This window comes from Verrucomicrobium sp. BvORR106, from assembly GCF_000739655.1.
Taxonomy (GTDB): Bacteria; Verrucomicrobiota; Verrucomicrobiia; order Verrucomicrobiales; family Verrucomicrobiaceae; genus Verrucomicrobium.
Map to the genome: position 1 here is coordinate 114,672 of NZ_BATR01000096.1, position 43,779 is coordinate 158,450.

Consider the following 43,779-nt stretch of genomic DNA (forward strand, 5'->3'; position numbering starts at 1 on the left):
GGATGACACCATTTAGAACGCAGTGCCAGAGGCCGTGTTGCATGACCGTCTCCATTTTCCAGCCGTGGGTCTCCATGATGCCAAAGAGCCGCCAGTAGTAGCAGTGGAGCATGTCCGCCTGCCAGGCGACCCGGGAGCGGGCCGATGTCAGGCCATAGTCACGGAGGATCTGTTGAATTTCTTCATGCTCGTTGTCCCATCGGCGTGGACCTGGATGATGCGTGTCTGAATTCATGCGACCTCGGGCACCCGGTGAGAAGGAGGCTCACCATCTCCGGTGTCGTCGTCCAGGCAAGTCAAAGCTGGAGTCAGCGTAATATCGTCACGCAGCCCTTGCCAAGGTAGAAGAACCGTCCCGGTTCTTGTTCAGGTCCGCATGGCCTGAAGGTATTTCTGACCAGCGATAAAAACGCCGGGCTTCAGGCGATGCCGCGCAAGGCTGGGGCAGGGGTGGTCACCAGTTGCCATCCTCTGAGTTTGTTCATGGGGAAGCGCACTTGTTCCCCGTTGTCCTGGATAAGAACAAACGCCTCCCGGCCTGTAACATGGCCATGCGCCTGATAGTGCTTCCGTTCTCCGTTGATGAAGATAATGGTGTAGTTCCGCATGCCTGGAAAATAAGCTCTCCAACACGGCGTACAACGGGTTAGTGGCCCGGCACCCAATTGCGGGGGCTGGGCTGAGCAGGGGAAAATGAGAAGGGTTTGAACTAGGATGTATGAAATAACTGTGTGTCGCAGGCGTCCAGTATTTTGGTGGACCTCGCCCACCCTCGCTGGTGCGAACTGGTGGAAGTCCGGGTCTCAAGAACCCTCGTGATTGTTCAAGTGCTTTCGGGAAGACTTGGTGTCGCGGTGTCGCAAACTCGTGGCGATCACGGGCACAAAAAAAGGAGCCCTTTCGGGCTCCTGGCTTTCCGGTTTCACTTACCTGAATCTGGTCGGGCTGGCGAGATTCGAACTCACGACCTCTTGCACCCCATGCAAGCGTTCTACCAGGCTGAACTACAGCCCGCGAGCAGATTCGGTTTGTTTGGCGGGACGGCAGTGTGGCGCGTTGTGAAAAGATTTCAAGTGCCAGATGCAATTTTTCCAAAACATTCTGCCGGAACCTCTTGGAACCGGGTGGGGGAGGGCATCGTCCCTGCTCTCCGATGGGTGCGGCTGGCCTGGCCACAGGCAGTTCTCAGTCTTTCTCAAACACCCCTCCGATCCGCCTCCACCGTATCCCATATCGCGCGTCTGCTTTTTGCCCCGCAATTGCGAGCCAAAAAGCATCCTTCACCCCAGAACCAAGCGCGAAGCACCAAGCACTTGTTAACTACCTTCCCATAATCTCACGAAAAGCATCTTGCACCCCGGACGATGCGAACCATCTTCCGCCCTTCCCCTCATGCCTCATGTCTCAGAAAGTTAAAGTCGCAGTCGTTGGCGCCAGTGGTTATTCCGGCAGGGAGCTGTTGCGCCTTCTCCTCCTGCACCCGCACGCCGAGCTCACTGCGGTGACCTCCCGCGCGCTGGCTGGTAAGCCCCTGACTTCTGAGTTCCCGCGATTCCGAGGGATCGCCCAGGCGGATGCCATTTCATTTATGGCTCCGGATATAGCCGCCATCGCCGCCACTGGGGCGGAGGTGGCATTTCTTGCCCTCCCGCATGGGGTGGCGCATGAGTTTGCCGTCGGCCTGCTTGCCGCTGGCCTGCGCGTCATTGACTTGAGCGCGGACTTCCGGCTGCGCAGTGCCGAGGTGTACGCGGAGCACTATGGCCACGCCCACCCATCGCCCGAGTTGCTGGCGGAGGCCGTGTATGCCCTCCCAGAGCTGCGCGCCGCGGAGATCCGGGATGCCAGGCTCATTGCCTGCCCGGGCTGCTACCCCACCAGCGTGCTGGTTCCGCTGCTGCCCTTGCTGAAAGCGGGCTTGCTCGACGAGTCACCGATCGCCGTCTCCAGCATGAGCGGCGTGAGCGGTGCCGGACGTGAGGCCAAGACCGCCTTCCTCTTCTGTGAGTGCAACGAGAGCGTGCGCAGCTACGGCATCCCGCGCCACCGGCACGTCAGTGAGATCGGCCAGGAGCTGGATCTCGCTGCTAGCCGTGCGGTCAAGTTCACTTTCGTGCCCCACCTCATTCCGGTGAATCAGGGCATCTGCACCACCATCTTCGCCGGATTGCGCGAAGGCGTCACCCTGGAGGAAGTGGAGGCCGCCTACGCCGCCGCTTACTCTGGGCGTCCCTTCGTGCGGCTGCTCGGTCGCAACCAGAGCCCGGACACGAAGAACGTCACCGGTACGAATTTCATCGACGTGGGCTGGGCCTACGACGCTGGCGCGGGGCGTCTCCTGCTCCTGAGCGCGGAGGACAATCTCGTCAAGGGTGCCTCTGGCCAGGCGGTGCAGAATTTCAACCTCGCCTTTGGCTTCGCGGAAAACGCGGGCCTTCAGGTGGTGTGATTTCTGCGCCCGCGCCCGGGAAAGTTTTTCTTCTCTAGTGAAAAAATCAGTTCCATTCTTCGGTTTTCCCTCCTGACCCGTTCCACCATGAATCAGATGCTCCCAGGCAGCCGACTCCCACGACGACAGGGCCATGCCCTGCCCGATGGCTGCCCTGATTCCTCCGCCGTCGGCACCAGCGTTCGTTTCCGCTCTGCGGTGACGCCTCCCGCCCCGGCTTTCGCATCCGCATCGACCCCTTTCACAAATCCCCGCTACTCTCATGACCTCGCCTGACACCGCCAACGACTTCGTCTTCAAGGAAATCCCTGGAGGCGTCACTGCTCCCAAGGGATTCCGTGCCGGGGCCATTTCCTGCGGAATTAAGAATCCGACGGCCACCCGTCTGGATCTGGCGTTGATCGCTTCCGACCTGCCCACGGCCACGGAGGCCTGCTTCACCACGAGCCGGGTGAAGGCCGGTTGCGTGCGTGTGTCCCAGCAGCATGTGAAGGTGGGGGATGTGCGCGCCATCATTGCGAACAGCGGCAATGCCAACGCCTGCACCGGTCCGCAGGGCATCCGCGATGCCAAGGCGATGACCAAGGCCACGGCGGAAAAGCTGGGGGTGAAAATGCGTCAGGTGCTGGTGTGCTCCACCGGCATCATCGGCATGCCCATGCCCATTGAGCGGATCGTGCCCCGGGTGGGGGATCTTGTTGCATCCTTGAACCTTGAAGGTTCTGAGCAGGCCGAACAGGCCATCATGACCAGCGACACCAAGCCCAAGACCGTCGCCATCGAGGTCGAGTGCGAGGGCCAGACCTTCCGCGTGGGCGGCATCGCCAAGGGGGCCGGCATGATCTGCCCGAACATGGCCACCATGCTCGCCTTTATCACTACTGATGCCAAGGTGGAACAGTCCGAGCTCAAGCGCGCCACCCAGGCCGCTGTGGAGCAGACGTTCAACCGTATCACCATCGACGGTGACACCAGCACGAATGACACCGTCATCGTCATGAGCAACGGTGCCAGCGACGTGCCGCTCATCAAGAGCAAGTCCCCGTGCACGGAGATCTTTCGCGCTGCGCTGCGTCACGTGATGATGCAGCTGGCCAAGATGATCGTCAGCGATGGCGAGCGCGTCACGAAGTTCGTGGAAATTCGCGTGCAGGGTGCCCGCACCTATCAGGACGCCAAGGCTGTGGCCGAGACGGTGGCCAAGTCCATGCTGGTGAAATGCTCCTGGCACGGTGGCGACCCCAACTGGGGCCGCGTCATGCATGCCGTGGGTTACGCCAAGGCCCGTATTCGTGAAGAGCTGGTGGACATCTACTTCGGCGGCCTCTGTGCCACCAAGGGCGGTCTGGCCACGAACACCCCGGTCAAGGAACTGGAGAAGGTCACCGCCAAGCCCAAGTTCACGGTCACCATCGACCTGAACCTCGGCGACGCGTCGTACAACGTCTTCACCACCGACCTGAGCGAGGAGTACGTGGACTTCAACTCCAGCGAGTACTCTGCGACCATCCACGCCAAGCGACAGACCGGCCTCGCCTGATCCCTCCTTTTTTAGAGGAGCTCTCAGGACCCGCCAGCCTCTTTGGGTTTCTCCACTGGCTGGCATCTGTATTTCCTTTTCCCTCTTCCCTTACCTCTTTCCCTCTCCCATCCATGAGCCAGTCCGCTGATTCCATCCGCCAGGCCGCCGTGCTGCTGGAGGCCCTGCCTTACATTCAGAACTTCCGCGGCCAGACCTTCCTCATCAAGGTGGGGGGCAGTGCCATGGAGGAGCAGTCCCTGGTGGACAGCCTGTTGCGTGACATCGTTTTCCTGGAGGCCGTGGGCATCAATCCGGTGCTGGTGCACGGTGGAGGCAAGGCCATTAACAAGGCCATGAAGGATGCGGGTCTGGAAGCCCGCTTCGTGGGCGGTCTGCGCGTTACGGACGAGGCGACCATCAGCATCGTGGAGGAGACCTTGGCCCGCATCATCAACCCCGACCTCGTGGAGCGCATCAAGTCCGCCGGTGGCAAGGCCATCGGTCTGGCGGGAACTACCGTCTTTCGTGGCCAGCGCATGAAGGGCACCGATCCCGCCACCGGCGAGGCCGTGGACATTGGCTATGTGGGCGAGGTCGTGGAATGCGACACTTCGATTGTGGATCTCGCCGTTGCCGGTGAGGTCGTCCCCGTTGTCTCTCCAGTGGCCCGCGAGATCGGTTCCCGCGCCACGCTCAATGTGAACGCCGACATCGCTGCCTGCGCTCTGGCCAAGAAACTCAAGGCCACCAAGCTCATCTTTCTGAGCGATGTGCTGGGGGTGATGCGTGATCCCAAGGACAACAGCACCCTCATTCCTTCCTTGAACCCGGCCGCCATCGACCAGCTTAAAAAGGAAGGCATCATCTCCGGCGGCATGATCCCCAAGGTGGACAGCGCCGTGGACTCCCTGCGCGGCGGTGTGGGCAAGGTGCACATGATTGACGGCCGCATCCCGCACTCCGTCATCCTCGAGTGCTTCACCGACACCGGCATCGGCACGGAAATTGTATTGTAAGACTCCAGACCTGATTCAAGCAACAAACGACGAACCTGACGCACCGATGCACTGCATCGCTGCTCCTTGACCCTCAAACCACCCACCCACTCCCAACCACCCCCACACCTCCAAACGAAAATGTCCCAGAACCTGATCGAAAAGTACGTCATGCCCAACTACGGCCGCTACGACTTCTGGCCGGAGCGAGGTCAGGGCACGTACGTTTGGGATCGGGACGGGCGGAAGTATCTGGACTTCGCGGGTGGGGTGGCGGTGTGCCCGGTGGGGCATTGTCACCCTGAGGTGGTGGAGGCCATTCAGACACAGGCCGCCACGCTGATCCATATCTCCAACTGGTACTGCATTCGCCAGCAGGGCGAGCTCGCCGAGTTGCTGGTGGAGAAAGTCATGGGCATTCCCGGGAAGTGCTTCTTTAGCAACAGCGGGGCGGAGGCTAATGAAGGCCTCATCAAGCTGGCCCGCCGCTTCGGCACCACCCGGCCCAAGGCGGATGGCAGCCCGCGGTTCGAGATCATCACCTGCACCGGTAGCTTCCATGGGCGGACGTTTGCCACTATGACGGCCACGGCTCAGGAGAAGATCCATGGTGGCTTCGGTCCACTCTTGCCGGGCTTCAAGTACATCCCGTTCAATGATGTGGAGGCCCTCAAGGCGGCGGTGAATGAGAACACCATCGGCATTTTGTTCGAGCCTGTCCAGGGCGAGAGCGGGGTGAACGTGGCCACGCCGGAATTCCTCCGCGCCGCCGCAGCCCTGCGGGATCAGCACGATCTGCTGCTCCTGTTGGATGAGGTGCAGTGCGGCCTGGGCCGGACCGGGGAACCCGGCGGCTGGCGCAGCATCATTCCGGGAGATGAGATTCTGCCCGACGCCATCAGCTGGGCCAAGTCTATCGGCTCGGGCTATGCCCTCGGTAGCTTCTGGACCCGTGATCGTGCGATCGGACCTGAGCCGGACGCGGTGCGTCTTTGCAATCTGCTCGGTGCCGGCAGTCATGGCACCACCTATGGCGGATCCCCGCTGGCCTGTGCCACGGGCCTGGCCACGCTCAAGGTCATCCTTCGTGACGGCCTCATCGCCCGCTCCAAGGTGATGGGTGAGCGCATCGTGCAGGAGGTGTCCTCATGGAACCTGCCTGCCCTCACCGCCACCCGTGGATTCGGCTTCATGCTCGGGTTCGAGCTGAACACTGACCTCATCGAGGCGCGTGAGGATTTCAAGGCCTCCGGCAAGCTGCCTTCCATCTGGGTGACCAAGCTTCTCATGGATGCTGGCCTGCTGGTCGTGCCCGCTGGACCCAAGGTCATTCGCTGGCTCGCCCCCATGAATACGTCCGACGCCGAGGCGCAGGAGGGCCTCAGCATCATGAAATCCGTCCTCTCCGCTCTCGCCTGATCCCGCTTCGGCGCGAGATGTGCTCGCACTCCCGCCCCGCATTCCTTTCACCCTTTTCAGCCCTCATCGTCCCATGAAGAACCTGTTGTCCATCGAGGCTCTCACTGCCCAGGAGATCACAGCCATCGTCGAGCTCGGTGCCGACCTTCGCAAGAACCGCGCCGCCACCCCTCAGGTGCTGACAGGCCAGACGTGGGCTCTCATTTTCAACAAGTCCTCCACTCGCACCCGCGTCAGTTTTGAGGTCGGTATTCGCGAGCTCGGCGGCAGCGTCATGTTCCTGAGCGGGGCTGACACCCAGCTCGGCCGGGGAGAGCCGGTGAAGGATACGGCTCGTGTCCTGGGGCGCATGGTGCATGGGGCGGTCATCCGCACCTATGCCCAGGCAGATGTGGAGCAGTTCGCGGAATACAGCCACCTGCCTACTATCAACGCCCTCACCGATGAGGAGCACCCGTGCCAGATCCTGGCCGATCTTCAGGTCATGCACGAGCGCCTCGGCGGATGGCAGGGGAAGAAAGTCTGCTTCCTGGGTGACGGCGACTGCAACGTGGCCCGCTCCTGGATGTGGGCCGCAGCCCGGCTCGGCTTTGATCTCGCCATCGGCGCGCCCAAGGCCTTCCAGCCCCCAGCGGAGTTCATGGAAAAACTTGGCACTGACAAGGTCGTGCTGGAGGAAGATCCTGCCAAGGCCGTTGCGGGTGCCGATGTCGTGTACACCGACGTCTGGGTGAGCATGGGCAAGGAAGAGGAAAGCGCCCAACGCATCGAGATCCTCAAGCCCTACCAGATCAATGCCGGCCTCATGCAGCATGCGGCCAAAGATGCCATCGTCATGCACTGCCTGCCTGCTTATCGCGAGAAGGAAATCACCGACGAAGTTCTGGAGCAGCACGCTGATGTGATCTTCCACGAGGCAGAAAACCGACTGCATGTGCAGAAGGCGATCATTTGCTGGATGGCGCGGGGAGAGGGATAAGGGAGAGAGGGAAAAGGGGAAAGGGAAGAGGGATAAGGTGGGAGCTTGGGCCCCATGGGGATCTGCGCGTGCGTCAGTAAAGGGAGCGAGGGACATTCCTGTCCCGGTTCTGGCCAAGCGTCCCATGAGGTTGCTTGGTTAGATGGTCTCCATATGTCCCAGTGCGCTACGTTAGTTATCGCTCGCTGAGGTCACCCGCTGGAACGTCCCACGGGTCCGGGACTGGAAAGTCCCTGCCTCCTTTTGCTGAGCGGCCAAGGTGGGCGATAAGGGGGCGCTGTGATGCTCCGCTGTTCGACCTCTTAGGTTCGAGGTGCTCACAAGATCCGCCAAAGCGGTGTTGAGCCACACGCACTCCAAGACGCTTCGCGTTTTTGAGGGCGAACTCCGAGTCTGGGCCTGTCCCGGTTCGAGGCAGCGTCTTGGAGTGCTGGCGGCTTGACGCCGCTTTCGCCAGCAGGTTCGACCTACAGTAAACTTATGACCCTCAACAGGACTGCAGTCCAAAGTAGTCACAGGCTTCAGCCTGTTCAGGCGCGATAACCACGTCAACGCCGCCAGGCTAAAGCCTAGCACTACCTTCCGCATTCCCTACGCCTTCTCGTAGTCAATCTCCATAAACTCCGCCACCTCCTTCAGCCACCGCTCCTGCACAAACTTCACGTGCTCGGGGTGCTCATTGTATCCTGCGTAGGCCGCGGCATTGGCGAACTCCATGGACAGGCCGAAGGTGTAGGGATTCTTTGGGCTGACTTGACGCAGGGTCTCGAACTTCTCCACGCCGGGGATGGCGGCGAGCTCTCCAGCGGCTTTCAGAAAGTCCTGCTCCTCTGCGGAACCGGTGGCATGCTTCAAACGAAAAACGACGGTGTGACGAATCATAGGGGATTCAGCTTTGCGATGAATGGATGAAATAAACAAGCCAGGCTATGGCTTCTTCGCGCTGTCGGTCTCGGCAGCTCCCACAGGAACTGGTGCTGGCCACATGTCCCGAATGGACTGGACCGTGCGGTCCACCAGGATCTGGCCACCCTCAGGGCCCACTTTGTTCGTGTGGGGAAGACCGCTGTAGCTGCCACCTTCGATCGCCTCGGGCGTGGGCAGATACTGCCCTGAGCCGCAGGCGAGCTGGATCAAGAAGGTCTGCAGCGCCGGGCTGCGGGATTTCATCTGGATGCCATAGTTCAGATACAGTTCGAAGGGATTGGTGGCGATGGCCACATCGCCCAGGCGGAGCGTGTGCAGTTCCATCTCGTAGTTTGGCGCCTTGTCGCCGACCTCGGCCCGTCGCACCACCTCGCGTTCGCGCTCCAGCATGTTCAGCAGGTAGGGGTTCAAGTTCCCCATGTTTTCGTACTGCATGATCTGCATCTGGGCCTGCTCCTTCTCCCGCGGCAGGATGCGCCTCGGGGGCAGGGAGAGGGCTTCCACCTGGTGCTGGAAGGGTGGGGTGGTGGTTATTTCCTTGCGGGCAATCTCCACTGTGTCCATCACGGCGGCCGTCAACCGGCGGGCGATCTCCTCCTTGCTGGTCAGGCCGCGGAGCTTGCGCATGCGTTCCTCAGCCTGCTTGCGGAACATGAGGTGCGGGCTCTGATCTCCCGCGGCGCTGATCCAGCCGAGGATGGTGAGGTTGGGCACCTGCAATTCCTTGCGCAACTGCTCGCGGGCTTCATGCCAGAAGTCGGCATTGATCGCCTTGCGGCTTTCCACCTCCTGCGCAGGGCAGGCCAGGTTCACGGCCAGCGCCTGCAGTTCCTGTTTCGCATTCCAGAAGAAGAGCATCTCCACGCCATGGTCTTCGCCGCCCTCCAGGCCGCGGAAACGGGCGTCATTGGTGTTGCCGTACATTTGGGCGCGTCCGTCGGCGTACACTGCGCGGCGGTTCTGGCCGACGACGGCGTGACCCAGGGTCCAGCTCACGCCACCGGGAGCCCGGTTCTTCCAGGCCTGCTCTGCCGCTGCCACCAGCCGGGTCAGCAGGAATGCGGTGTACTCATCCGGTTGCATCACCCCTTCCTTGGGTATCTCATAGCGATTCGGAGCCTTCTCCAGTTCCAGTGTCACCGGCGCCGTGTGCGTATGGGTGGCATTCAGAAAGAGTTTCTTCAGGTCCAGTCCGGGAAGCTTGCCAGCTAGGTTCATGCGCAGACGGTCCTGGAGGCCGTCCCGAATCGCCACCAGATCACAGGTGATGATCAACGCCTGATCCACCGGCTTGTCGCCTTCCCTGGACTCGATGGCCAGGGCTGCGGCCACGATGGGGGTCTCGGCCTTCTGGGAGATGCGGGTGTTGAACTGTCCCGCCAGCGCCACGGGCCGGTCAGGAGTAATGTCCACCGTGGCATGGCCAATGTGCAGCTCCGCGGCGCGGAGGGTTCCGGTTGCGAACAAGAGGCCGGTCAGCGCCAGAGGCAGGGACGGGCGGCGGAGTACGAGGTTACAGATGGAGTGAAGCATGGCGTGGGGCGTGAGTGAAGGGGGGCGAGGATTCAAGCCGTTACTTGGGCACTTTCAGATAGGCGATGAGGTCGGCGAGAGACTGTGGAGTCAGTAGAGCCTCCAGTCCGTCGGGCATGAGGGAGACATTCGCACTCTGCAGGCGTTTCAGGCCGCTGCGGAGGACGGTGCGGCTGCTCCCATCGGCAAGGCGGAGCGTCAGGCTGTCGCCCGCCTCGGTGGTGATCGCCCCGTAGAGCTGGGTGCCGTCATTGAGTTCACAGAAATAAGCGGTGAATCCGGGCTCGATGTTCGCACTGGGATCCAGGATGGATGCGAAGAGCTTGTCTGCCGGATGTTGCACGACGGTGCGCAAATCAGGGCCCACAGCCAATCCCACGCCGTCCAGTTGATGACAGGCCACGCAGGCTTGGGCGAAAGTCTGACGGCCGCGCGTGGCGTCACCGGGCAGAGTCAACGCGGGGCGGAAGGTGTCCAATACCTTCTGGCGAGAGGAGGGAGCGCCCAACAGGGCGGCTGCCCGCTCGCGTAGCTTCTTGTCCGGATGCTTGAGCAGGCGGGACTGGCGTTGCACATCCAGACCGCCCAAGGCAATGCGCTTGTCCGCCACGGCATCTAGCAGCCGTCCTGTTGACTCGGGACGGTCCAGCAGTAGGTCCACGACGGCCTCACGTTGCGCAGGACTGTAGCGTGTCCATCGCTCAAGCAGTGGCGTGGATGCGGCATTGCCAGCAGCACCCCGCAATGCTGTCGTGGCTGCTTTGAAATTGCCCAGCTCCTGCTCTGGAACGACGACGCTGACAAGCACGCTCGTCGCCCAGGAGGGATCAGCATCGTACGCCATGAGCGCTGTGGCTGCAGACACCCTGATGCTGGCGGGACGGCTGGCGTCCTCCCCCATGGACCGAATCTTCTGCACGGCCTCCTTCTCCTGCGCGAGCAACGTCTGCGCAATTTCGGTTGGGCCACCACTGGCTGCGGCCTTGGCGACATTTCCCAGGACGATGGCCTCCAGTGTGGTGGCCGGTTGTTTCTTCTTCAGGGCTTGCCAGAGCTGGGTTGCTCCCTCGATGCTGCTTGAGGTCAGTTTGGGATCCATGTCCTGCAGCGTGCCTTCGAACAAGGGCTGCGCCAGCAAAGCCAAGGCAGTGCCATCTCCAACACCCACCGCTGTTTGCAGGATGCCAGCCTTCAGCGGAGCGGGTAGACTATGGTCTGTTGAAGCCTGGGCCAAAGTTGCCAGATGGGGCAGAGCGGCACTCAGGATGGCACCCTGGAGCAGCGGATCATTCTGCGAAGCCTTGGCCAGAGTCACCATGGCCTTCGCGCCAGCGGGGGTGGTCCAGCCGTCAAGGGCTGTGGCCAGGTGCAACCGGACTTTTGCATCCTCATCATTGGCGAGGGCGCAAGCCGCAGAGATAACCTCCTGCTCCCGCCTCCCAGCCGCCATCTGTACCGCATTCTCTCTCACTGCGGCTGCGGGGTCCTGGAGAGCTTGCATCAACGACTTGGGTTCCAGTGCCCCTTTTTCATGCAAGATCCAAAGCGCATGCACCCGGGCCCGTGGGGACCGCGATTCACGCGCCAGCTGATTCAGCACGGGCAGTGCAGATTGATCCTGGCTCCAAACCAGCAACATGTGCGCCTTGTCCCGCCGCCAGGCGTTGCTGCTCTCCAGTGCGGTCACCAGGTCCTTGGGCGCTGCCTTCTCCAGTGCCACCTTTTCCGTGGAGGGCGCACGATCCTTTGCAAAGACGCGGTAGATGCGGCCCTTGTCATCCCCTTTGCGGTAGTGGGGCAGGAGCGCGTTCTTTCCTGAATCCGGTAGCCACTGGGGGTGCTCGATCATGTAGCGGTACATGTCCGCCACCCAGAGGGCTCCGTCCGGTCCGGTTCGCACCATCACTGGTCGGCACCAGCGGTCTTCACTGGCAAAGAAGTCGTGCTTGCCTGCCATCATCTGCCGGGCCTTGAAGCTGGAGCCGTCGGAGGTGAGTTCGAGATGCTGCACGAGGTTGTGGAACGGCTCGCACACCATGGCGTGCTCGATGCCGGGGGAGGTGGGGCCCATCAACCGCTCGTCTCCAATAATCATGACTGAGCATGCGGAAGTGAAGCGACCGGCCTGGTCAAAGCTGTGAAAGCGCTGCTCCGGGGAGCTCACGGGGTATACGCGGGCGTTGGGCTCCGTCAGCAGCACCTTGGGGGAAGGTGGCGCCACGTGCGGATTGCGCCGCAAGTGGCGGTCCTCTAGGGCGTAGTGCCAGATGGGATGGCTGTTTTGGACCCCGAACCAGCGGCCCCAATCATCACGATTGCGTCCGAACTGGGCAGGGCCGCTCAAGGGTTCCAGTTCGCCGGTGTCGGGCTTGAACCGGAAGTCACGGCTGCCCAGGGCGACGCGTTTGCCCGTCTTGGAGGAGGTGATCTGCACTTCCTTCCCGTAGGCTGGCGTGTGACCGCCGTTGGCGCAGTAGACCCAGTTGTCCAGACCCCAGCGCAGTCCATTGACGCGCAGTTGCTGGTTGCCCTCCTGAAATCCGGTGAGCAGGACGGTGCGCCCGCCATCGTCCACCTTGCCATCGCCATTCTCATCACGAAGGAACAGCACATCGGGTGCAGCGGTGATGAGGCAGCCATCCCGCCAGGTGAGAATACCGGTGGGGAAGCGCAGGCCGTCTGCAAAGAGCGTGGCCTTGTCATAGCGTGAGTCGCCATCGGTATCTTCCAGGATGCGGACTCTCCCGCCCGGCTGGCCTTTGCCATCAATGCCCAGCGGGTAGTCTGCCATTTCCACCACCCAGAGCCGTCCTCTGGCATCCCAGTCAAAGGCCACCGGGTCCAGCACCTGCGGTTCGGCTGCGGCCAGAGCCACCGTGAAACCTTCTGGCACGTGGATGCGTCTTAGCGATTCTTCAGGGCTCAAGGGGGGCGTGCCTTCGGCGGATGCCGGAGCGGGTGTTGGCGCAGTTTCGTTTGCTGGTGCCGTTGCTGCCGACGGAGGAGTCTGACCAGAGATTTTGTAGCGGCTGGCTATTTCCTCACCCGTGAGTGCTCTCGCGTACGCAGCGGCCTCGTCCACTTTCCCTTCCAGCGTGGCGAAGCGGTCGCAACGGCCTCCCAAGAACAGTTCGCTGGGGCCTTCAGGAAGGGTGGAGGGCAATTCACCCTCGATCTCGGGAACCGGGTTGCCATTCAGATGGACCCGCACGCGATCTCCGTCCCGCACCATGACCACCTGGTGCCAGGCCCGCAGCGCCAGTCGCGTGGAGCCGCGCAGAAGTTGTTTCCTCTGGTTGCCGTTGTAAACAATCAGCCGACCTGCCGAGTCCTTGTCCACGGTGCCGCCGATCCCCACATGATCTCCTGCGCACTGGGCGTCTCCATCCTTCCCGCGGGAGAACAGGTAGCCCGTCACGGGGCGGGCATTATCTGGCAGACCGTTCCAGAACCACATCTCCACTGAGTAGGCCTTTGGCGGGGCAGGCAGCAGCGCCCGCACGCGTCCGCCGGCGAGGTGGATGGACCGGTTGATCTCTCCGCCTGAGAATCCCGCTCCCTCTGGTCCGGGAAGGTAGAGAGCCACGCCGTTCTCCATGGTGGCATCCAGTTCCATCTTGCCTTGCTCCTCCCGGGCATCGGGGAGCTGGGCTTCCTCCATGCGCCAGTAGCCCACCGGTCCGGCTGCCAGCACGGCCTTGGCGTAGGCACCGGCGGGATGTTTCATCGAACGCCTTTTGCTCCCGCCCGCCTCCTCCAGGGCATCCAGCAGGTTCTCCACGATCCGCGGCTCGGCCTGCACCTCCAGCCCTGCGGTGCGGGCGGGCCATGTGGTGTAGCCGCCTAGAAAATGCTGCTCTGGCGGTGGGATGTATCCCTCTGCGCCATTGGCCAGGCTGATGTTGAAGTGAGCCCCCAGTGGTGCTTGTTCCCTCAACTTCAGCCCGGTGAGGGCAAAGACCTCGTTGGGAAGGGCGGCCAGCGTCAGGTCGCCAATCCGCCACGCCTGCAGGATGAGCTCGGTCCTTTGTTTCTCGTGCAGATAGAGCGCCTCCTTCGCATAGATCTCAGGCTTGCTCTGCGGGAGGCGATCGCCCAGGGGTGCCACGATCTGGCGGGCCCAGGCCAGCCGGTCGCCATCCGGCGTGCGGTAATGCAGTGGCAGGCGGGTCTCCACCACCTTGAGCGGGACGTGATCCTGATACTTCACTTTGCTCAGGGCTTCTGCGGCACGCCCTGCGACCTCTTCCGCATATTGGGCCATGCTGACGTTTTTCGCGGGCTTGGCGTAGTCCTTCCACATGAGGTCTCCGCTGGTGCCCTGGGTCATCATGGCGACGAAGGGGCCTTCACCCGACGGCTGGCCCAGGCGTTTCGCCAGCTCGCGGCAGAACAACCCATAGTAGTCGGCAGAGACGGCGGTGGCACCAAAGTAGTGCTGAGAGTAGTTGGCTAGTACCGCGAGCGGTTTGCCACCGGGCGTCTGCACGGACACCACGCTCAACTGGGGATCCACCGGACCGGAGGGGCCCACATGCTGGGGGCTCTCGTGACCGGGGTGCATCATGGCCCGGACTGTGGGCTGGCCAAAGGGATCGGTGGGTACCCGGTCGGGGCGATAGATCCAGCGCCGGTTATGGGTGTGATCCCAATCGTCCACGGAGGACCAGCCGATCCTGGCCGGCTGGAGGGCTTTCACTGCGGCCGTCAGCGCCTCGCTGATTTTTCCTGGCAGCCAGGCCGCGTACTCAGGATCTTCCCGGCTGCCCAGGCAGCCCAGGGCGGAAGGGGCGCTGTGCGTATGCGTGGCGCTCACCAGCATGCGGTGCGTGGGGATGCCCGTCTCCTTGGAGGCTTGTGCTTTCGCCTTGTCGATCAGTTCCCGCGACATCATGCAGGTGTCCACCACGCAGATCACTGCTTGCACGGTGCCGTCATCCAGCGCCAATGCGCGGGCGTGCAGGCGGTCGTTCGCCTGTTGGGCCAGACGCTCTGTGAAGTTCCCGTTCACCCGCACGGGGAACTTCTGCGGTGTGATGTCCACTGCCACGGCTCCGGCACGAAAGGCGGGTGCGGGACTCAGGGGAGCGGCTGCCCGGACGGTGGGGCATGCCAACAGTGCCATCATGGGCAAGGTGAGAGGGGCCAGTTTCATGAGAGAGCGGGGAGGCTGTCTGGTGAGGGAAGTGACTCAGTTGCGGGTGGATCTCTTGCGGGCCACTCGCTTCTTGGGTGGGAGCGCCAGTTCATCCAGGGTGGTGTCCAGGTGTCGACGCATGGCTGTTTCCGCGGCCTCCGCATCACGGGCCAGCACGGCTTGGAGAATGATGCCATGCTCCACGATGGCGGACTCAGTGGTCACCCGGCTGTAGCCGCGGGATAGGCTGGCTTTGAGTAGATCCGTCAAAGACAGGAGCATCATGGCGGAAACTTGATTCCCCGAGGCCGCAGCCAGCGCATGATGAAAGGCCATGTCGGCCTCGATCGCGGCCTTCAAGGTCTCGGCAGTAGCGAGGCGGTCGTACACCTCCTGCAGGTGGGTTCGTTGTTCTGGCGTGGCGTTCAGCGCCGCCAGTCGGGCGTGTTCCGGCTCCAACATCAGGCGCACCTGCACGAGTTGGCGCAGACGCTCCTGGGCATCGGGGACGAGGAGCTCCACCGCCTGGGTCAGGGGCTTGTGCAGATTGTCCGTGGAACGCATCCCCACACCCTGGCGAACCTCCAGCAGGCCCTGCGTCTCCAGGCGCTTCACCGCCTCTCGTACCACACTGCGGCTGACGCCAAGCTGCTCCGAAAGGGCCTGCACCGCGGGCAAGCGACGTCCTCCCTCTGCATCCTCCCCGCGCGTCAGCTCCGCCAGGCGGGTGGCCACTTTCTCCACCAGCGACGGCGACCGGGAAATGGCGGTGATTTTCATGGAAGCGGGGTCGGGGGCAGGTGGGGAATAAGGGTGATCATCTGATGGTCTGACCAGTTGAGGGGGCGGAGGATACGAGGAGGTGGGAGGGAGTCTTTCAGCCTATGGAGGCAGAGACGCCAGACTGCCAGACGCCAGACATCAGACTTGAGCTGACGCCTTAGAGGGCGCGGATGACGCGGCGAATCAGTAAAAGGAGTGAGGGACATTCTTGTCCTGGTTCGGCGCAAGCGTCCGATGATGTGGATTCATCATTCGATGGTCCATGACCAGGCGAAGGCGGCGTCAAGCCGCCGACACTCCAAGACGCTGGCGCGCGGCTGGGAGGGCAATTGTAGAGTGCCCATCAACTGATGGCTGGGTGTTCTCCAGGGTGTCCAGTTGCGCGAAGCGTTTTCGGAGTACGGCGGCTTGACACCGTTTTCGCCTGCGGGTGCGGGTTGCCAATAGCTGAGAGCAGCAACGGACCTTGACCGAACTGTCCAGGCGCCAGCTCAAGTCTGGCGTCTGGTGTCTTCCAGTCTTCTGTCTCCCGCGAAGCGGATCACCAATGCGCGGCGATCTTCTTTTTCAAGAACGCGACACTGCGCTCGAGTTGATCCATCCCTTCGATGCCGTCTTCGATGCTGATCCAGCCATTGAATCCTTTGCTCTTCAGTTCGGTGAAGATCGCGTCGTAGTCGTTCAACCCTTTGCCGATCTCGCCGTGGCGCAGGCGTTTGGCGTAGCCGGCGGAGCCGCCTTCTTCCTTGCGCAGATCTTCAATGGTACCCTCAATCAGGTAGCGATCACTGGCGTGCATGGTCACCACACGGTGGGACACGCGGCGTAGGAGTTCGAGGGGATCTTCTCCGGCGAGGTAGGTGTTGCTGGGATCGTAGTTCACACCAAAGGATGGGTGGTTGATGCGATCCACCAGCTTGCAGAAGACATCCATCTTCTGGGCAAACTCCGGGTAGTCCCAGAAGTCGTCCTTGTAATGATTCTCGATGATCAAGGTGATGCCGCGCTCCTGAGCATAGGGCAGGCAGGCCTCGATGCAGTCGGCGGCCAGGCTGACGCCCTGGTCCATGGTCAATTCCGGGCGACGCTGGCCCGAGAGCACCCGGCAGTATGAGCCGCCCAAGGCGTGAGTCATGTCGATCCAGCCCTTCTGTTTCACAATCTGCGCTTCACGAAAGGCGGCATCAGGGTGGGTGAAGTCCGGTGAGCAACACATCATGGGGATCACTAGGCCGAGGTCCTCCACCTGCTTGCGGAATCCCGCCCAGTTGCGCTCATCCGCCATTTCCAGGAACCCGGCGTACCATTCGAGACCCTGGACGTCCAGTTTGGAGGCGAGGCCAATCCACTCAGACAGTTTCATCGATCCGTCTTTGCAGAGTGCCTGCATGAAGGCCTTGGGGAATGCGGCGAGTTTGGGCATGGGAGGAAAAGGAAAATTAGGAATGATGAATGAGGAAGTCGGAATGGGCTGAAACCACCACTTACCTCTTACTGCTTACCGCTCACCGGGATGGTTGAGGAGTCTTTGGGTGGGTTTCGGCCGATGAAGGGATGTTGCTCCAGGTCCACGACCTGACCGCTGATAGGACCGCTTTCATCGGCCAGCCAGTACACCGCCGCGACGGCGATCTCGTCTGGCCAGAGGATGCGGCCCGCAGGAGCGTAAACACGTGGTACGTGAGTGTACCAGTCCTCTGGCAGGCCGTGTTCCTTCTTGCGCTGGGCCTCGTTTTCGGTGAGCACCCAGCCGGGGTTGATCTGGTTCACGCGCACATGATCTTCGCGCATGAGAGTGTCTCCGAGGTTGCGGGTGAGCGTCATGAGAGCGCCCTTGGAAATGCTGTACGGCAGGAGATTGGGCTCGCCGCTCCAGGCGTTCACGGAGCCGATGTTCAGCACCGCTCCCCGTGTTGCCCGGAGTTGGGAGAGTGCGGCCTTGATCAAAGCAAATGGGGCGACCGTGTTGACCTCCATCATCTTGCGGAAGAAGGCAAGGTCAGTGGTGTGGATGTTGGAGGCCACGACCATCGCGGCGTTGTTCACCACTGCGTCCAGTTTGCCAAAGCTCTTCACTGCCAGTTCCACGAGGCGTTCCGGGGCGCCTTCCGTCGTGAGATCTTCGATGTGCAGCGTGGCATTCTCTGCGCCCAGTTCCTCAATCACCTGTGCGCCCAGATCCGCTTCCAGTCCGTGGATCACCACCTTCGCGCCTTCGGTGACAAACCGCTTGGCCATTGCCTTGCCAATACCGGTGCAACTTCCTGTGACGATGATGACTTTGTCTTTGAGGCGCATGGGTTGAATGCAGTGAAAAGTTTAGAGTAAAAAGTGATAAGTGGGTTCCGAAGCGGAGATCTTACTAGAGTGACGCCCTTAGGCGGAACACTGCAGATGACTACGCCGCATCAGTGAACGGCCCTGCGTTTGCGGTGGCGAGAGTCTCCCGCACTTTCTGGCCATCCAGTTCTGCAACGTTGGTGCTGTTCTTCAAGCTCAGGGCTGCGGCGCAGCCGGCGGCTTCGCCGAGGGCCATGGCAGTGACGGTGACGCGGGTGGAGGCGTGAGCGCCGCGGGTGGCGGAGTGGCAACGGCCAGCCACGAGGAGGTTCTCGATCTTCTGGGGGACTAGAGAACGATAGGGGATGTCGTAGGGGCCGGGCTGAACTTTCTCGGGCTTGAAGTCGTTGGCACTGCCTAAGGTGGTCTTGTTGGGGTGCAGGTCCAGATACCAACAACCGGTGGCGATGGCGTCCGGGAAGCGGCGGCCGCCCATGATCTCCTTTTCATTCAGCACGTGCTGGCCAATGAGCCGGCGGGACTCGCGCACCCCGATCCAAGGATAGGCTTCGAGGAAATAGGAATCTGCAAAGGCTGGGATGTCGCGCTTCCAGGCCTTGTGCATGGCCAGGGCGTCAGCGCGTCCCTGCATTTCTGCGCGGGAGAGGTCGGCGGCGTCGGTGGGATTGGCGGGGACGCGGATGCCGTGAATGTAGACCTCGTCCTTGCCGAAGAGGAACATCACTCCGGGGCCATAGAAGTAGGGGAGTTCGCCCTGAGCCTGGGCTTTCACCAGGGACTCGCGGCACAGTCCGCCGATGCCCTTGACGGGCTTCACCCCGCCGATCCGGAAGTGCAGGGTCAGCGGCTGCACCTCCGCGCTCTGCTCCGTCGGGGCTCCCGCCCAGGCGGCCACGTCGGCGTCGCCCGTGCAATCAATCACCACCTTGGGGCGCACCGTTACCAGACCGTCTTTGTTCGCGATGGTCACGCTGTTGATCCTGCCGTTGGAGGAGTCGGTAGCGCAGGCGAAGGAGTTGTACAACACCGTGAGCCGGTCCTTCTGCGCCTGCAGTTCCCGGTCCAGTAGTGCCTTGAACTCAAACGTGTTGGGGATCGTCGGGTTGTGTGGCTTGATCACCTGGGCGTCAGGGGCGCACACTCCGGTCTTGGACAGCAGCTCCAGGGCGATGCCCTTCACCACCACGCGGTGGTCGCCAATATTGGAAATGCCATCGAAATAGGGCAACCCTACGCTGGTGATGATCCCGCCCGCAAAGGGCGCCTTCTCCACCAGCAGGGTTCTTGCGCCATGTCGCGCAGCGCTCAGGGCCGCCGCGGTGCCGGCACAGCCACCACCACATACCAGCACGTCCGTTTCAATGGTCTTGCGACCTGTGCCTGCGCCGGCACCAGTACCCTCTGCCGCCAGCAATGGCCCCGCCATCGTAGCCGCCACGGAGGAGGCTACAAATGTCCGTCGTGTGTTCATGATGAAATGGCTGACCGTGTTTCAATCTGCCCAGATGAATGGCTCTACATTGGGAGTCTCCCGCGCTCTCTCTTCACCGTGCTCACGTTCCCAAATGGTCGCTTGCATTCGCCATTCGTTCAGGGCTGCCAGATCCACATCTGGTTCATCCCAATTCGGCGAGTCGGTCGGCAACTCCAGGTCAAGAATGCTGCTGTTCATAGTTCAAGAAGGACTTTGAGCTTATCGAAGATATGAGGCGGAGCGTATCGATCGCAGAGGGCTTTCACTTCCTGCAGCGTTACCGATCCTGGGTTCTTCTCAACCAACGCTGCAATGTCGTTCAGATCTTTCCTGGTCCGTCCGGGATTGTTTTTCAAAGCGTGAAGCTTCAACGCAATGAAGCTGGCTACTGACGGACAGGTGACTTCAACGCCTTGAAACGAGTGGGTGATGGAATCGGACGACAGCTTGGCAAAAGTGCTGGAGTTCACCAGCATCACATCAATGGGAAGGAACTTGGCATCCGTGGGGTGCCAATAGCGGAGAAATGCCGGGGTCTTGTCGTGCTGGACATAGCCCAATAGGGAAACAATCTCGTGCACCACCTCAGCTTCGTCGCTCGCAATCAAGATATCCAGATCGCGTGTGTCCCGGTGATAGTGGTGCGCATCCAGACCATAGCCGCCAATGAGATGAAAACGAAGTTTTCCCTCGTCTTGGGCAGAAGCCAGAGATTGGATCACAAGTTGAAGCATGGCCAACTATACAGCGCTTAAACAGGCTTCAGTACAGATTTTACGACCTCGCCGCTGTGCATCTTCTCGAAGGCTTCGTGCCACTCGGTCACCCGCCAGACGCCGCCGATGATGGGTTTGACGTCCAGTTGACCGCCCGCTAGCAGGGCGATGACTCGCTCCCACACTGGCCAGTTGTGGCTGAAGCTGCCTTGCAGCGTGACGTTCTTCTGCACGAGGGGGTCGATGGAGAAGCCCAGCGGTTGCGGGCCCCAGCCCACCTTGGTGATCCAGCCATTGGGACGTACCAGTTGCAGCGCGATCTTCAGCGTGACGCTGGAGCCGGCGGCATCGATCACACAATCTGCACCCAGACCATCGCGCCGCTTGGCCCATTCCGTGGCATCGCCGATGATGCCTTCACAACCGTACAGCTTGGCGATCTCCAGACGCTGACGATCGTTCTCCAGGCCGACCAAGGCCACCTCGGCGCCGCACAGGCGGGCCACTGCGGCGCACAGAATGCCGATGGTACCAGGGCCAAGGACGATGACGCGATCTCCAGGCTTCAGTCGGCTGTTCTCCACTACAGCATTGTAGGCCACACAGCAGGGCTCCGTGAGGCAGGCTTGTTCAAAGGCCAGCTTGTCCGGTACGCGATGCAGGCAGCGGGAAGGCACGCGCACAAAGCGGGTCATCGCGCCATTCACGCCGTAGCCAAAGCCTTTGCGCGTGGGGTCCAGATTGTACAACCCCTGGCGGCTCATGGGATTGTTGATGTCGATCACCGCTGCGGTCTCGCTCACCACGCGGTCACCTTCCTTCCAGTTGATCACGTTCTTGCCGGTCTCCACAATGTGGCCGCCAAACTCATGACCCAGTACCACCGGGTAGTTCACCGGCCAGCTGTGGTCAGCCGTCCATTGATGCAGGTCACTGCCGCAGACGCCGACATTGGCGACCTCCAGCAGCACGTCGTCGTCCCCAATCTCCGGGGCGAGGATCTCACGAATCTCAACGGACCCCTTCTCCGGGGCATAGTTCACAACAGCAGCGGAAGCAGTTTTCATGGAATGAGGAATGCGGAGTGTTAGGAATCTTCGCGAAGCATTAAGCACTAAACCCGGGAACCACCTGGGAGTGCACCGCCTCACAGATCAGTCGGAGTGATCCTTCGAGGTCGCCGTCGGCCGTCTTGAAGGCGTCTGCGTCCACAGTGAGGGGCGCGCCAAGCACCACGAGCGGGGCACCGTACTGGGGGCACTGGATGGCCTGCTCCAGAGTGAGGCCGCCCACGGCTTGAACGGGGATCTTCACGGCTTGTACCACCTCGCGCAGTTGGTCCAGAGGGCTGGGCATGCGTTGACCGGCGGCGGCAATGCCACGGCGCTCGTCATAGCCGATGTGGTGGATCACGTAGTCACAACCCAGATCTTCCAGCATCTTCGCCCCAGCCACCATATCTGGGCAGCCAAGGTTATCACCCATAACTCTTACGTTGTGATCCCTGCCGGCCTTCACCACGCACTTGATCGTCTCCTCATGAGCCCGGGCCATCACCACCACGTGAGTGGCTCCAGCCTGGGCCATCATCTCAGCTTCCAGATAGCCGCCATCCATGGTCTTCAGGTCGGCCACAATGGGGATGCCGGGGAAGGATGCGCGCAGAGCCCGGACTCCGTGCAATCCTTCTGCCAGGATCAGCGGAGTGCCTGCTTCCAGCCAGTCTACGCCAGCCCGGATCGCCAGAGCCGCGGTCTTGAGCGCTTCGTCAATGTTGGTGAGGTCGAGTGAGATTTGAACGATGGGTTTCATTGGAGAGCAGTGAAAAGTTAAGAGTAAAAAGTGAAAAGTGGGGAAGGGGGCGATGGTTCAGGCTTCTGTGTCCATTCCCAGTTTGTAGTTGAGCTCGCCCCAGTCTTCGATGTGCTGACGCATGGCTTGTCCGGCCTTGTCCGCATCGCGGGCCAGGATGGCGGTGAGGATGGGGCGGTGACCGCGCAGGGCGTGATCGGTCACGGGAATGTCGTGTGCTTGTTGCCAGCGATGAGCTTTGGCCAGCAGGAGTTCAAACTGGGCACGCACGGTCCGCCAGCAGGTGAGGAGTCGTGAGTGGCCGGCAGCCTGCATGATCAGGTCGTGGAAGGCGACATCCAGCCGGCTGATGTTGGTAACGTCCGTCTCCTGCTCCAGGGCCTGCACGTTCTCTTGCAGGGATGCAGCGGTTTCTGCGGTCAGTTTCTGGGCCGCCAGCCGGGCGCTCATGACCTCCAGTGTCTGGCGGAGGGTCACGATTTCCCGCACATCTTCGGCACTGAACTGGCGCACTTGGCAACGTCCACGGTGGTCGAACTCCACGACCCCGTCGTGCTCAAGCTCCACCAAGGCTTCCCGTACGGGCACGCGGCTCACGGCCAGTTGGGCGGCCAGCTTGGGTTCGCTGATGGCACTGCCCTCGGCAATCTGACCAGAGATGATCGCCCGGCGCACTTGGTCCGCCACCTCCTCCGCCAGGGTGAAGCGGCGGACGGGTTGCAGGCCTTGTTCGGGAGCGCTGGCGTCGAGGGAGATCATTAAAATGCGAATTTCTAAACTGTATACAGTATATCTGAGTGGAGTCTACTACAGTCGTCAAGCTCAATTCCATCGGAGGGGGAGGGTGCCGGGCTGGAAGCATCCACGTCATTTGGGCCAAGCGATTCAGCCTGTGACGGTCAGAGACATTTGAAACCCGGTTGAGTATTTTCGCCTGCATTCCCGTCTCACTGGCTGGCACACTTTAAGACTCCATTTCTCTTCCCCCCCATCCTATGAAACCCTTTTCTGCTCCTCTGGTACGCAGCCTCTTCGGCGTACTGGCGGCCCTCATGATTCTGCCAGCCTTGCCTGCGCAGGCGGAGGGGCCGATTGACCACCTGAAGAAACGTCGCCGCCAGATCCACGAAAAAATTGGAGAGATCTTCTTTGGCCTTGGCCGCAAGATTGAAGACGCCGCCGACCGCGTGGAAGGGCGTATGGAACCCGTCCCGCCCCCGCCGCCCGGCTATCGTGGTGGCGGTCGTCCGCCGCATCGCGATGACCCTTATTGGGAAGAAGAGGATCCGAACTGGGAACTGGAACTGCGGTACGAGCAGCGCCGTCAGCCCCGTGGTCCTGGTCTGAGTTACCCTGACGGTACGCCCTACCCAGATGCGGGCATCCGCCGCCCAACCTATCGTGATCGAGATCTTGAGCGCGAACGGGCTCCTCGCGATCCCTACACGCCTTCGCCCTACGATTACAGTGCGCCTCGCAATGAGTACCGTGCTCCGACGGATCGTCGTCCAGATGACTACGGTAGTCGGTCCGCTCCCTTGCCTTCCGAGAGCCCGTTTGGGGATGAACCCAAGTCCGGTGTTCCCTCCGGGTCGGGTTCGATGAAGAAACCCGGGAATGTCAGCCCGACGACTCCGGCCCCCATGCCGGAGCGAAAAGCCGGTGATGCAGGCTCCGTCTCAAATGGTGGCGATGGGGGCCTTCGCTATGGTCGCCCGGTTCCCGGCAAGCAGGGCTTCGTGTATCCGCCTGGAGTGAAGGAAGAGACGAAGAACATGATCGACGTTCGTGACTTCCGCCCGGGCCAGAAAGTGAAGGATCCGCGCACGGGCGAGATCTTCCTGGTGCCTTGACCCGGCTGCGCGGGAGACAGAAGAGCTGAGTTGATCTGACGTTGAGGTTTCGAAGACGCAAGCTGGAGTGTTGCTCCGCTTGCGTCTTTCCTTTTGGGCAAAGCAGTCGCAGTCCCGCATGCGGGACTGTTCAGTCGAGTTGCCTGCGTCAAAGGCATGGCACTACTTTGCATGCCAGATCTCCGATCTTCCTAGAACCCAATCGTATAAAACGAGTTCTGGGAGACCTTGTTGGCCTCGTCCACCGTGATCCAGCGCTCCATGTAGCGCTCACCCCAGCTGTCGCTGAAGGCGATCTCGTTGGTGTCCTTGTTGTACCCAATGATGAGCACCACGTGGGCGGACTTGTCATTTTTGCTGAGTGTATTCGCGGCGGCTTCAGTGGTTACCTTCTGCTTCCAGGCGGCCCAGTCTGTCACGTCCTTGCGGGCTGCGGTGCGTTCGTTGGCAGTTTTGTTGAACCCATCCGTGCTGTAGAGTGCCCAGATCACGGGCACGCCCTTGTCGATGTGTCGGGCCAGATCTTTGATCTTCATATCTCCCTGGAAGGAGTCAAAGGAGCGCCCCTTGGCCTTGATGTGTCGGGCCACACCTTGCAGTAGCGCGTTCACACTGGTGCCACCGCCGTAGCCAGTCTCACCGGCATTGGCCAGGATGTACATGTCTGCCGGCACACCCAGATAGCGCATCGCACGCTCTGCCGTGGCAGGCACGCAGTAGCCCTTGGGGCCTTGGTCCACCATGGGGATATCTTTGATGACCACGTCCCCGTTGGGGCGATTTTCCAGGTGCTTCTTCGCCTGGTCACGGATCACCGCATCAGAAGTGCGCGCCACCTTGCCGCCGCTGTCGGCAAATTGTGCCGTCACCACCTGCAGGCCTACGTATTCGCCCTCGGCCTCGGCCAGCAGCACAGCCTGGCCGCGCCAGTCCCAGCGCTGCATGTTCATGCGGCCCACCTTGCCCTCGCCGAACCGTTCTTTCTTTGGGGCACCGAGCTTGCCGGACATGGACTCCGTGATCGAGGTCAGATCCTTGTCCATCGCCGTCTTCACAATCTTCGCTGCTTCTTCCGGGGGCGTGTCTTTGTCGAAGTGCATCTCCGCGCTTCCCTTGGAGCCGAAGAGGTCGCCCTTGTTCGCGTACACGATCGAAAGTGCCGTCACCCGATCGCCGGCGGCATACAGGGCCACGGAGTACGGGCGTGCGCCGAAGAGCCGGTAGTCATCCTTCGGGTAGGAGCGGTAGCTGCTCTGTGTGGGGGTCTTGGACTCCTGGCGCAGCCCCAATGCAGCCGCTACCTCCGCTGCAGGGCGTTCCCAGAGAGGCTTGTCTGAAAACAAGGGCTGCCCCGCCACGCTGTTTACCTCTTCCACGGTCAGCTTGTCATTCGGATTGGGGGCGGGCTTGAATCCCGAGGGGCTGGCTTCCGCGATCCCTGCAGGGGCTGAGCCACCCGATTGCTGGCGTACGTACTCCTGATCCGCCGCACTCAGCGCGCTGAGGGGCAGGGTCATGGTGCGCCCGTCCTCACGTACAATCGTGACCTGATCACCGGCGACCGCAGAGAATCGAGCCTTGAGAGTGCTGCCCTGCTGACTCGTGAATACCCTCATTTCAGGCGACGGAGCGGCTCCCGCCGGGGCGGAAATCAGAATCGCAGCCAAAAGAGCACCCGAAGCGGCTATTTTCATGGGTTCACGTGATACTGGAAATCTAGCCGATGCGCAAGATCACGCCTGCCCGGCGCTGTTTAGGCGCCTTCTCACATCGCGCATTTATCTTCGCAAAAAGCGCATTCGCTGTGCTTACGGGATGCCTTTCGGTCCCTTCGCATCGCAGTCCCGGCTTACTTAAAGTTTGGCCCCGTGATTCTCCCGCTGGAGTCCCGGTAGGTCACATTGCCTGCCGGGCTCACATATTTCGTGCCCAGGATCTGGCCGCTACCATCGCGATAGGTGGTGGTCTCTGAGTCGCCCGCCTTGGTGGAGCTCGATGTCACCGCGATGCGTCCCTTGGAGTCCCTCGTCACTTCTGTGCCAGACGCCATCTTTTGCGTGTTGCCGGTGATCCTCCCTTTGCTGTCGCGATGGGTGACCGTACCTGTATAGGGATCCTCGCTTGAGGTTGAGACAATCCTGCCCGACCCATCCCGTGTGGTGACGGTGCCCGTGGGGGACACATCAGACGTGCGTGCGATCCGTCCTGAACCGTCGCGAATCGTTTCCCGGATCCGCGAGAGCGTGGCCGTGCTGATCTGGATTTCGAGATTGCCTTCTTCAAGGGAGCGCTTGGAGCTCGTCTTGGAGGTTTCCGCCTCGGACTTCTTGGGCGGAGCGGCGCTGGCAGAGGTGGAGGTCAGCAGGGTGAGGGCACCGGTGAGGGCCACAGCGAAGGGGGCAAATGAGGTTTTCATACCACAAATGGATCTGGCGAAATTGTCGCTCGCATGGGATGCAAACTCCAGCCAATTTATTCATTTCCCCGTGCCTGTTTCTTCATCGCTTGCTGTTCCGTCTGAAGTCGTCGCTCCGTCGCCGCTTGCGCCCTCCTTCCGGGAAGCGCTTCGCTTCTGGGTGAAGCTTGGCTTCATCAGTTTTGGCGGGCCTGCGGGACAGATTGCGATCATGCATACCGAGCTGGTAGATCGCAAAAAGTGGATCAGCGAACCGCTGTTTCTGCATGCGCTGAACTTCTGCATGCTCCTGCCTGGTCCAGAGGCCCAGCAACTGGCCACCTACCTGGGCTGGCGTCTGCATGGCGTGAGGGGAGGGATTGCCGCGGGTGCCTTGTTCGTGCTTCCAGCAGTTTTCATCCTGTGGGGGCTTAGCTGGCTCTACATGAGCCTGGGGCACGTGAGTTGGGTGGCGGCCATCTTCTACGGGCTGCAACCGGCCGTCATGGCCATCGTGGCGGCGGCCGTGCTTCGGATCGGGCGGAAGGCATTGCGCAACTGGGTCCTGTGGGGTCTGGCGGCGATCGCATTTCTTGCCCTCTTTTTGTTCAAGGTGCCTTTCGTGGCGGTCATGCTGGGGGCAGGGGGGCTCGGGTGGTTGGGCAGTGTCTTCGCGCCGCAGTACTTCGGTCTCTCGCGAGCTGCCACCCCGGCTGGGAAAAGCGAGGGCGTCACGTCCACTGCAACAACGGCTGCCGCTTCTCCAGATCGAGCCGCGGCGGATATGGATCTTCCCGAAGGCTCAGCCACCTCCAGTGGCGGATCCGGATGGGCACATGCGGTCCGCGTGATCGGCGGTGGTGTCGTACTCTGGTGGTTGCCCATCGTCCTCGCCGGGATGCTCGCGGGGTGGGAGAGTGTTTGGTTCCAGCTAGGCCTCTTCTTCAGCAAGGCGGCCATGATCACCTTCGGCGGAGCTTACGCGGTGCTGCCCTACGTGGCCCAGCAGGCGGTGGACCAGTATCACTGGCTCACCACCCCCCAGATGATGAGCGGTCTCGCCCTGGCAGAGACGACGCCCGGTCCGCTCATCATGGTGCTGCAGTTCGTCGGCTTTGCCGGGGGCTGGCAGAATCCTGGCACTCTCCCACCGCTTTTCGCGGGCACGCTGGGGGCGGCCATCACCACATGGGCCACCTTCGTGCCTTCCTTCATCTTTGTGCTCACTGGGGCTCCTTATATTGAGCGACTCCGGCGTGTGCGGAGCCTATCTGCCATGCTCTCGGCCATCACTGCGGCTGTGGTGGGCGTCATCCTCAATCTTGCCGTCTGGTTTGGCATTCACACCCTCTGGCCCTCGGGCGGCTCCCTGGATCTATTCGCCCTCGGTCTCGCGGCAGTTCTCTTTGCCGGCATGCAGTGGCGGAAATGGGATGTAATCCCTGTGGTGGCGGCTGGCGGGCTGCTGGGGTTGGTATGGCGTCTGCTCGTTGTGGGCGCGTCGTAGTCTAGTCACAGAGTTTTGCTCGCTCCCGTGAATTATTGGGTGTAAGGACCTGCGTCTGTTTCCATGTCAGAGGCTCCCAAAAAAAACGCCGCTGGCGACCCCAGTCGTCCACCTGTTCAGATCCTCAAAGCCCGCCAGAGGGTGCTTTCAGAGGATGAGTTGGCTGTCTCGATCGTCATCGCATTTGAAGACATCCGGGCGAAGCCGGATCACCTGCTGAGCTGGACGCGTGGCCAGACCCTGCCGGAACAGCACTACGAAGTGATTGTGGTTTCCGATGGGCGCTATCGGGAGACAGAGAAGGAGATTGGCAAACATCTGCGTCCGCAGGATGTCCTAGTCCGCTCGCAGGGGACAGAGCGGTTCTTGCTGTGCAATGTGGGTGCGGAGGTGGCTCGCGGGAAGATTTTGCTGTTCACTGAGGACCACTGCGTGGCGGAGCCCGGCGGAGTCGAGCTTGCTGCCAAAGTGATCCATGAGTTTGAAAAGGAGTGCGTAACGCTCGGCTGGGGACACATCAACGACAACTATGTTGGCGCTCTGGAAGAGCAGGTGACAGATGGAAATCGGGATGTCTGGGATGCTCCAGGGCACTGGAACAAGCTGCGTGCTCGAGGCTTTGTCATCACCCGGCGTGCCTTTCAGGCGGTGGGTGGGTTCCCCATTGGCCACGGCTTGTTTGCGGAGGCTCTTTTTGCCGCCCGGTTGCATCAGCACGGCGTGGAGGTGGCCGTCACGCCGGAGATCGGCCTGCGGCACGTCAACAGTCATTCTCTCGCGGATCTGGGCGCGCATGCGCGGGATTACACCTACCATGAGTGCCAGGCATCGGGAGACCTGGAGCCGGAGTTTTTCCACCGCTACTTCAGCCTGCCGGAAGTGACGTCCAGTGCATTGATTCCCCCCCGGGAGGGGCGTCGCATTGCGCCACTGGTTGCCCGGGAACTGATGCGGGAGGTACAGCCGCATGGGCGGCCTCGTCGCTGGCCCCGCATCGGGGCCTGGCTTGGTCTTCTGCTCCACACCATCACGGTGGGCTATGGCAGCGCTGGCTCCAGCTTGAGATCGCGCATGGCGGTGTGGAGGAGTTGGTGGGGTTGCCAGATCTGGAGGTTCGATGAGAAGCGGCGTTGCGCCTCCTTCTCCAGCTTCTGGCTGCGCGTGGTGGACCATACCCGGGTTTCGTGGCTGCTGAGCCGCCGTCGTCCCGCCATCCTTTCCCACGGCAATCCTGCGGGGGATTATCGAGGCGAAAAATTGGCCAGCCTGCGTGCCTGGGGCGTGCACGCTCTGGAGAAGGATGGGGACACACCGCTCCGCTGGACGGGCGGGGTGGGGGTGATCCCTCTGGAACTGCCTCCTGGGGACTATGAAGTGACATTCGACACCGCAGGCCTCCGTGGAGGGGACTGCCGTTTCCCGTTCGTCGTTTACTGGGGGCGGCACCGCGTCGGACGACAGAGCCTCCGCCATCACCGGACGAAGGTGTCCTTCGACATCACGTCCAAAACCCCCGAGGGACGCTCCTGCCTGCTCTGCATCCTGGTGCCGGTCACGCTGCGAAGCGAAGCAGACCCCAGGGAGTTGGGCTTCCCTCTTGCCGCGCTGGAGGTCCGTCCGGTGAAGGAGCGCTGGAGCACCGTGCAGATGAAAAAGACCGAGGGGGCAGTTTCTGCCAGCTCATGAGGTCGCCCCGTCCTGCAGAATTTGGGGCAGGCGGTCTGTGCAAGGTCATCACGGTGAACACCGCCGACCACGGGGGCGGGGCTGAACGCCTCGCCTGGCAGATGTTTGAGGGCTGTGCCGCACTGGGGCTCGACTCCTGGTTTCTTGTCGGGGACAAGAAGTCCTCGCATGAGCGGGTCCTGCCTTTTTACCTCAGCCCTTACTTCGACTATCGGCCATTCGCCGGAAGTTGGACGCAGCGGCGGCAGCGGACCTTGAAGTGGCTCTCTCGACGCGCCGGACTGGACGACTTTGAGTTCCCGTATTCCCGTCACCTGCTGGAGCTCACCGGCTCGGTGCCGGATGTGGTTCATTGTCATAACCTCCACGGCGGCTACTTCGATCTGCGGGCGCTGCCCTGGTTGTCGCGTCGGGTGCCGGTGTTCCTCACCCTGCAGGACGCATGGACCGCCACTGGACACTGCGCTTTTCCCATCGATTGCGAGCGCTGGCAGCGACACGTGGGCTGTGGTCAGTGCCCAGACCTGAGCCTGCCTCCGGCGGTCGAGCGGGATGCCACCGCGCTGAACTGGTGGCGCAAAGCGCGCATCTTCGAGAAGAGCCGGCTCTACATCGTCGGCACCAGTCAGTGGAGCCTCGATCTCGCCCAGCGCTCCATCCTGGCTCCGGCCATGGCGGATGCCCGCTTGATCCCCAACGGGGTGGATCTTTCCGTCTTCCACCCCGGTGACAAGGCAGCTGCCCGAGCCGATTTGCCGCTGGCACTGTCTGGAGCCCTGCCGATGCATGCTCTGCTGATGATTTCCGTCGCGCATGCCGGTGCCGGCAATCCCTTCAAAGACTGGCCCACGCTGAAGGCTGCTTTGGAGCGACTGACGCACCCTCCTCCTGCAGCAGGGGGAGATCGGCCGCTGCATCTGGCGGTCATTGGCGGGAGGGTGGGGACGGAGCAGGTCGGCCCAGTCACCGTTCACCACCTCGGCTACCTTTCCCATGCGGAGCTGGCCCAGCACTACCGGGCGGCCGACCTCTTTGTTCACGCCACCCGGGCAGAGACGTTTGGTCTGGTCATTGCGGAAGCCATGGCCTGTGGCCTGCCCGCCGTCGTCAGTGATGTGGGGCCCACCCCGGAGGTTGCTGTCCCGGGTCATGGCGGCATCTTGGTGCGAGCCTTCGATCCTGGCGATCTAGCCAGGCAGCTTCAGACTCTGATTGCCAGGCCGGAGTTGTTGCCCGCCTTGGGGGAGCTGGCTGCCCAGTATGCCCAGCGCCATTTCGACGCCCGCCAGATGGTGGATGCCACCTTGGGCTATTATCAGGATGTCGTCGCTCAGTGGCGGGCGGAGAGGGGAGATTACGTCTCTCGTGCGCTTCATCTCTGAGGCGGGCAGAGCGCTGGAAACGGGGCATGGAGAGGTGGGGGTGAGCCCCTCGGCCCGGAAATCCCTTGCGTCCCGGAATCCCCCTGCTAAAGCAAATTGCTCCTTTATCTAGCGAGCATGTCCACTACTACTGACCTTCCGGTGGTTCGTCCGTCTGATCTCGGCCAACCCATTTACGTGGGTTCCGTGCAGCGGCTTTACGCGGTTCCGGGCCGCGAAGACCTCATGGTGTGCGAGACCACCAATGCGGGCTCTGTATTCGATGTCGGCAGCATCTTCGACATCCCTGGCAGTGACGTGGCGCGCGCCACGTTCCGCCACGCCCTCTACACCCGCATGGCCAAGCCCGAGACGTGGCTCAAGGTCAAAGAAGCCATTCAGAAGGAGATCGCCAAGCCGGAAGCCTCCGCTGAGGCCAAGGCTTTCCTGGAAGACCTCCTGGTGGGACCGCTGGAAAAGATGGTGGTGAGTGGGGCCAACACCCACCACACCGGCATGCTCGACTCCGTGACCGGCGAGATCGCCGCAGGGATGCCTGAGAACCCGAGCACTTTCAACGTGGTGCGCCGCTTCCCCGTCATGAAGCCGGTGCAGAAGCCCATCCTGGGCTCCTTCGTGTACGACTACTCCATGTTCTACCAGGCGGCCACCTATGTGATCCCTCTGGAGTACATCGTCCGTTTCGGCATCACCGGCGGATCCTCCGTGCTGCGCAAGTACGCCAGCCTGAGCGACGCCGACAAGAAGACGTATGAGAACGAGCTGGGTCTCTCCCAGGCCATGCAGGCCTGGCAGTTCCTGCCCCGCCCGATTTTCGACCTCACCAGCAAGCACGAGCCGGAAGACCGGAACGTGACCAAGCAGGAAGCCGCCCTCATGAGCGGGATGGAGGCAGACGCCTTCGTCAGCACCATCAAGCTGAGCCTCCTGGGTGCCTGGGCCGTGCGCCAGCTTCTCGATGAGATCGGCCTCCTCCTCTGGGACATCAAGTGGGAGTTCGCCGTGGACGAGGGTGAGTTCTTCTTCGTTGATACCATTGACACCGACAGCTTCCGCGCCACCGCCTTCCTCGAGACCGAAGGCAAGAAGATCGTGCTGCACTACAACAAGCAGTCCATGCGCGACTACTACAAGATCGCCGAAGCGACCTGGTTCGCCGGCGTGAACGACGCGAAGAAGGAAGCGAACAAGACCGGCACTCCTTTCACGAAGGTGCTCAAGGAAGGCCAGGCCGCAGGCAAGTGGCCACACACCCCGGTGGTGCATCCTGACTTCCTCGCCCTGCAGGCGAAGAAGATGGACATCATCCGCCAGCACGTGCTCGGCAACACGGAGCCGGAAGTCTCCAAGGCTGCCCTCCGCGAAGTCGGCGAGGCCGAAGTGGACTTCTACCGCCAGCGCGGCCTCTTCGACGAGTATTGCAAGGCCAACGCCATCTAGTCCTCCGGCGGAGTCCTGATGATTAAACCAGACAGAATTAACGGAATTAACAGAATTGGAATGACGCCCACGATCTTGCGAACGTCCCTCGTGGCTCGCTGCTGTGGAAGCTTGAATCCAATTTCGTAAATGCTGTTAATTCTGTCTAAAAAATCTCCCCATTTCCTGTCCCTCCCTCCCGCTTTTTCATGACCAAGACCTACGAAATCACCGGCAAGTTTGAGAGCGAGGGCAATGCCCAGTCGCTGCTCTACGCTCCGCCAGCCCATCCGCTCACCTTCCGTCGGACCACGCGGTACCTCTTTGAGTATGATGGCAGTGAGGCGGCGCTGGATGCCTTTGTGCAGAAGGTGCTGGTGGACCCCATCAGCCAGGAATACCACAACGACGGGCTGCCTCTCTGGGACAACACCACCTTCATTCTCGACTACGGGATGAAGGGCGGCGCTCTGGACCTGGAGAAGGAGACGATCCTCAACTACTACCGCAAACTCGCGGCACCCGGGTTCGAGCTCAAGAAACTCACGCTCAAGACCCGCATCTACGTGTTCGGTGAAGGCGCGGACTCCTCCGTGTTCGTTCGCGACATCGTGAACCCGGCCATCCACACCTGGGAAGTCGTCCTGAAGACGGCGGCTTGATCTTTATTTCCTCCTCCCTTTCACATGCCCGACCCCACTCCCAAAGCTGTTTACCGACACGTTCCCATCTCCGGGTTGTCGGGTGATGAATTGCTCGCTCTCAGCCAGCGCTCCAAGCTCTCGCTTTCCCGCGAGGACATGCTGGCCGTGCAGGCGATCTTCAAATCGGAAAACCGCGAGCCCACTGATGTCGAGCTGGAAGTCATCGCCCAGACTTGGAGCGAGCACTGCAAGCACCGCATCTTCGGCTCCCGCATTGAGCACACCGTTGACGGCGAGTCAGAGGTGGTGGACGGCCTCTTCAAGACCTACATCAAGCAGGTCACCGAGCGTATCATCGCCAAGAAGCCCGACTTCGTGCTCAGCGCCTTTACGGACAACGCAGGCTTTGTGAAGCTGGATGACGAGCTGGCCGTGTGCCTGAAGGTGGAGACGCACAACCACCCCAGCGCGATCGAACCGTATGCCGGTGCCAACACGGGCCTGGGCGGCGTGATCCGCGACATCTTGGGAGCAGGGAAGGGGGCCAAGCCCGTCGCTTCGCTCGACGTGTTCTGCTTCGGTCCGCCGGACACCCAGCAGGAGGACATCCTGGCCAAAGACGTGATCCACCCCCTCGGCGTCATGCGTGGCGTGGTGCGCGGCGTCCGTGACTACGGCAACCGCATGGGCATCCCCACCACCAGCGGGGCCATCCAGTTTGACGACACTTACATTTACAATCCCCTGGTGTTCTGCGGCACCATGGGTGTGATCCCGATCAAGGACATCCAGAAGGAAGTGAAGCCCGGGCACGTGCTCATCGCCGCAGGCGGTCGCACTGGCCGCGACGGCCTGAAGGGGGCGACGTTCTCCAGCGTGTCCCTCACCACCGCCAGCCACGAGGAAGACCAGACGGCGGTGCAGATCGGCAACCCGATTGAAGAGAAGAAGGTCGCTGACTTCATCCTCGCTGCCCGCGCCAAGGGCTTGATCCAGTTTGTCACCGACTGCGGTGCCGGCGGCTTCAGCAGCGCGGCGGGCGAAATGCTCAGTGAGACCGGCGGCGAAGTGTGGCTGGAAAACGCCCCGCTCAAGGCTCCCGATCTGGAAAGCTGGCAGGTCTTCATCAGCGAGTCCCAGGAGCGTATGGTCATCGCCATCGAGGAGAAGGACCTCCCGGAGATGCAGAAGCTCGCCGACATCTACGAGACCGAGCTCTGCGTGCTGGCCAAGTCCGACGGCACCGGCATTCTCAAGGTGAAGCACCATGGCGAAATGGTGTGTGAGCTCGATTGCCGCAAGCTGCACGAGGCACCCCGCCGCCACTTCAAGACGGAGTGGCAGAACGTGGATGCTGATGAAGAAGGCTGCTACATCTCCTTTGAAGATCCCGAGGCGGGCAATGAGATGCTCAAGGCGGTGCTTTCAGACTTCGCCATCGTCTCCCGCGAGCCCATCATCCGCGAGTACGACCACGAGGTGCAGGGGAATACTTTCCTGAAACCCCTGGCCGGTGCCACCGGTGATGCCCCGCAAGACGGCTCCGTCATCCGTGTGGATGGCAGCAACCAGCTCGTGGCCTTGGGCCTCTCCCTTCTGCCGGAACTGGGCAAGACCCACCCGCACCTCATGGGCCGCGCCTGTGTGGATGAGTGCCTTCGCCAGCTTGTGGCCATGGGTGCAAACCCGGACCGCATCGCCATTCTGGACAACTTCTGCCTGGGCAACCCCGACGACGCCTATGAACTGGGTGCGCTCGTGGAGACGACCAAGGGCATGGCCCAGTCCGCCGAGATCTACGGTGCTCCGTTTGTCTCCGGGAAGGACTCCTTCTACAACTACTTCAAGACCGACGAAGGCCCGATCTCCATCCCGTGCACCCTGCTCGTCAGCGGCTTCGGGGTGGTGGAGGACGCCTCGCACGTGGTGGGCTCCAGCATCCGCAAGACGGGCAGCAAGCTCTTCCTTCTCGGCCAGTTGGCCAGCGGTCTCGCCGGCAGTGTCTTCGCCCGCATGGTCATGCAGGGCTCCGAAGATCCTGAAGAAGACGGTCTCGTCTTCCCGAATGCGCCGGAGTTCGATGAGCAGGCTTCTTTCGCCTCCTACAAGCAGTACAACGAACTGGTGAAGAAGGGCGCAGTGCTCTCTGCTCACGACATCAGCGAAGGCGGCCTGGCTGTCACGCTGGCAGAGATGGCCTTCTCCGGGAAGGCCGGCATCAAGGTCAATCTGGGTGACATCCCCACCACCGTGGAGCTTCAGCCTGCTGAGTACCTCTTTGGCGAAACGCCGGCCTGCATTGTCTTCGAGGTGGCCCCTGAGCACGCCGCCCTTGCCGAGTCCCTCGGCTTCACCGCCATCGGTGAAACCACCGCTGACGGCCAGCTCGTCATCATCGATGACGAAAACACCTTCATCAACGCCTCCATTTCCGAACTCAAACCGCTATGGCAAAACGGCCTCACGCCCTACTACTGAAATACCCCGGCACAAACTGTGACGCCGAGACCTCCCGCGCCCTTGAGGCGGTGGGTTTTGAGACTCAGGTGCTGCCCATCGCCCTCCTCGAATCCCATGCGCTGGACAACACCCAGCTCGTGGTGTTCTCCGGTGGCTTCAGCTACGGGGACTACGTGATGTCCGGCCGCTTTGCCAAGCTCAACACGTTGGCCAAGGTGGGCGACGGACTGCAGCAGTTCGTGTCCCGTGGCGGTCACGTGCTCGGCATCTGCAACGGCTTCCAGATCCTCACGCAACTTCACCTCCTTCCGGAAGGCAGCCTCATTCACAACACCAGCGGTCGCTTCATCTGCCGCTGGGCGGGCCTGAAGAAGAACGCCGCCAGCCCGTATCTCCACGCGCTGCCGGATGAGTTCGAGCTTCCCGTGGCCCACGCGGAAGGCCGCTTCGTCGGCATCGATGACGCCGCCGGCCAGTACGTGCAGAACGGCCGCGCCGCCCTGCTCTACACCAGCGACGTGAACGGCAGCAGCCAGCAGATCGCCGGTCTTCAGGATGAGACGGGTCGCGTCTTCGGCCTCATGCCGCACCCCGAGCGCTTCACCGCGAAACAGCATCACTATGATCCAGACTGGAACGGCGATGCCGACCACGGCTGGGGATACTACATGTTCAAGAGCGTCCGCGAGGCGGTGTAGGAGTAGCGATTTTTGAATTTGGATCGGGATGACTGATCCGGGAGCGCGGGCCGCAGAGATGCGGTCCGCGCTTTTTTGGTAGGGGCTGTCGGCGGAGGGCGGAACAGGGCAACTTTGTTTGTTGCACGCGGTATTGTGAGCGCGCTATCATTCGGTGGTTCCGATTCACTCCCCAATACCTTCCCGCGGCATATGCTTGAATGGTTCACTGACACCCTCGGACGGCAACGACTGGTGTACGGCCTCGTCGGCCTCGGCATCAACGTGGGCCTTCTCTACTTTGTCGGCCTCATCTGGTTCTGGCTGTGGGCGGTCGCCATTGTCCTGCTGCTGTCGTCCATGTTCGGGGAATGGTAGAGGAGAGAAGTGAGATCACTAATGAGGCGCTGACATGTCTGAAGCACTGATCAAATGCCCTGTCTGTGGCGATCTCCTCGTGGAGGTGGAAGCCGCGCTCAACCGGACTTGGGGGAACGTTCTGGCGACCTCGTTCGGGAGTTCACAGTTGCAGATCCGATTGGAGGGCAAAGATTGGATGCCCTTCATGATTGCCGACCGAAGCGCCAAGGGGCTCTATTGTACAAAGTGCGGTAGCCTGAAGATTGCACCTTCCATTGAAGAGCACCGGACGGCCTTGGGGTTGGAGCCGTGAGGGGACAACCTAGGCCGCGAAACTGGCTTGGTGTTGGACAAGCGTGATGGGGCGCTTCCAGTTCACAATGAAGTGTCTCAATGACAGCGAGATTTCCGGCTGGCTGCTCGACAATGCAGTTCGAACTAGAGGAAACAACCGTTGTGTGAGGCGCTGAGTTGGACGCGGTGATTCCAGTGTTTTCCAGTGAAGAGGGTTGGAAAGCTTTTTGGGAGGGCGACGATGTGCTCCCGAGTTCGAGATGGTTGTCTTGTCTGCAGGCGAGTGATCGGGGTGTCTGATCGCCACATAGCCGGCGAAAGCGGCGTCGAGCCGCACGCACTCCAAGACGCTGCCGCGCCTCAACGGGTGCCATAGCACAATCTTCATCCACTCCTGATATGTGTATTCTTATTGCTCATAACCGCGCGAAGCGTCTTGGAGTACGGTGGCTTGACACCGTTTTCGCCTGCCCATGCAGCTTGTGCCTAATCTTGGCCCTTCCGCCAGATGGTAGGTGAGATTTTCAACTTTCGGCGCTCAATCTTGCCAACTTCCAGCGTCGGTGAGAAGCTTCCCCAGGTTTCACCCAGCATGTACCTCATTCGAACCAAGGAGCCTCCCGGCGGGTTATACATGAAGACCTCGGTCGGGCTTGCTATGATCGCGTTTGCGACGGACGATCTTGCCTGTCGCTACCTAAAGGCGATTCAGATGGAGGCTGAGTACGTGTCGATGTCCCCAGACGAGGTGATTCTATCCGAGCTGGATGACTTGGGGGACGGGCAAAAGATCTTGATGTTCCCTTCGGTGGAGGTGGTTAGAGAGTATCTTCGAGATCGTGAGAGCTTTCCCTCCCAAGACTATGTCATCAGGTGGAAGAGACCTACGTCTCCCTGTCCGGAGATGATCGAGGGTGCCACGGTGGTGCTGGCGGCCTCCATCAAGAGCTCAGATGATCCCCGATTTGCGTTTTCACGACTAGTCGGAGGGAGGGCCGTGATGGCAAGATTCCGCGGTCTTGCCATTGCTCGGGACGACCTTTGTACAACAGAAGACAGGGTGCTTCTATTCGCTTGTGACGCAGGATGGAATGCCGTGAATCGATGGAATCTTCTGACGATTGATGCCATGGTTGAGGGGGCTCGATCCTTCGGCGTCGATTTATCGGACTGGCGTCCGGTCGCGTAGGATTCCCTCGATGGATTGTTCAGAGGGTGTCGATTGATGATCGATGGGGGCGGATGTAATGGAAGGTGCCGCGTCATGCTGCGGGCTATGTCATAGTCTCCATCCACTCCTGAGGTGTGCTTTCTCACCAGCCTCAACTGCGCGAAGCGTCTTGGAGTACGGTGGCTTGACACCGTTTTCGCCTGCCAACAGCGCTGGCTTCTCCTCTATCGCTCCATCAGCCGATCAGTCTGCCGCTGCCGAATCAATCCCCTGGAAACCATTCCGTGTGCTGGTCTCCCTGACGTCCATAATATGTCACGCGCCGTCCAAGCAGGAACGCATGGTATCCAGCCACACCTGCGTTCATTGCCCGGGTGGTAAAGTCTCGGTAGTGCTGGTTCTTTTGCTGGCTGTCGCGGATGTTGGCGACGAGTGAGGCCGCATCAAAATCGTGCGCCACGGGTGGCAATGACTCGTAGGAAATCGTGGTCATCACCGCGGCACCCACCCCATCATGGAAGGTTGTCGTCAGAGCGAGGTAGTCCACATGGTAGCTTTCCACTCCCGCCTCGATCAATTGCGCAACAATTTGCGGAAAAGGCGTGCCGCCGGCGAGAGTCGCCCGATGGGCCTGCGTGATCAGATCGGCGTTCATACAGTGCAACCTTCCTCCTCACGGGTCCACCTGCAACGGCACCATCACGGTTCCTTTGCTGACCAGCGGCATCGCAATGGCCAGCAGCACCAGCACCAAGTAGATCAGAGACAGAGCGGGCCCGATGAAACAAAGGAAGGCGTGAACAAGACGATCCGACTCATGTCCGGAATCTGGGTCCCGCAGAGACCGAATCCCTGCGATGGCCATGGCCACGGCAAAAGCGGTTGCGCAGATCGCCGGTGCATTTGAGCCGGACTGATTTGTCACCAGGATTTGGGTGAGCGCGGGCATGGGGCGGCCGCCGTGGTAGGCCACAAACCCCTGCGACGCGACACGGGCAATGCCACCCGCCAGCAAGGTGGTGAGCGGCAGGCTCACGGCACTGAGCAAGATCATGGCGCTGAAGATCCAATGGCGGACGCGAGGGTTTTTCATGTCGGCGACATCCTCTCCAATGAGCTCCCATCGGGCAAGTCCTATCGGGTGGGCATAGACATTGCGGAGGATGAGAGGATGGGCAGCAAAACTCCGCCGTTCTCGCGCGGGATGATTCCGCTCGAGGCGCAGCTAGATGGGAATGAGACGCCGCTATTCCACGGTCTTGACAATAAAAAATGCAGCGATTATAATTTCTCACGAGACTGACTCCGCGTCCTCCGGGCGTTCTCCATCAAAGAACTGCTGAGCACCAGGCGACATCCAACGCCACCTGAGAACCACCCGTTTTTTCATCACATTGGTCACCGCGTAGGATTTCCCCAAGGGAGTTGGGCACGGTCGAGATGGGAGTCTGCATGCACTGGGATTCAATCCCTCGGTGGCGTGGTCGCTCTCCATCGCCGATCTCCCGGTCTTTTCTGGGTACTGCTGCGGGGTGTCTTCGCACCTGCCTCGACGCGCTGCGTTCCTGGCTCATCCCGCCTGAGTCATGCCTCAAGAATCCAACCGCCTCTGGCTGATCGGCACCCAGATCTTCGCTATCATTGCCGTGCTTCTGGGCGTGGTGGGGCAGGAGACCCGGCTCCGCAGTTCCCGTCCGCCTTCTGCCAATGTCGTGGCGGAATCTGCGGGCAAGGCAGGGGACGGGTCCATTTCCAAGCGGCTTTGGGAGGATCCTTTGGAGGGGCTGTCCGAAGAAGAACCTGGGAAGCAGGAGACTGCCGAATCAGAGCAATCCGCTGCTGCTCCTGATACCAAGATCGCTGTACCGACCGCTCCAAGTATTCCCACCCCAGAAGTACCCCCTCATGGGCACGAGCCCTCACCCGCGGCGACCGCTTCCCGTGGGGATGCCGGACAGCGAATGAGCACGCTGATCCTTACCGTTGCGATCGACGGTGACCCTTCTCCTGAGGCTAAGGAGGTGCGTCTGCGCAGCCGCTACGCCCTCTCGTCCGCCCTCTCGGCCGCCGGGTACTGGTCCAAAACGCAAAGGATGCAGAGCTTCGTCCTGTTGGCGGAGAAGCGTGGAGAAGCATCCGATGCTGCCCAGCGTCGTGCGCAGGGAGAAGTCATTGGGCGGTCGGAACGTTTTGAGTTTCTTGGTACAGGGAGCCCTCGCGGGGAGGGCGCTACCCGGCGCGCTGACCGGACCATCAAGTCGGCCCATGTCGTCTGGATCAACAAATCCAAAATCCCTGCCGACAAGGTCCCACCATCCCGGATCAAAGAATCCTTGGAGGCCGCCTTCTGCAGCGAAGGTCATGTGCACTCCGATCTGCCAGGAGACCTGCGCCGCGTCTTTTTTCACCTGGGGGACAGTGACGACTATGTGGACTTTGCCTACAGTCCCACTTCCGTATGGCGGAACAAGGATGAGCTGTCCGACGCGTTTGAGACCCATTTCCTGCGAGCCACCATTCCGGATGAGGCCGCCCGGCAGTTTGCCCGCCGGCTCTACGGCAGTACAGAGGATCCGGGCTACTGGTTGAGACTTTGGCGGCCCACCCTGAGCGATGCGGATACTGCCAAGGCGACCGTGAATGAACTCTGTCTGCGTGTGCCCCGGCTCAAAGCGGAGCGCCGGGAGGGCGAGCCCCGCCCACGGGTGGTCATCCTCATCGAGTCCGACACGCTTTACAGCCGCGCGATCACTGAGGAATTGCAGAAGCTCTTTGCCTTCAAGAAAGTGGATCTGGAGTGCCGCACCTACCTGCGCGGGCTGGATGGCAGCCAGGCGGACCAGAGACGCAATGTCGATCAAGGTAGTGCCGCAAGCAGCGGAGGGCCTCGGTATGAGGCGCCCACCTTTGCCATCAGTGAACCTGCCCAGGGCACTTCCCAGCTGGACTACCTGAGGCTCATGGCCCAGCACCTGGCCCGGGAGGAATCGGAACCTGGCAAGCCCAAGATCGCCGCTGTGGGCGTGCTGGGCAGTGATCGATGGGACAAGATGCTGGTGCTTCAGGCGGTGCGGCCGGAGCTGCCCTCGGCCGTCTTCTTCACCACGGATCTGGACAGCCTCTATTTCCAGAGGGACTTCCAGACCTTCACTCGCAATCTCGTGGTGGCCAGTGCCGCCGGACTGGTGCCCAGGGTACCTGCTGGGATGCCGGAAATTACCTGGCGGCTCCCACCATTGCGCGACTGCTACCAGACCATCTTGGTGGAGCAGACCTGGAACGCCCTGCGTGGGTCCCGCACAGAGCATCCGTTGGACACGGTGGACCGCTCCGCCCGTGTTTACGAAATCGCGGCGGGTCAGGAGGTGGAGCAGCAGCCTTCCCCCGGCGACTTGCCGTTCCTGCGCTGGCTCAATGACACCATGGCTGCGTGGTCGCGCGAACTCTATTTCCTCGCTACCTTTGTGGGGCTCGGCCTGTTGGGCTGCATCATGGTCGTGGAGCGGCAGCGCCGAAGGCTGCTGGAGAAGGCGGAGCAGGAAGGCGGGGGCGATCTCCCCAACAACGGCGACACCTCATCTGCACCAGTCCCGCGGAGGAAGAGGGGAGAGCGTGCCCCCTCTGCGCCGGCGAGCCGGAAGGAGTGGTGCTTGAAGCTGGTGGATGAATTGCTCAACAACACCCGCCTGCCCTCCCTGGCGAACGCCGTGCTGGTCACCGTGAAAGTATTAGGAATCACGAGCTTGGTGTTGCTTCTTGCCGCCTTCCTCTTTGACTGGAATCTTGGCCTGGAAGATGTCGCCTGGGCTTCTGGTACCAGTATCTGGCCCAGCATCCTCATTCGACTGGTGGCTTTCATGTTGGCCATCAGCCTGCTCAAGACGGCCTTGAGAGACCAGGAGACCCGCCGAAGGGAGCTTGATGCTGCTCTGGAGAAACATTTGGAGAAGGCCTACGATAAGGTGGATGTGCCCATCGCCATCAGTTGCTGGGAGCTGCTCCGCCAGTCCGTGGGGCTGTCTCCCTATCGGGTGCCCTCCAACTTGCCCGAGGGGGACCCCCCGCGGTCCATGAAGAAGATCTTCCTGCTGGTGCGGTCCCAGCGCACCCGGCTCTGCCGTGTGGCCGTCTTCGCCGTGGTGTATCTGCTTCTCTGTGGCTGGCTCTTCGCGCGCTGGCCCACGTTTGTCCCGGCCCGCGGAGACTTTGCCTTCGTAGTGGAGCGATTCATCCTTCTACTGGGAGTGGCGATGTACATCGTGCATTTGGTGTTTTGCATCGATCTCCATCTCTCGGCTCTGCACCTCATCCGGGCGCTGAAGAAGCTAGCCCGGCGTGATCGCAGTCCGGACTTTCCTCCCACCCTGAACTGGGCGCGCATTCTCGCCATCGTGGCAGACTTCACCTCCTCCGTGGGACGCACGCTGCTTTATCCCCTGATGGTGCTGCTGCTCATGATCGTCTCCCGCTTCCGCATCTTCGACAACTGGTCCATGCATCCCAGTCTCATGATCACCTTCGGCCTGGGAGCGGTGTCGCTGCTCGGCATCTCGCTCGTGCTCGTCTTCGCCGCCCGGGAACTGCGCCAACTCTGCCTCGCCGTGGTGAAAGAGAAGCGCCAGCATTTCGCCCCACGCGATGCCGAAGCGGCTCAGGCCCACGAAGCAGAGTTGGCAGAAATCGAGAAACTCAGCGCCGGAGCTTTCGCCCGTTGGTATGAGCAACCCGTTGTCGTTGCCCTCGTTTCCTTCATCGGGGTCTTCGGCAGCACCGCGGTGGCTGAGCCGCTGGTGCGGTTGTTTGTGGGAGGGTGAGCCGGTGCGTCAGTGCGTCAGTGCGTCAGTGCGTCAGTGCGTCAGTGCGTCAGTGCGTCAGTGCGTCAGTGCGTCAGTGCGTCAGTGCGTCAGTTTGGGTTCGAGGTAATGGGTGTGCTGGTGAGGTTTCTTGCTTGCGCTGGAATGGGGGGCTCAAGAACCAATTTTCCCCATTGCGTTGTCAGAACGCGCTTCTAAAATCGCCCACAACAACCTCCATTGCTCTTCATGCTCGCGGAAATTCTTGGCAACGCCTGGCAACTTTATCGCAAACACTTCGTCCTCATCACCGCGATCACTCTCATTGTTTGGGGGCCGCTGGAGTTCTTGAGCGGCTACATGGACACGTTTGTCTTTGATCCAGAAGACATGCGCCGGTCGTTTAAGTTTTACCAGTTTCTGGACAATTTCTTCGGCATCATTGCCATCGGAGCTACTTTGGCTCTGGTGGATGCTTCGACGCTCGGGCAGCGGGTGACTCTGGGGGGCTCGTTCTCCGCAGGACTCCAGGCATGGGGAAGGTTGTGGTGGTCGCGGTTCCTTTCCATGCTCTTGATTGTGCTCGGGTTGGTCGCCCTTATCCTCCCGGGTATTTATCTCCTGGTTCGGCTGTCCCAGGTGGAGACCCTAGCGGTGTGTGAGAGCATCTCGGGTCCTGCAGCCATGCGTCGAAGCTTTGAGCTGACCAAAGGGCAATTTTGGCCGCTATTTGGGCTGGGGATGCTCTTCCTGCTGGTGGTGGTCCTCTACTTTGGAGTCCTGCTGGTGCCGGCGTTGCTTTTCCCTGAGTACGAGAATTGGCTGGTGGATGCTGGCATCGCGCTGGTCTCGGATGTCGTATTCGCCTACGCCACCGTGGCAGGTTACACGACGTACAACTGGCTGGTCGCCAAGCAAAGTTCTCGGTTGAATCAAACGTCGCCACCCCAGTGGCCACCGACGGCGGTTCAGTAGCTCGTCGCAGCGATTGATGTTTGAGCGCCTCCGATATCTCGAGTCGATCCTGTCTAAGAACTGCCCCAGTCAATCAACACCTGGATGCGAAGCATCTTTGGGACTGCGGTGAGAAT

At 61.2% G+C, this 43,779-nt stretch carries 37 protein-coding genes and 1 tRNA gene (1 of these 38 cut by a window edge); 19 read left to right on the forward strand and 19 right to left on the reverse strand.

Annotated features, from left to right (window positions below):
- The 3 genes from BV106_RS16600 to BV106_RS16610 form a co-directional block, all read right to left on the reverse strand.
- On the reverse strand, nt 1-235 hold the start of the coding sequence (locus BV106_RS16600; RefSeq protein WP_038166522.1) for a hypothetical protein. It extends 284 nt beyond the left edge of the window; the window shows 235 of its 519 coding nt (coding positions 1-235); its start codon is at nt 233-235; its stop codon lies beyond the left edge, outside the window.
- Nucleotides 236-419: 184 nt separating this feature from the next.
- Entirely contained in the window at nt 420-608 is a 189-nt protein-coding gene (locus tag BV106_RS16605) for a hypothetical protein (RefSeq protein WP_038166524.1), read from the reverse strand.
- 329 nt (nt 609-937) lie between these two features.
- Nucleotides 938-1,014, reverse strand: a tRNA-Pro gene (locus tag BV106_RS16610).
- Between the two features lie 385 nt (nt 1,015-1,399).
- Here BV106_RS16610 and argC point away from each other — a divergent pair.
- The 6 genes from argC (at nt 1,400) to argF (ending at nt 7,364) form a co-directional block, all read left to right on the forward strand.
- Nucleotides 1,400-2,449, forward strand: coding sequence for an N-acetyl-gamma-glutamyl-phosphate reductase (argC, locus tag BV106_RS16615; protein WP_038166525.1), 1,050 nt, complete (start codon nt 1,400-1,402; stop codon nt 2,447-2,449).
- A gap of 87 nt (nt 2,450-2,536) precedes the next feature.
- Nucleotides 2,537-2,725, forward strand: a complete 189-nt coding sequence (locus tag BV106_RS38595) for a hypothetical protein (protein ID WP_265595766.1) — start codon at nt 2,537-2,539, stop codon at nt 2,723-2,725.
- Nucleotides 2,712-3,989, forward strand: coding sequence for a bifunctional glutamate N-acetyltransferase/amino-acid acetyltransferase ArgJ (gene argJ, locus BV106_RS16620; RefSeq protein WP_038166527.1), 1,278 nt, complete (start codon nt 2,712-2,714; stop codon nt 3,987-3,989). The genes BV106_RS38595 and argJ overlap by 14 nt, the downstream gene beginning before the upstream one ends.
- Before the next feature lie 113 nt (nt 3,990-4,102).
- Nucleotides 4,103-4,987 (forward strand): acetylglutamate kinase, encoded by an 885-nt coding sequence (argB, locus tag BV106_RS16625; protein WP_038166529.1) that lies wholly within the window; start codon nt 4,103-4,105, stop codon nt 4,985-4,987.
- Nucleotides 4,988-5,107: 120 nt separating this feature from the next.
- Entirely contained in the window at nt 5,108-6,385 is a 1,278-nt protein-coding gene (locus BV106_RS16630; RefSeq protein WP_038166530.1) for an aminotransferase class III-fold pyridoxal phosphate-dependent enzyme, read from the forward strand.
- A 73-nt stretch (nt 6,386-6,458) separates the two neighbouring features.
- The gene (gene argF, locus BV106_RS16635; RefSeq protein WP_038166531.1) at nt 6,459-7,364 is read left to right on the forward strand and encodes an ornithine carbamoyltransferase; all 906 of its coding nucleotides are present in this window, start codon (nt 6,459-6,461) and stop codon (nt 7,362-7,364) included.
- Between the two features lie 591 nt (nt 7,365-7,955).
- Here argF and BV106_RS16640 read toward each other — a convergent pair.
- The 12 genes from BV106_RS16640 to BV106_RS16695 all read right to left on the reverse strand — a co-directional run bounded on the left by BV106_RS16640 (nt 7,956) and on the right by BV106_RS16695 (nt 22,806).
- Nucleotides 7,956-8,246 carry a Dabb family protein gene (locus tag BV106_RS16640; protein ID WP_038166532.1) on the reverse strand — a complete coding sequence of 97 codons (291 nt, stop codon included), beginning with the start codon at nt 8,244-8,246 and terminating at the stop codon, nt 7,956-7,958.
- 45 nt (nt 8,247-8,291) lie between these two features.
- Complete coding sequence (locus BV106_RS16645) at nt 8,292-9,824, reverse strand: hypothetical protein (RefSeq protein WP_063767946.1); 1,533 nt, start codon at nt 9,822-9,824, stop codon at nt 8,292-8,294.
- Nucleotides 9,825-9,864: 40 nt separating this feature from the next.
- Nucleotides 9,865-14,979 carry a PVC-type heme-binding CxxCH protein gene (locus tag BV106_RS16650; RefSeq protein ID WP_038166534.1) on the reverse strand — a complete coding sequence of 1,705 codons (5,115 nt, stop codon included), beginning with the start codon at nt 14,977-14,979 and terminating at the stop codon, nt 9,865-9,867.
- A gap of 36 nt (nt 14,980-15,015) precedes the next feature.
- Nucleotides 15,016-15,741 (reverse strand): FadR/GntR family transcriptional regulator, encoded by a 726-nt coding sequence (locus tag BV106_RS16655; protein ID WP_051945961.1) that lies wholly within the window; start codon nt 15,739-15,741, stop codon nt 15,016-15,018.
- A 544-nt stretch (nt 15,742-16,285) separates the two neighbouring features.
- A complete protein-coding gene (locus BV106_RS16660) occupies nt 16,286-17,167 on the reverse strand; it encodes a sugar phosphate isomerase/epimerase family protein (RefSeq protein WP_038166537.1) in 882 nt (293 codons plus the stop codon).
- A 68-nt stretch (nt 17,168-17,235) separates the two neighbouring features.
- Nucleotides 17,236-18,042, reverse strand: coding sequence for an SDR family NAD(P)-dependent oxidoreductase (locus BV106_RS16665; protein WP_038166538.1), 807 nt, complete (start codon nt 18,040-18,042; stop codon nt 17,236-17,238).
- A gap of 100 nt (nt 18,043-18,142) precedes the next feature.
- Nucleotides 18,143-19,516, reverse strand: a complete 1,374-nt coding sequence (locus tag BV106_RS16670) for an FAD-dependent oxidoreductase (protein ID WP_265595767.1) — start codon at nt 19,514-19,516, stop codon at nt 18,143-18,145.
- Nucleotides 19,517-19,537: 21 nt separating this feature from the next.
- Nucleotides 19,538-19,717, reverse strand: a complete 180-nt coding sequence (locus tag BV106_RS16675) for a hypothetical protein (protein ID WP_038166541.1) — start codon at nt 19,715-19,717, stop codon at nt 19,538-19,540.
- Entirely contained in the window at nt 19,714-20,253 is a 540-nt protein-coding gene (locus tag BV106_RS16680) for a nucleotidyl transferase AbiEii/AbiGii toxin family protein (protein ID WP_038166542.1), read from the reverse strand. Before BV106_RS16680 ends, BV106_RS16675 begins: the two co-directional genes overlap by 4 nt.
- 17 nt (nt 20,254-20,270) lie before the next feature.
- Nucleotides 20,271-21,302 (reverse strand): Zn-dependent alcohol dehydrogenase, encoded by a 1,032-nt coding sequence (locus BV106_RS16685; RefSeq protein WP_038166543.1) that lies wholly within the window; start codon nt 21,300-21,302, stop codon nt 20,271-20,273.
- 40 nt (nt 21,303-21,342) lie between these two features.
- A complete protein-coding gene (locus BV106_RS16690) occupies nt 21,343-22,047 on the reverse strand; it encodes an orotidine 5'-phosphate decarboxylase / HUMPS family protein (RefSeq protein WP_038166545.1) in 705 nt (234 codons plus the stop codon).
- Between the two features lie 57 nt (nt 22,048-22,104).
- Nucleotides 22,105-22,806, reverse strand: coding sequence for a GntR family transcriptional regulator (locus BV106_RS16695; RefSeq protein ID WP_051945962.1), 702 nt, complete (start codon nt 22,804-22,806; stop codon nt 22,105-22,107).
- A 236-nt stretch (nt 22,807-23,042) separates the two neighbouring features.
- Between BV106_RS16695 and BV106_RS16700 the strand changes: the two genes are divergently transcribed.
- Nucleotides 23,043-23,900, forward strand: a complete 858-nt coding sequence (locus BV106_RS16700) for a hypothetical protein (protein WP_038166547.1) — start codon at nt 23,043-23,045, stop codon at nt 23,898-23,900.
- A gap of 191 nt (nt 23,901-24,091) precedes the next feature.
- Here the strand turns inward: BV106_RS16700 and BV106_RS16705 are convergent, their stop codons facing one another.
- The gene (locus tag BV106_RS16705) at nt 24,092-25,594 is read right to left on the reverse strand and encodes a C39 family peptidase (protein WP_081891822.1); all 1,503 of its coding nucleotides are present in this window, start codon (nt 25,592-25,594) and stop codon (nt 24,092-24,094) included.
- Nucleotides 25,595-25,749: 155 nt separating this feature from the next.
- Nucleotides 25,750-26,316, reverse strand: a complete 567-nt coding sequence (locus BV106_RS16710) for a hypothetical protein (RefSeq protein ID WP_038166551.1) — start codon at nt 26,314-26,316, stop codon at nt 25,750-25,752.
- A gap of 70 nt (nt 26,317-26,386) precedes the next feature.
- Here BV106_RS16710 and BV106_RS16715 point away from each other — a divergent pair, with 70 nt between their 5' ends.
- The 10 genes from BV106_RS16715 to BV106_RS16755 all read left to right on the forward strand — a co-directional run bounded on the left by BV106_RS16715 (nt 26,387) and on the right by BV106_RS16755 (nt 37,913).
- Nucleotides 26,387-27,802, forward strand: coding sequence for a chromate transporter (locus BV106_RS16715; protein ID WP_038166622.1), 1,416 nt, complete (start codon nt 26,387-26,389; stop codon nt 27,800-27,802).
- A 63-nt stretch (nt 27,803-27,865) separates the two neighbouring features.
- The gene (locus tag BV106_RS16720; RefSeq protein ID WP_038166553.1) at nt 27,866-29,488 is read left to right on the forward strand and encodes a glycosyltransferase family A protein; all 1,623 of its coding nucleotides are present in this window, start codon (nt 27,866-27,868) and stop codon (nt 29,486-29,488) included.
- Nucleotides 29,485-30,870, forward strand: coding sequence for a glycosyltransferase (locus BV106_RS35745; protein ID WP_051945963.1), 1,386 nt, complete (start codon nt 29,485-29,487; stop codon nt 30,868-30,870). Before BV106_RS16720 ends, BV106_RS35745 begins: the two co-directional genes overlap by 4 nt.
- Before the next feature lie 117 nt (nt 30,871-30,987).
- Nucleotides 30,988-32,310, forward strand: a complete 1,323-nt coding sequence (locus tag BV106_RS16730) for a phosphoribosylaminoimidazolesuccinocarboxamide synthase (protein ID WP_038166556.1) — start codon at nt 30,988-30,990, stop codon at nt 32,308-32,310.
- 188 nt (nt 32,311-32,498) lie between these two features.
- Nucleotides 32,499-32,951, forward strand: coding sequence for a hypothetical protein (locus BV106_RS16735; protein ID WP_038166558.1), 453 nt, complete (start codon nt 32,499-32,501; stop codon nt 32,949-32,951).
- Nucleotides 32,952-32,975: 24 nt separating this feature from the next.
- Nucleotides 32,976-35,411, forward strand: coding sequence for a phosphoribosylformylglycinamidine synthase subunit PurL (purL, locus tag BV106_RS16740; protein ID WP_038166560.1), 2,436 nt, complete (start codon nt 32,976-32,978; stop codon nt 35,409-35,411).
- Nucleotides 35,381-36,091, forward strand: a complete 711-nt coding sequence (locus BV106_RS16745; protein ID WP_038166561.1) for a phosphoribosylformylglycinamidine synthase subunit PurQ — start codon at nt 35,381-35,383, stop codon at nt 36,089-36,091. The genes purL and BV106_RS16745 overlap by 31 nt, the downstream gene beginning before the upstream one ends.
- Nucleotides 36,092-36,283: 192 nt before the next feature.
- A complete protein-coding gene (locus tag BV106_RS38600; RefSeq protein WP_265595768.1) occupies nt 36,284-36,448 on the forward strand; it encodes a hypothetical protein in 165 nt (54 codons plus the stop codon).
- A gap of 34 nt (nt 36,449-36,482) precedes the next feature.
- Complete coding sequence (locus BV106_RS16750) at nt 36,483-36,743, forward strand: hypothetical protein (RefSeq protein WP_038166562.1); 261 nt, start codon at nt 36,483-36,485, stop codon at nt 36,741-36,743.
- A 573-nt stretch (nt 36,744-37,316) separates the two neighbouring features.
- The gene (locus tag BV106_RS16755) at nt 37,317-37,913 is read left to right on the forward strand and encodes a hypothetical protein (RefSeq protein WP_265595769.1); all 597 of its coding nucleotides are present in this window, start codon (nt 37,317-37,319) and stop codon (nt 37,911-37,913) included.
- A gap of 244 nt (nt 37,914-38,157) precedes the next feature.
- On the opposite strand, the gene BV106_RS16760 is transcribed toward BV106_RS16755, so the two are convergent.
- Complete coding sequence (locus BV106_RS16760) at nt 38,158-38,550, reverse strand: DUF1398 family protein (RefSeq protein ID WP_038166567.1); 393 nt, start codon at nt 38,548-38,550, stop codon at nt 38,158-38,160.
- An 18-nt stretch (nt 38,551-38,568) separates the two neighbouring features.
- A complete protein-coding gene (locus BV106_RS16765; protein WP_265595770.1) occupies nt 38,569-38,988 on the reverse strand; it encodes a hypothetical protein in 420 nt (139 codons plus the stop codon).
- 493 nt (nt 38,989-39,481) lie between these two features.
- Between BV106_RS16765 and BV106_RS16775 the strand changes: the two genes are divergently transcribed.
- The gene (locus BV106_RS16775; protein WP_038166574.1) at nt 39,482-42,709 is read left to right on the forward strand and encodes a hypothetical protein; all 3,228 of its coding nucleotides are present in this window, start codon (nt 39,482-39,484) and stop codon (nt 42,707-42,709) included.
- Between the two features lie 228 nt (nt 42,710-42,937).
- A complete protein-coding gene (locus BV106_RS16780; RefSeq protein ID WP_038166575.1) occupies nt 42,938-43,663 on the forward strand; it encodes a hypothetical protein in 726 nt (241 codons plus the stop codon).
- The last annotated feature ends 116 nt before the right edge of the window (nt 43,664-43,779 follow it).

What these genes read in the sequence shown, in the direction of transcription:
- BV106_RS35745 (WP_051945963.1), top strand. Translation starts at nt 29,485, where the DNA reads ATGAGGTCGCCCCGTCCTGCAGAATTTGGGGCAGGCGGTCTGTGCAAG.
- BV106_RS16705 (WP_081891822.1), bottom strand. Translation starts at nt 25,594, where the DNA reads ATGAAAATAGCCGCTTCGGGTGCTCTTTTGGCTGCGATTCTGATTTCC.
- BV106_RS16645 (WP_063767946.1), bottom strand. Translation starts at nt 9,824, where the DNA reads ATGCTTCACTCCATCTGTAACCTCGTACTCCGCCGCCCGTCCCTGCCT.
- BV106_RS16640 (WP_038166532.1), bottom strand. Translation starts at nt 8,246, where the DNA reads ATGATTCGTCACACCGTCGTTTTTCGTTTGAAGCATGCCACCGGTTCC.
- argB (WP_038166529.1), top strand. Translation starts at nt 4,103, where the DNA reads ATGAGCCAGTCCGCTGATTCCATCCGCCAGGCCGCCGTGCTGCTGGAG.
- argJ (WP_038166527.1), top strand. Translation starts at nt 2,712, where the DNA reads ATGACCTCGCCTGACACCGCCAACGACTTCGTCTTCAAGGAAATCCCT.
- BV106_RS16735 (WP_038166558.1), top strand. Translation starts at nt 32,499, where the DNA reads ATGACCAAGACCTACGAAATCACCGGCAAGTTTGAGAGCGAGGGCAAT.
- BV106_RS16700 (WP_038166547.1), top strand. Translation starts at nt 23,043, where the DNA reads ATGAAACCCTTTTCTGCTCCTCTGGTACGCAGCCTCTTCGGCGTACTG.
- BV106_RS16630 (WP_038166530.1), top strand. Translation starts at nt 5,108, where the DNA reads ATGTCCCAGAACCTGATCGAAAAGTACGTCATGCCCAACTACGGCCGC.
- argF (WP_038166531.1), top strand. Translation starts at nt 6,459, where the DNA reads ATGAAGAACCTGTTGTCCATCGAGGCTCTCACTGCCCAGGAGATCACA.
- BV106_RS16670 (WP_265595767.1), bottom strand. Translation starts at nt 19,516, where the DNA reads ATGAACACACGACGGACATTTGTAGCCTCCTCCGTGGCGGCTACGATG.
- BV106_RS16710 (WP_038166551.1), bottom strand. Translation starts at nt 26,316, where the DNA reads ATGAAAACCTCATTTGCCCCCTTCGCTGTGGCCCTCACCGGTGCCCTC.
- BV106_RS16680 (WP_038166542.1), bottom strand. Translation starts at nt 20,253, where the DNA reads ATGCTTCAACTTGTGATCCAATCTCTGGCTTCTGCCCAAGACGAGGGA.
- BV106_RS16745 (WP_038166561.1), top strand. Translation starts at nt 35,381, where the DNA reads ATGGCAAAACGGCCTCACGCCCTACTACTGAAATACCCCGGCACAAAC.
- BV106_RS16765 (WP_265595770.1), bottom strand. Translation starts at nt 38,988, where the DNA reads ATGAAAAACCCTCGCGTCCGCCATTGGATCTTCAGCGCCATGATCTTG.
- argC (WP_038166525.1), top strand. Translation starts at nt 1,400, where the DNA reads ATGTCTCAGAAAGTTAAAGTCGCAGTCGTTGGCGCCAGTGGTTATTCC.
- BV106_RS16650 (WP_038166534.1), bottom strand. Translation starts at nt 14,979, where the DNA reads ATGAAACTGGCCCCTCTCACCTTGCCCATGATGGCACTGTTGGCATGC.
- BV106_RS16605 (WP_038166524.1), bottom strand. Translation starts at nt 608, where the DNA reads ATGCGGAACTACACCATTATCTTCATCAACGGAGAACGGAAGCACTAT.
- BV106_RS16780 (WP_038166575.1), top strand. Translation starts at nt 42,938, where the DNA reads ATGCTCGCGGAAATTCTTGGCAACGCCTGGCAACTTTATCGCAAACAC.
- BV106_RS38595 (WP_265595766.1), top strand. Translation starts at nt 2,537, where the DNA reads ATGAATCAGATGCTCCCAGGCAGCCGACTCCCACGACGACAGGGCCAT.
- BV106_RS16720 (WP_038166553.1), top strand. Translation starts at nt 27,866, where the DNA reads ATGTCAGAGGCTCCCAAAAAAAACGCCGCTGGCGACCCCAGTCGTCCA.
- BV106_RS16690 (WP_038166545.1), bottom strand. Translation starts at nt 22,047, where the DNA reads ATGAAACCCATCGTTCAAATCTCACTCGACCTCACCAACATTGACGAA.
- BV106_RS16695 (WP_051945962.1), bottom strand. Translation starts at nt 22,806, where the DNA reads ATGATCTCCCTCGACGCCAGCGCTCCCGAACAAGGCCTGCAACCCGTC.
- BV106_RS16660 (WP_038166537.1), bottom strand. Translation starts at nt 17,167, where the DNA reads ATGCCCAAACTCGCCGCATTCCCCAAGGCCTTCATGCAGGCACTCTGC.
- BV106_RS16775 (WP_038166574.1), top strand. Translation starts at nt 39,482, where the DNA reads ATGCCTCAAGAATCCAACCGCCTCTGGCTGATCGGCACCCAGATCTTC.
- BV106_RS16675 (WP_038166541.1), bottom strand. Translation starts at nt 19,717, where the DNA reads ATGAACAGCAGCATTCTTGACCTGGAGTTGCCGACCGACTCGCCGAAT.
- BV106_RS16655 (WP_051945961.1), bottom strand. Translation starts at nt 15,741, where the DNA reads ATGAAAATCACCGCCATTTCCCGGTCGCCGTCGCTGGTGGAGAAAGTG.
- BV106_RS38600 (WP_265595768.1), top strand. Translation starts at nt 36,284, where the DNA reads ATGCTTGAATGGTTCACTGACACCCTCGGACGGCAACGACTGGTGTAC.
- BV106_RS16750 (WP_038166562.1), top strand. Translation starts at nt 36,483, where the DNA reads ATGTCTGAAGCACTGATCAAATGCCCTGTCTGTGGCGATCTCCTCGTG.
- BV106_RS16685 (WP_038166543.1), bottom strand. Translation starts at nt 21,302, where the DNA reads ATGAAAACTGCTTCCGCTGCTGTTGTGAACTATGCCCCGGAGAAGGGG.
- BV106_RS16755 (WP_265595769.1), top strand. Translation starts at nt 37,317, where the DNA reads ATGTACCTCATTCGAACCAAGGAGCCTCCCGGCGGGTTATACATGAAG.
- BV106_RS16665 (WP_038166538.1), bottom strand. Translation starts at nt 18,042, where the DNA reads ATGCGCCTCAAAGACAAAGTCATCATCGTCACAGGAAGTTGCACCGGT.
- purL (WP_038166560.1), top strand. Translation starts at nt 32,976, where the DNA reads ATGCCCGACCCCACTCCCAAAGCTGTTTACCGACACGTTCCCATCTCC.
- BV106_RS16760 (WP_038166567.1), bottom strand. Translation starts at nt 38,550, where the DNA reads ATGAACGCCGATCTGATCACGCAGGCCCATCGGGCGACTCTCGCCGGC.
- BV106_RS16730 (WP_038166556.1), top strand. Translation starts at nt 30,988, where the DNA reads ATGTCCACTACTACTGACCTTCCGGTGGTTCGTCCGTCTGATCTCGGC.